The organism is Paragemmobacter straminiformis, from assembly GCF_014243445.1.
In the GTDB taxonomy this organism is placed as follows: domain Bacteria; phylum Pseudomonadota; class Alphaproteobacteria; order Rhodobacterales; family Rhodobacteraceae; genus Paragemmobacter; species Paragemmobacter straminiformis.
In genome coordinates, this window is record NZ_JACLQD010000003.1 from 447,464 (window position 1) to 504,696 (window position 57,233).

A 57,233-nucleotide genomic window follows, 5' to 3' on the forward strand; every position below is an offset into this window, starting at 1 on the left:
TTGTAGGTGCCGCCGGTTTCCTTGGCCCATTTCTCGGCGCCGTTGAAGGCGGCCTCGTTGAAGGATTTGTCGAACTTGCCGCCGAGGTCGTAGATGATCGCCGGATCGGCGGCGGCAATGCCTGCGGTCAGCGCCAGCGTGGCCGCTGCGCCGAGAAGCGTTTTCATCAGGGTCATGGGTTTCTCCCGGTCAAAATCGTTGGGTCTTGTTTCTTGTCCCGCCCGTTTCGCATCAGGGCGGTTCGTGGGCAATTTAGGGCGGATTCGTGCGAAGGGGTCAACACCTCTTTGCGAGCGGATGACGCAGAATTAACGAGGTTTGATCAAATCTTTGGCGCGGCTTGCGGGGATCGACGCCGTCAGGGCGTGCAGGTCATCACGATGGCGTCGATGGGGCGCCCTTCGGGGCTGCGGTAATAGCCGCGGCGCGTGCCGGATTCGGTGAAGCCCGCGGCGGCATAGATGTGGCGGGCAGGGGCGTTGTCGGCGGCGACCTCGAGAAAGGCCGAGGCCGCGCCACGCTGGCGCGCCTGTTCGAGAAACGCGGCGACAAGACGTTTGGCCGCCCCGCGCCCGCGCTGTTCGGGCGGGGTGGCGAGGGTGAGCAATTCGGCCTCGTCCACGATCACGCGGCCCAGAAGGAAGCTGTCGCCTTCGGTCAGCAGGAAGCTTTGCGGTTGCGACAGGAAGCCCGCGAATTCCGCCTCGGACCAGGGACGCGGGGTTGTGAAGGACAGCGCGTGCAGACGGGCAAGGGTGGCGGGGGTCATGGCGCGCGGGTCACGGCAAGATCACGGGCGGCGGGTCGGACGGGGGGGCGGCATCGGCGCCGCGCAGGTAAAAGGGCGCGGGACGCGGGGGGGTGGTGCCGATCTGGCCCATCCCGATCTGGCCCGGCCCGATCTGACCAGTCCCGATGCGGGCGGCGGCGATACGGGCGATGGCTTCGGCGATGGGGGCCGAGGGCAGGGCATCGGGCAGGGCGTTGCCCGCATGCGGGGCATCGAGCGCCAGCGCGTCGCGTTGCGTCAGGCAGGCCGCGCTATCGGTGATATCGAATCGCTGGGCATAGACCTCGCCGCGCCGCGCGTCCTCGACCACCCAGAGCGGGCGGGGCAGACCCTGTGCCAGAGCCTCGAGGCGGGTTACCCCGATGGCAGGACGGTCGAGCGACAGGGCAAGGCCACGGGCGGCCGCGACGGCGATGCGGACCCCGGTGAAGTTGCCGGGGCCGGTGCCGACGGCGATGGCGTCGAGGTCGGCCCATGTCAGGCCCGCTTCGGCCAGAAGTTCGGCCGCCAGCGGCAAAAGGCGTTCGGCCTGACCCTTTTCCATCGGCTCGTGGCGGCTGGCCACGACGGTATCGCCGCAAAGCACGGCGGCCGCGCAATGCGCGGCCGATGTGTCGAAAGCGAGGATCTTCGGCATCGCGGAAGGATCAGGCGGCGACGGGGCGCACTTCCAGCACTTCGGGGATGTAATGGCGCAAGAGGTTCTCGATCCCCATCTTGAGCGTCAGCGTCGAGGAGGGGCAACCCGCGCAGGCGCCCTGCATGTGCAGGTAGACCACGCCACGGTCGAAGCCGTGGAAGGTGATGTCGCCACCGTCCTGCGCCACGGCGGGGCGGACGCGGGTGTCGAGCAGTTCCTTGATCTGGCGGACGATGTCGCCATCCTCGCCGGTGTGTTCCTTGTGCCCGCCGCCGGTGCTTTCGCCGTCGATGGTGGCGGCGCCGGACTGGTAATGCTCCATGATCGCGCCAAGGATGGCGGGTTTGACATGGTCCCATTCTACGGCTTCAGCCTTGGTCACGGTGACGAAGTCGGCCCCGAAGAACACGCCCGACACGCCGCCCACGGCAAAGATGCGCCGCGCAAGGGGGGATTTGGCCGCAGCCTCGGCGCTGGGAAAATCGGCGGTGCCAAGGTCGAGCACGGTCTGGCCGGGCAGGAACTTCAGCGTCGCGGGGTTCGGCGTCGACTCGGTCTGGATGAACATGGGGCTTCTCCGACTATTCCAGTCGGATATGCGCCCGATGGGGCCTGCTGTCAAGTTTGGAACGGTTCTAAGCGCCTTTCCCCTGCCGAAGGCGGCGGGGGGCTGTCTGCCCCCCACGGCGCGTGCCGCGCCTCCCCCCGAGGATATTTCGGGCAAGAGGAAGCGGGGCGGCGGATCGGGCGCGGGTCAGGTGATGCTTTCCAGCCGTTCCTTGGACATGTCGCCCGGGACGATGGTGATCGGGATCGGCAGATTGCCCGAGTTGCGGGTCATGGCGGTGACAAGCGGTCCGGGGCCGGATTTCTCGGTGCCCGCGCCAAGGACAAGGACGCCGACCTGCGGGTCGTCGTTCACCTGCGCGAGGATTTCGGTGACGGGGTCGCCCTCGCGGATGATGAGTTCGGGGTTCACGCCCTGCTTGTCGCGCATCCATTTGGCGAAAACCTCGAAATGCGCCTCGATCCGTTCGCGGGCTTCGGCGCGCATCAGGTCGGCGACGCCGAGCCAGTGCTGGTATTCCTCTGGCGGGATGATGGACAGGATCTGCACCCCGCCCCCCGTATGTGCCGCCCTGAGCGCGGCAAAGCGCATCGCGTTCAGGCATTCGCGCGTATCGTCGAGTACGACGAGAAACTTCCGCATATCACTCTCCCCAAGCGGCGGCGATCATGCCGCTCCGGGGCGGCAGGCGCAAGGCTTTGTGGTCAGAGCGGCTGGCTGGCCGCCCAGTCCCAGTACAGGACGCGGGCGCGGTCGGTCATGGCGCGGCTGCGGAATTCCGTGCCGTCGAAGGCGCGGACCGAGGTGACCTTGGCGAAATTGCCGGACAGGAAGATTTCGTCGGCGGCATGGGCGTCGTCGAAGGTCAGCACCTTTTCCACCACGGTCACGCCATCGGCGCGCAGGTTGGCGATGTGGCGCGCACGGGTGATGCCTGCAAGGAAGGTGCCGTTGGGGACGGGGGTAAAGACCGTGCCGTCCTTGACAAGAAAGACGTTCGCCGTGGCGCTTTCAGCAAGGTTGCCAAGCGCATCGGCCACCAGAGCATTGCCGAAACCCTTGGACTGCGCCTCGACCAGCATCCTTGCGTTGTTGGGGTAAAGGCAACCTGCCTTGGCGTTGCAGACCGAATCTTCCAGCACGGGGCGGCGGAAGCGGGTGCGGGTCACGCGCGTCTGGAACTCGGCGGGCGGCATGGCGACCTGTTCGAGGCTGATGGCAAAGCCCGTGGCGCCGGGGGCGGGGGCGATGCCGAGGTCTGATCCGTGCAATGCCCAATACATCGGGCGGATATAGACGGCGGCACCTGCGTCATAGCCTTTCAGCCCGTCGCGGATGATCCCCTCCATCGCGGCTGCGTCCATCGTGGGGGTGATCATCAGCGCCTCGGCACTGGCATTCACGCGGGCGCAATGCTGCGACAGGTCGGGCACCCGCCCGTCGAAAAGCCGCGCGCCGTCGAACACCGACGAACCCTGCCAGATGCCGTGATCGGCGGCCTTCATCACCGCAAGGTCGCCATCGTGCCAGCGCCCCTCGAACCATGTGCGGATATGGGTTCCGAATGCCATGTCGCCCTCCTGTGCCTCGGGCGCAGATAAGCACCGCCACCCGACAGGGTAAAGCCGCGCCTTGCGCTTCAGCCTTGCGAAAATACTCTCGGGGGGAGCGGCGCGCAGCGCTGCGGGGGGCGGACAGCCCCCCCGATTTTTCGCAGAAAAATCGTGGTCAGCCAGATGCGGCGCGGCGGAGGCGGCGGAAGGCCCAGCTTTGCAGGGCGTGGATCAGCAGCATCGCCCCCGAGAGGGCCATGCCGATGATGCCGCCGACCAGCGCCCATGCGGCACCCGTCGCGCGCAGCGTGGCACGCATGATCCTTGCCTTGCCCAGCACCTCGGCGCGGCCGACCATGCGCGGGCCTAGCGCCTCGGCGGCATTGCCGAGGCGGCGGGCATCGGTGGCGCTGTCCACCAGCGGCAAGAGGTGGAGCGCATCGGTCGTGCCGGTGGCGGCGCGGATGCGCTCTATCCCGCCAAGGGTGTCGGCCAGCGGGGCGAAAGCCTCCCAGCGCAGGGCGTTGTACAGGTCGTCGGCAGAGCGGGCCGAGGGCAGGGCATCCCATTTCACGCCGGATTTCACCGCCGTGCGGACCATGCCGGTCACGCCGTCCGAAAGCCGACCCATGCCGCGGGCCACCTTGGCCGCACCCGCGCCCGCCTTGAGGGTGGCCGAGGTGCCGCCCGAAACGAGGATGGTCGCCGTGGCCGCGAGGCCCGCGAGGGACAGGCCAAGGTCGATATCGTCGATATCGGCACCTGCCATGTAATTCGCGGCGGCGCGGCCCACGCCCGCAAGGTCGCCCACAAAGGTCAGGTCCACGGGGGCGCGGCAGATCAGCACCTTGGACAGCGAGCATTGGGTGATGTCCCAGATGCAGCGGGCACAGTCGCCGGCCTGTTTCATCAGGCTTTCGTCGGTCGCCAAGGCCGCATCATAGGCGGCTTGCGTGTCGGGGGCGAGCGGGATGCCGCGTTCGTCGGCCAGCGCCCTGATGGCTGCCAGCGCGGGCCAGTTGCGCGGGGTCTCGGACAGCCGTGCGAGGATCAGGGTTTCGATCCGCGCGGGCGTCGCCCCTAACAGCAACATCCGGTCGGTCGCGGCGACGATTTCCGCCGCCGTCGCCTCGCGCCACGGGGAAAGTTCGGGCGACAGGGCGATGCGGGCCGTGGTCAGCAGCGACAGCGCCACAGATGCGGCAAGGACCAGCGCCAGAAGCCGCCGGACCAGCCGCCGCATGGCCTAGCCCCGACGCGAGCGGATCATGCCCACGATGTCATAGACCTGATCGACGATCGGCCGCGCGATGGTGTCGGCGCGTTCCGCCCCCTCGCCCAGGATACGGTCGATTTCGGCGGTGTCCTGCATCAGGCGGTTCATTTCCAGCGTGATCGGTTCGAGCTTTGCCACGGCAAGATCGGCCAGCGCGGGCTTGAAGGTGCCGAATTGCGCGCCGGCATAGTCCTTGATGACCTGTTCGGCGGTGTGGCCGGCAAGGGCCGCGTAGATGTTGACAAGGTTCTTCGCCTCGGGCCGGTCCTTGAGGTCTGCCAGATTGTCGGGCAGGGGTTCGGGGTCGGTCTTGGCCTTGCGGATTTTTTTTGCGATGGTGTCGGCATCGTCGGTCAGGTTGATGCGCGACTGGTCCGAGGGGTCGGATTTCGACATCTTCTTGGTGCCGTCACGAAGCGACATGACGCGGGTCGCGGCGCCTTCGATCACGGGTTCGACCACGGGGAAGAAATCGACCTTGTAGTCGTTGTTGAACTTGATCGCGATGTCGCGGCAGAGTTCGAGGTGCTGTTTCTGGTCATCGCCCACGGGAACATGCGTGGCCTTGTAGGCAAGGATGTCGGCGGCCATGAGCGAGGGATAGGCGAAAAGGCCGAGCGAGACGTTTTCGGAATTCTTGCCCGCCTTGTCCTTGAACTGGGTCATGCGCGACATCCAGCCCATGCGGGCGATGCAGTTGAAGATCCAGCCAAGCTCGACATGCGCCGTGACCTGGGATTGGTTGAACAGGATCGAGCGTTTCGGGTCGATCCCCGCCGCGATGAAGGCGGCCGCCCCCTCGCGGGTTTGCTGGCGCAGCTTTTCGGGGTCTTGCCAGACGGTGATCGCGTGCATGTCGACCATGCAGTAGATCGTCTCGATGCCTTCGTCCTGCTTTTCCACGAAGCGTTTCAGCGCGCCGAGGTAATTGCCCAGCGTCAGCCCGCCCGAAGGCTGGATGCCCGAGAAGATGCGGGTCGGGAAGGCGGGTGCGGACATGTGAACGGCCCTTGTCTGGAAGTTTTACGGGTTTCGGCTTATCGCTGGGGCTTCGGCGCGTCAATCAAAGCGCGAAAAGGAAAGAGTGACCGATGGATGACCGCAACGCCCCGCCGTTGAACCCGCTGCCGCCTGTCGTCTGGGCACTGGCCCTGCCGATCATTGCGATGGAGGTGGTGCTTGGCCTTGGCGCAAGCGGGCTTGCGGGCGGGATGGAGGGCGCGGGCTGGCGGCTGGTTGCGATGGAGCGCTTTGCATTCTCGCCCGATCTGATGCGGTTGATGATCGAGCGGGGGGAATATCCGTGGCAGCACGTGTTGCGGCTGGTCGCCTATCCCGTGGTGCACGGGAATACGACGCATGCGATCTTTGCAGGGGTGATCCTGCTTGCCCTTGGCAAGATGGTGGGCGAGGTGTTCCGCTGGTGGGCGGTGCTGGTGGTGTTCTTCGGCGCGGCCCTTGCGGGGGCTGCGGCCTATACGCTGGTGCCGGCCATCCATGCGCCGCTGATCGGGGCCTATCCGCCGGTTTACGGGCTGATCGGGGCGTTCACCTTTCTGCTTTGGGTGGGGCTTGCCGCGCAGGGGGCGAACAAGCTGCGGGCCTTTTCGATGATCGGCTTCCTGCTGGGCGTGCAGTTGCTGTTCGGCCTGCTGTTCGGCGGGGGCTGGGAATGGCTGGCCGACGTTGCGGGGTTCGGCGCGGGGTTCGGTTTGTCTTTCGTCGTCAGCCCCGGCGGTTGGGCGCGGGTGATGGCCAAGCTGCGCCAGCGCCAGCGCTAGCGGCGCAAGGCGCGCAGGTCTGACGGGCGGAAGGCTTTGAACAGAACGCCCGCAGCCGCATAGGTGACGATGCCAAGCAGGATCAGCGCCGACAGCGCCGCATACCGCCAGCCGTGCAGCGCGAGGGCGGGGGCAAGCAGGGTCTGGCCGCCCCAAAGCGCCGCGCCCATGACAGCCGAGGCCGCGACGATGCGGGGCGCGCGGTGGCGCATACGGTCATCGAAATGCGCTTCGGGGCCCATCGCCTGCGCGCCGCGCCAGAGTTGCCAGACCATGACCCAGCCCGACAGCGTGGTGGCAAGGGCGGCTGCGGAAAACCCGATCAGGGGCAGCAGGCCCACGGCGATGGCCACGTTTACCAGCATCGAGATGGCGGCATAGTTGAACGGGCGGCGCGTGTCCTCGCGGGCGTAGTAAAGCGGCTGGAACACCTTGTGCAGCACGAAAGCGGGCAGGCCCGCGCCGTAGATGGCAAGGGCAAGCGCCGTCGCGGTGGCATCGGCGGCGGTAAAGGCGCCGCGCTGGTAAAGCACGGTCGTCAGCGGCAGGGCCATGACCACCAGCGCAACGGCGGCAGGCACGGTCAGCAGCAGCGCGAACTCGGTGCCACGGTTGAAGCTGGCGCGGCCCCCCGTCGCATCGCCCGCGCGCAGGCGGCGCGACAGGTCGGGCAGAAGCACCGTGCCGATGGCGATGCCGACAACCCCGAGGGGGAGCTGGTAAAGCCGGTCGGCATAGACGAGCCAGGAGACAGCGCCTTCGGTGTAGCTGGCGACCTGACGCCCGACGAGCAGGTTGATCTGCACCACGCCCCCCGCCAGTACGGCAGGGGCGGCGATCTTTGCCAGACGCACCAGTTCGGGCGTGAGCCGTGGCAATCCGGGGTGGAAGCGGAAGCCGATGCGATGGGCCGCGACCCAGGTAAAGGCAAGCTGTGCGATGCCGGTGACGGGAACGGTCCAAGCCAGCGTCAGGCCCATGTCCCAGCCCGCGCGGGCTGCGACAAGCATGGCGGCGATGAAGATCAGGTTCATCAGAACCGGCACGAAGCCCGCTTCGGTGAAATGGCCGAAGGCGTTCAGAACGCCTGAAAGCAGGGCGACGAGCGAGATGAACAGGATGTAGGAAAAGCAGATCTGCCCGAACACCACCGCCATGTCGAAACGGGCATCGCCCGCAAAGCCCGAGGCCATCGCCCAGACGAGCCACGGCATGGCGAGCGTGCCGATGACGGAAAAGACGATCAGCACGGCGGCAAGGCCATTGAAGGCATCGCGGGCGAAACCCTTGGCGTCCTCGCCCGCTTCCAGTTTCTTGGCGAACATCGGCACGAAGGCCATGTTGAAGGCGCCCTCGGCAAAGAAGCGGCGGAACATGTTGGGCAGGGAAAACGCGACGTTGAAGGCATCGGCCACCGGCCCCGCGCCAAGATAGGCGGCCATCATCACGTCGCGGGCAAAACCTGCACCGCGCGACAAAAGCGTCCATCCGCCGACCGTCAGGACAGAGCGGATCAGCCGGATCGGTTGCATTAGCCCTGTGCCCGTTCGGCGCCTTCGGAGATCGCTTGGCGCAGCTTCCTTTCGAGCGCCTCTTGCCGCGCTTTCTGGTGCAGTTTCAAGCCGAACATGTCCTTGACGTAGAAGGTGTCGACCACCTGCGCACCGAAAGTCGCGATCACGGCGCTGGCGATGTAGATGTTGTTCGCCGCCAGCGTGCGCGTCAGGTCATACAGCAGGCCCGGACGGTCGCGGGTGTCGACCTCGACGATGGTGTAGATTTCCGACCCTTCGTTGTCGAAGGTGATGTGGGTCGGGAAACGGAACTCGCGTTCGCGCTTCTTGATCTTGTCGCGGTCCTTCAGCGCCTCGCGGGCCAGAACCTCGCCCTTGAGGGTCTTGTGGATCATCTGGCTCAGGCGGGGCAGGCGGCTGACCTCGTAGGGTTTGCCCTCGGCGTCCTGGATCCAGAACACGGCGGTGGCGTAGCCGTCCTTTGACGTATAGGTCCGCGCGTCGACCACGTTGGCCCCGACCAGCGCCAAGGCCCCCGCAAGGCGCGAGAAGATGCCGGGGTGGTCGGCAAGGGCGAATGAGGCGCGGGTGGCATCGCGGTCAGGGTCGGGGTGCAGGTCGATGCGGATTTCGTCGTCGCGCAGGCCGCGCAACTGGTTGGCAAAGATGACATGGCTGTCGGTCGGCAGGCCCTGCCAATAGGGCGGGTAATGGCGGGCGCATTCGGCACGCAGGTCGTCTGCCGTCCATTCGGTCAGGCGCTGTTGCAGCGCGCGCTTGGCTTCGTCCTCGCGCTTTTCGCGGTTGAGGGTTTCAAGCCCGCCTTCCAGCGCGTCGGAGGTCTTTTGGTACAGCTGGCGCAGCAGCATGGCTTTCCAGTTGTTCCACGTGCCCGGTCCCACGCCGCGGATGTCGCAGACCGTCAGCACGGTAAGCAGATCAAGCCGTTTGCGCGATTTCACCGCCTTGGCAAAGTCGCGCACGGTGCGCGGGTCGCCGATGTCGCGCTTTTGCGCGGTGTCGGACATGAGCAGGTGATAGCGCACCAGCCATTCGACGGTTTCCGATTCCTCGGCCGTCAGGCCAAGGCGCGGGCAGACGCGGCGGGCGATCTGCGCGCCGATGATGGAATGGTCCTCGGGGCGGCCCTTGCCGATGTCATGCAGCAGCAAGGCGACGTAAAGCACCTTGCGGTTGACGCCATCCTTGAGGATGCCCGAGACGACGGGAAGCTCCTCGACCAGCTCGCCGCGCTCGATCTGGGCAAGGATGCTGATGCATTGGATGATATGCTCGTCGACCGTGTAGTGATGGTAGACGTTGAACTGCATCATCGCGACGATGGGTTCGAATTCGGGGATGAAGGCCGAGATCACCTCGAGCTCGTTCATCCGGCGCAGGGCGCGTTCGGGATTGCCGTGACGCAGGAGCAGGTCGATGAAGATCTGCACGGCCTCGGGGTCGGTCCGCATGTCTTCGTCGATCAGGTGCAGGTTCGACGCGATCAGGCGCATGACGTTGGGGTGAAGCAGGTAGCCGGTGCGCAGCGCCTCTTCGAAGACGCGCAGAAGGTTCAGCTTGTCGGCGAGGAAGGTCTTGGCCTCGGCCACGTCGATGCGGCCCTGCACCAGTTTGAAGCCGGCCTTGACGCGTTTGGTGCGCTTGAACATTCCCAGAAGGCTGGCTTCGGGCTTGGCGTGGCGCGCTTCGAGTTGCGTCAGGAACACGCGGGTCAATTCGCCCACGCGGGTGGCGTGGCGGAAGTAGTCCTGCATGAAATGCTCGACCGCGCGGCGGCCTCCGGCATCGCGGTAGCCCATGCGGGCCGCGACCTCGACCTGCAGGTCGAAGGTCAGCGTATCGGTGGCGCGGCCGGTGACGTAATGCAGGTGGCAGCGCGCGGCCCAGAGGAAATCTTCGGCGCGGGTGAAGATGCCGTATTCCTCGCGGCTGAGCAGGCCGATCTGCACCAGCCCTTCGGCGCTGGGCACACGGTTGAGGTATTTGCCGATCCAGTAAAGCGTTTGCAGGTCGCGCAGGCCGCCTTTGGCCTCTTTCACGTTGGGTTCCAGCACATAGCGTTGCCCGCCCTGCCGCTTGTGGCGTTCGGCGCGTTCGGCGAGTTTGGCTTCGATGAATTCGGGGCCGGAATTGCGGAACAACTCGCCCCAGAGACGGTCGCCGAGTTCGGTGGACAGGGGTTCGTATCCGGCGACGAAGCGGTGTTCCAGAAGGGCGGTGCGGATGGTGACATCCTCGCGCCCGAGGCGCAGGCAGTCTTTGACCGTGCGGCTTGAGTGGCCGACCTTAAGTTTCAGGTCCCACAGCATGTAAAGCATCGATTCGATGACGCTTTCCGCCCAGGGGGTGATTTTCCACGGGGTGAGGAACAACAGGTCCACATCGGAATGCGGGGCCATTTCGGCACGGCCGTAGCCGCCGACGCCAAGAACGGCGATCCGCTCGGCCTCGGTCGGGTTCGGAAGCGGATGGAGGTGGTCGAGCGCCACGTGGAAGGCGGTGATGACCAGCCCGTCGGTCAGATGCGCCTGTGCGCGGATCAGCGGGCGGGCGGCATGGGGGCGGCGGGTGAAGGCCTCGGCCAGCAGGGCGTTGGCGCGGGACTTGGCCTCGAGCAGATGGCGCACGGCGATGGCGCGGGCGGCCTTGGCATCGGGGGCGGTGGCGATTTCGGCGCCAATGGCGGCGCGCAGGGCGGGGACGTTCACAAGATCGGACCCCGGCACGAGCAACTCGGCCGGGGCTTGGGTCAGGATCGCGGGGGCGGCCAGTCGGGCCGGTGACATCGGGGGCGCCGCCTCAGAAGCCGGCGCCGCCGAAGCTGCGGGGAGCGGGGTCGATCACGACAACGGTGCCGTTCTGGATCTGCGCCACCGCAAGGCCGCGTTCGTTGGTGCCGTCGGCCAGAAGGCGGAAGACGCCGTTCACTCCGGCAAAGCCCGCGCCCTGGGTCAGCGCCGCCCGGTCAAGGCCCGCGCCCTGTTTGGCCAATGCGCCGATGGCGGCGATGGCGTCATAGGCGACGGCGGACACGGGATGGGGTGCCTCGCCGAAGGCGGCGGCGTAGCGGACCTGATATTGCGCGTAGAGCGCGGGGTCCGGAACGGCGAACCAGCCGCCTTGCACGCCGGGAAGGGCGAGCGTGGCCGAGGGGATGTCCCAGCGCGTCAGGCCGATATACTGGAAAACGGCAGGGCTGACGCCGTTCTCCGACAGGAGCTGCGAGACGAGCGGCAGGGCACCGGCCGCATCGGCCGTCAGGAAGACGGCCTGCGCGCCCGAGGATTTGGCCTGCGCGGCAATGCCCGGAACCGCCTGCACGATGCCGTTCTGCGAGAATTCGTAAGACCCCTGCGCCACGACCGACCCGCCCGCCGCAGAAATGCCGCGCTGGATGGCGTTGCGACCGGCCTCGCCCGAGGTGTTCTGGTCCGAGACGATCATGATCTTCGACTTGCCGCTTTTGACGGCATAGGAGGCCAGACGCTTTGCGCTGTTGTCGAAAGTGGGGCCAAGGACGAAGACATTGCCCCCCGCGATGGCGGGGTTGTTCGAGAAGGACAGCACGTTCACGCCCGATGCGGCGACGGCCACGCCTGCGGCATTGGCCTCTTCGGCGCGCAGGGGGCCGACGATGATCTTGGCGCCATCGGCCACGGCCTGTTGCGCGGCGCTGGCGGCCTGTGCGGGGCTGGCCGCCGTGGGATAGACGCGCAGGTCGATCTGGACCGAGGCAAGATCGGTGATCGCCATGCGCGCCGCATTCTCGAGGCTGCGGGCCAGAAGCTCGTCAGACGCGTCGCCCGACCCTGCGGGGACAAGCAGCGCCACGGCGACGGGTTTGCCCGCGTCGAGGCCCGCCCCGGTCGAGACGGGTTCGCAGGCGGCAAGCGCGAGCGCGGCAAGAGCTGCGGCCGCAAGGGCCAGTGACTTGCGGGCGCGTGACAAAACAGAGAACATGCGACTTCCTCATTCCTTGGGGGCGCAGCGGCTTTACAGCACATGAATGGCTTGCAAGCCTAGGATGTTCCCTGCGGGAAGTAAACTTGTCAGGGGAGCGACCACGATGACACAGCACGGGCCGGGCGGCGGCAGCTATACCATCGGCGGAAAGCCCCTTGCGGCGGGGTTGTATCTGGTCGCAACGCCGATCGGCGCGGCGCGGGACATCACCTTGCGCGCGCTCGACATCCTCGCCACGGCCGATGTGCTGGCGGCCGAGGACACGCGGACCCTGCGGCACCTGATGGAGATCCACGGCATCGGCCTTGGCGACCGGCCACTGGTGCCCTGCCATGACCATAACGAGGCTGCGGCCAGCCCGCGCCTGCTGCGCGCCATCGAAGAGGGCAAGTCGGTCGCCTATGCCTCCGAGGCGGGAACGCCGATGGTGTCGGACCCCGGCTTCCCGCTGGCCCGCGCGGCCATCGCGGCGGGCTTGCCGGTGATCGCGGCACCCGGCCCTTCGGCGGCCCTGTGCGCGCTGACGGTTTCGGGACTGCCCTCGGACCGGTTCCTCTTTGCAGGCTTCGCCCCGGCGGCGGCCGGAGCGCGACGGACCTTCCTCGAGGGTCTGAAGTCGATGCAGGCGACGGTGATCTTCTATGAATCGCCCAAGCGCATTAACCAAATGTTGGAAGAATTGTCGCAGAACTGGGGGGCAATGAGGCAAGCTGCCTTGTGCAGAGAACTGACGAAGCGATTCGAGGAAGTGACGCGGGGCACGCTGGGCGAACTTGTCGAGGCCTATGCCGGACGGGACGTGAAGGGTGAAATCGTGCTGCTTGTCGATCGCGCGGCAGAGCGGGTCGCGGATACCGCCGATTGGGAAGCGGCACTCGAAGCGGCGCTGGAACGGATGACGGTGAAGGATGCGGCGGCGATGGTGGCGGAAGCCTATGACCTTCCCCGGCGCGAGGTGTATCAGGTGGCCCTGAAGCGGGGGAAATGATGAGCGGTGCGCGGAGCTATCACGCCGGAGTGGCGGCGGAAGAACAGGTTGCGGGGCATTACGGCCGATCGGGCCGTGAGGTTTGTGCGCGGCGCTGGCGTGGCGCGCGGGGCGAAATCGATATCGTCGCGCGGGACGGGGACAGTGTGATCTTCATCGAGGTCAAGCAAAGCCGGACCCATGCCGAAGCGGCCGAACATCTGACCCGGCGGCAGATGGACCGGATTTACGGTGCGGCGGAAGAATTTCTTGCAGGAGAGCCGCGCGGATTGATGACGGATGCGCGTTTCGACGTGGCTTTGGTCGATGCGATGGGCCGGATCGAGATTCTGGAAAACGCCTTCGCGGCCTGACCCGTTTGCATCCCGACTGTTGTTGCGCCATCAAGGGAGCAACAGATGAAGGGGATGGCCATGCCGCTCAAGGTTGCCTTGCAGATGGACCCGATCGGGTCGGTCAATATCAATGCCGACAGCACATTCCGCATTGCGCTTGAAGCGCAGGCGCGGGGGCATTCGCTGTTCTTCTACACGCCGGACCGCCTCGCCTTTGTCGAGGGGCGGGTGACGGCGCGGGGTTGGCCGATCGAGCTGCGGCGCGAGAAGGGCAACCATGTGAGCTATGGCGAGGAGACCGAGGTCGATCTTGCCGATTTCGACGTGGTCTGGCTGCGGCAGGACCCGCCCTTTGACATGGGCTACATCACCACGACGCATTTGCTCGAGATGATCCACCCGAAAACGCTGGTCGTGAACGATCCGTTCTGGGTGCGCAATTCGCCCGAGAAGCTGTTGGTCCTGCGGTTTCCGCAGCTGATTCCGCCGACCGCCATCGCCCGCGATCTGGCGACGATCCGGGCTTTCAAGGCGCGGCACGGGGATATCATCCTGAAGCCGCTTTACGGGAACGGCGGGGCGGGGGTGTTCCGCTTGGACCCGAATGACCGCAATCTGTCGTCCTTGCACGAGCTGTTCACGGGGATGAGCCGCGAGCCGTTGATCGTGCAGAAGTTCTTGCCCGATGTGGCCAAGGGCGACAAGCGGGTGATCCTTGTCGATGGCGAGGCTGTGGGCGCGATCAACCGCGTGCCGCAGGCGGGAGAGACGCGGTCGAACATGCATGTCGGCGGGCGGCCCGAGAAGATCGGCCTGACGCCGCGCGATCTGGAGATCTGCGCCACCATCGGCCCGGTGCTGAAGGAAAAGGGGCAGGTCTTTGTCGGCATCGACGTGATCGGCGACTACCTGACCGAGATCAACGTGACCTCTCCCACCGGTTTGCAGGAGTTGGAGCGGTTCGACGGGACCAATGCCTCGGCCCGCATCTGGGAGGTGATCGAGGCGAAGCGGGGGCGGTGACCCGCGCCTAGCCTGCCGTGGGTGGCATGCGGTAGCTGACGGCTTCGGCGACATGCGGTTTGCGGACATGGTCCGAGCCGTCGAGATCCGCGATGGTGCGGGCCACGCGCAGCACGCGGTGGTAGCCACGGGCCGAGAGGCCGAAGCGTTCCGCGACCCTTGCCAGCAGGTCGCGGCCTTCGGCATCGGGGGTGGCGGTCTGTTCCAGCAGCGCGCCTTCCATGTCGGCATTCACGCGCGCCCTTTCATGCCCTGCGAAACGTGCGCTTTGCCGGGCACGGGCGGCTTGCACGCGGGCGGCGACGGTGGCCGAGCTTTCGCCGTTCGCCGGAAGGTCGAGATCGGTATAGGACACCGGCGGCACCTCGACCCGCAGGTCGAAGCGGTCCATCAGCGGGCCCGAGATGCGGCCCATGTAGTCGGAGCCGCAGACCGGAGCCTTGGCGCAGGCGCGGGCGGGGTCGCTCAGATATCCGCATTTGCAGGGGTTGGCGGCGGCGACCAGCAGGAAGCGGCAGGGGTAGCGGACATGGGCATTGGCGCGGGCGACCACCACCTCGCCCGTCTCGATCGGTTGGCGCAGCGTGTCGAGCACCTGTCGCGGGAATTCGGGGAATTCGTCGAGAAACAGCACCCCGTTGTGCGCGAGCGAGATCTGCCCCGGTTTCGCGCCCTTGCCGCCGCCCACGATGGCGGCCATCGACGCGGTGTGATGCGGTTCGCAAAAGGGGCGGGTGCGCGAGATGCCGCCTTCGTTCAAAAGCCCAGCGAGGGAATGGATCATCGAGGTTTCCAACGCCTCTTGCGCCGAAAGGGGGGGCAGGATGCCGGGCAGGCGGGCGGCTAGCATGGATTTGCCCGACCCCGGTGTCCCTGACATGAACATGTGGTGGCGCCCCGCCGCCGCGATTTCCAGCGCCCGTTTGGCGCGTTCCTGTCCCTTGACCTCGGCCATGTCGCGTTTGAGCGGATCTGCCACCACCTCGCCCGCTTCGGCGGGTGGCAGGGGGCGCTGGCCGGTGTAGTGGCGCACCACCTCGTCCAGCGAATTGGCGGCGAGAACTTCGGTCGCACCGACCCAAGCCGCCTCGGCCCCGCAGGCGCGGGGGCAAAGAAGGGCCTTGTCCTCTTCCGCCGCTGCCATCGCAGCGGGAAGCGCGCCGACGACGGGCATGAGACGGCCGTCGAGGGAAAGCTCGCCCAGCGCGATGACGCCCGCCACTTCGTCCTTCGGGATGATCTCGAGCGCGGCGAGAAGGGCGAGGGCGATGGGCAGATCGAAATGCGACCCCTCTTTCGGCAGGTCGGCGGGCGAGAGGTTCACGGTGATGCGCTTGGCGGGCAGCGCGATGGACATTGCCCCCAGCGCCGCCCGCACCCGTTCGCGCGCTTCCGACACCGCCTTGTCGGGCAGACCGACGAGGCCGAAATGCGGCAGGCCCGTCGTGATGGCGCATTGCACCTCGACGATGCGGGCCTCGATGCCCTCGAAGGCCACGGTATAGGCGCTGGTAACCATCTTCACCCCTTTGGCCGGAGCCTAGGGGGCGAATGGTTTACGAATGGTAAAGGGCCATGAATTGCGGCCATGCCCCGGGGTCGGCCACGGTCTTGTCGCGGCAGAAGGCGTTGCAGAAGCCGAAGCGGCGGCCGTCCAGTTCCAGCGCATGGGTGACGGGTTTGCCGGAATAGGGGCAGGCGGAGTTGACGGTCCCGCCCCCCTCGACCGCGCGGGCGGGCAGGGGCGCGGGGCCGGGCCAGTCGCGGCGGGGATAGGTGCGGAAGTAGAAAGGCTGGTCGGGCAGGTCGACCATGCCCATCGCCCGCCAGCGGCGGAAGGACGGGTGCGAGAGGTGCGCCATCACGTAGTCCATCGCGGCGGGACCGACGGGCAGGTTATAGGTGGCGATGCGGGTGGCGACGGGGGCGTAAAAGGCATCGGCCGCCGAATAGGCACCGCAAAGCCAAGGCGTGGTGCTGCCGGTTTCCGCCCGCGCCCAGTCCCAGAGGGTTTGCAGGCGGGACAGGTCGGCCAGCACCTCGGGCGGGGGGGCGCAATCGGTGTAGCTGACGCGCAGGTTCATCGGGCAATGCGAGCGGAGCGCCGAAAAACCGGCATGCATCTCGGCGGCAAGGACACGGGCCACGGCGCGGCCCTTGGGATCGGCGGGCCAAAGACCGGCGTCGGGGTGGCGGGTGGCGAGTTCCTCGGCGATGGCGATGGTTTCGGGGATGACCCAGCCTTCGGGCGTGCGCATGGTGGGGGCGGTTTTCGCGGGGAAATAATCGCGCAACATGGTGGGCAGTTCGTCGGAATAGAGCTTGGCCAGATGCGTCTTTACCGGAATTCCGAAGGCGTCGAACAGCAGCCAGCCGCGCAGGCTCCATGACGAATAGGCGCGGTCACCGATCACGAGGTCATATGTCATATCGTTCCCCTGTTTGACGGGCAGGCTAGGTCAGCGGTGCTGCCCTGCCAAATGGAGATTTGTGCGGCGATCCATCACGGAAGGTGATTGATGGCGTGCAGGTGCCAGCCGTCGGGGCCGTGGTCGATGCGGGTGACGGAGAGGTTGTCGATCTTGTGCGCGAAGACGTCGAGCGGGGTGCAGCCCTTGGCGCGTTGCACCTGTGTCAGGATCGCGCCGAAATGGGCGACGAGGATCAGGTCGCGCCCCCTGTGCGCGGCGATCAGCGCGTCGGTCGCGGCATGGATGCGGGCGGCGGCCTCGTTCCAGCTTTCACCATTGGGGGGGCGATGCTCGCCGGGGTCGTCCCAATAGGCGAAGCTGAGTTCGGGATGGGAGGCGACGATTTCGTCCCATGTGCGCCCGTCCCAGTCGCCGAAGTGCAATTCACGCAAGCCCGCGTCATGCGGCAGGCGATGGCGGCCCCGCGCCAGCGCATCGGCGGTCGCCGTGGCGCGGATCAGGTCGGAGGAGACGAGAAGCGCCCCTTGCGGCAGATGCGCGTTCAGGCGGGCGAGGGTTTCGCTGTCTGACAGGTCAGCGGGCACGTCGCGCCAGCCCACCATCGCCTTTTCATGCGTCGGGCCGTGGCGGACCCACCAGAGGCGTGTCACATCCATGCGGGACGATCCCCTTTGAGCACGATGGGAAGGCCCGCCATCACGCCCAGAACCAGATCGGCCTGCGCGGCGACCTGCTGGTTGAGCCGCCCTTGGGCATCGCGGAAGCGGCGGGCGAGCGCATTTTCGGGAACAATGCCCCAGCCCACCTCGTTCGAGACGATGACGACGGGGGCGGGGCAGGATGAAAGTGCCGCAAGCAGCGCCGCGCCTTCGGCGGCAAGGTCGTGTTCGGCCAGAAGGTGGTTTGTCAGCCAGAGCGTGGCGCAGTCGACCAGAACCGCCTCGTCCGGTTTGGCCGAGGCGAGTGCGGCGCAAAGGTCGAGCGGTGCCTCGACCGTTTCCCACGCGGCGCCGCGGTCGGTGCGGTGGGCTGCGATGCGGTCGCGCATTTCATCGTCCCATGCTTCGGCGGTGGCGATGTAGCGGCGGGGGCGGTTCGTTCGGGTCACCAGTGTTTCGGCCAGACGGGACTTGCCCGAACGCGCGCCGCCGACGACCAGCGACAGGCGGGGAAGCAAGAAAATTTCGTGGGGCGATGATCCAGTCACGGTTTGGCTTCGTATCCTTAACAAAACGGCAAGAAATGTGCCGGTGCGTGCTGTCTGGCCGTGAACGTTCGCAAAGTCGACTGGGGGTTTCTATGGCGCTTGATGGATATAACGACCAGACCATGTCCCGCCAAGCCATGCGGGCCGAGCTTTTGACTGCCGAGGTCGAATTGCAGCTTGCCTATGCCTGGCGCGACCACCGCGACGAGCAGGCGCTGCATCGTCTGGTGACGGCCTATATGCGGCTGGCCATCAGCATGGCGGCCAAGTTCCGCCGCTATGGCGCGCCGATGAACGACCTTATCCAAGAGGCCTCGCTTGGCCTGATGAAGGCGGCGGAAAAGTTCGATCCCGATCGCGGCGTGCGGTTTTCGACCTATGCCGTCTGGTGGATCAAGGCATCGATTCAGGACTATGTGATGCGCAACTGGTCGATGGTGCGCACGGGGTCGACCAGCAGCCAGAAGGCGCTGTTCTTCAACCTGCGCCGCGTGCAGGCCAAGCTTGAGCGCGAGGCGGCGCAGCGTGGCGAGACGCTGGACCAGTTCCAGCTGCGCCAGATGGTCGCCACCGAGGTCGGCGTGTCGCTCTCGGATGTCGAGATGATGGAAGGGCGCTTGTCGGGGTCGGATTTCAGCCTGAATGCGGCGCAGTCGTCTGACGAGGACGGGCGCGAATGGATCGACGCGCTTGAAGACGAACAGCCGCAGGCCGCCGAGCAGGTCGAGGGCGCGCATGACGCGGCGCAGCTGCGCAACTGGCTGGTCAAGGCGATGCAGGCGCTGAACGCGCGTGAACGCTACATCGTGGCCGAGCGCAAGCTGAAGGACGAGCCGCGCACGCTGGAAAGCCTTGGCGAGGAGCTGGGTCTGTCGAAAGAGCGCGTGCGCCAGCTGGAAGCCGCAGCCTTCGCCAAGATGCGCCGCAGTCTGGAGAGCCAGTCGCGGGAAGTGCATCATTTCCTGATATGATGATCTGCGCCGCCCTGATGGCGTTTCTGCTGGCAAGTCCGGCGGCAGCGCGCGAGATCGGGGCCGATGCCTTGGACGCCCTGCCGCAGGTCGACATCGTCCTTTTGGGCGAGGTGCATGACAATCCCTTGCACCACGCCAATCAGGCGCGTGCCGTCGCCGCAATCGCGCCGGCCGCGCTGGTGTTCGAGATGCTTTTGCCCGAACAGGTGAAGCGCCTTCCGAAAGACATGGCGGATGCGGCGAGGGTGGATGCGGCCATCGGCTGGACCGAGAGGGGCTGGCCCGATTTCGCGCTGTATCGACCGATCTTTGCCGCCGCCCCCAAGGCGCGGGTCTACGGTGCCGATGTGCCGCAGCGCGACGTGCGGCGGGCCGCGATGGACGGGGCTGCCGCAGTGATGGCTGGCTTCGGCCTCGACAAGGCCTTGCCCGAGGGCGTGCAGGACCAGCGCGAGACCGAGCTTTGGGCCGCGCATTGCTTTGCCATGCCCAAGGGCGCGATGGCGGGGATGGTGCAGGTGCAGCGCCTGCGCGATGCGGCGCTGGCACGGGCCGCGATACGGGCACTGCGCGAGACGGGCGGGCCTGTGGCGGTGATCCTCGGGGCGGAACATGCGCGCACGGATTGGGGCGTGCCTGCGTTGATCAGGGCGGAAGCGCCGGCCCTGACGGTGCTTTCGGTGGGGCAGGTCGAAGGGTCTGACGGGCCGCAAGACGGGCCGCAACCCTTTGATCTGTGGATCGCCACCGACGGGGTGGCAGGGCGCGACGATCCCTGCGCCGCCTTTGGCGCGACCGCCGGCTAGGCCTTGCCGCAGACGGGGCAATCGGCGCGGCGATGCACGGCGATGACGCGGGTTTCGGCGTAAAGGGCGTCATGGATCATCAGCCGCCCGCGCAGGGTTTCGCCCGCGCCGGTCAGATGCTTGATCGCCTCGGTCGCCATCATCGCGCCGATCACGCCGGGCAGGGGGGCCGCCACGCCCGCCTCGGCGCATGAGGGCACCATTCCGGGGGCGGGGCGGGTGGGAAAGACGCATTCGTAGCAGGGCGAATTCTGCGCCGGATCGAAGAGGGACAACTGCCCCTCCCACTGCGTCAGCGCGCCCGAAATCAGCGGCTTGCCCAGTTTCACGGCCACGCGGTTGGCCATGTAGCGCGTGTCGAAATTGTCGGTGCCGTCAAGGATCAGGTCATAGTCGGCAAACAGGCTTTCGGCATCCGGCTCTGTCAGGCGGCGGTTGTAGGGGCGCACCTCGATAAAGGGGTTGAGCGCGCGCATGGCGATTTCGGCGGAAAAGACCTTGGGCATTCCGATGCGCTGGTCGGCGTGGATGATCTGGCGTTGCAGGTTCGATCCGTCCACCGTGTCGTCATCGACCACGCCGATGGTCCCCACCCCTGCTGCCGCGAGGTAAAGCAGCGCTGGAGAGCCGAGGCCCCCCGCGCCGATCACCAGAACACGGGCGTTCTTGAGCTTGCGCTGTCCCGGCCCGCCGATTTCGCGCAGCATGATGTGGCGGGCGTAGCGGTCGAGTTCGACCTCGCGGAACGGGGCTTTGGGGTCGGTCGGGGCGGGGGCGGCTTTCGGCGCGGCCTTGGCCCGCAGGGCGCGCAGGCCGAAACGGTAGCCAAGTGCCACGATGCCGAAGATGCCGAGAAGCAGCCAGAAGCGCGCATCGGTTCCGGTGGCAAGGCGCAGGGGGTGGCCGTCGGGCAGCGTGAAATGCAGCGCAATGACGGCAAGCCAGAGCAGGCCGAGCAGTGAAAGGCGCAAGCTGCGCGGCAGGCGCAAGGCCGCGCCAAGGCCCCAAAGCATGGCCGCAAGGCCGAAAACGAGGGTCATCTTTTTCCCGTCGAGCCGAAGCCCCCTTCACCGCGTTGCGTTTCGCCCAAGGCATCGACCACGGCAAAGCCCGCCTGAACCACGGGGGCCACGACCAGTTGCGCGATGCGGTCGCCGTGCCCGATGACATAGGGCGCGGGGTCGAGGTTGACGAGCAGAACGCCCAAGGGACCGCGATAATCGCTGTCGATGGTGCCGGGGGTATTGGGCAGGGTGATGCCGTGTTTCAGCGCAAGGCCGGAACGGGGACGGATCTGGATTTCGAAGCCTTGGGGGATTTCGACGCGGATGCCTGTCGGGATGATGGCGCGCTGCATGGGGGTAAGGGCAAAGCCCGCCGCGCGCAGGTCGGGCGGCAGGTTGGCGCGGATATCGGCCCCTGCCGAACCGTGGGTTTCGTAGGAGGGAAGCGGAAGCGAGCGGTCGGCCCAATCCTCCCACAGGATGCGGATGGTCGGGATCATGCCAGCGCATCCGCGATGCGGGCGGCAAGGCGGCGCGCGACCTCGGCCTTGGGCAGGCGGGGCCATGCCTCGGCCCCCGATGCGGTCAGGATGGTGACGGCGTTCTCTGCCCCGCCCATGATGCCTGTGGCGGGCGAGACGTCATTGGCAACGATCCAGTCGCAGCCTTTTCTCGCCAGTTTCGCCTTGGCGTGGTCGATCACATGGTCGGTTTCGGCGGCGAAGCCCACGACAAGGCGCGGGCGTTGCGCTGCGGCGGAAAGGTCGCGCAGGATGTCGGGGTTTTCGGCAAAGGACAGCGCGGGCGGGGCGCCCGAGGCATCCTTTTTCATCTTGCGGTCCGAGGCATTGGCCACGCGCCAGTCGGCCACGGCGGCGGCCATGACGGCGGCATCGGCGGGCAGGGCGGCATTGACGGCGGCGGCCATTTCGGCGGCGGTCTCGACGCGGATGACATCGACGCCATCGGGCGGCGGAACCGAGGCGGGGCCGGTCACGAAGCTGACCCTTGCGCCAAGGTCGCGCAGGGCTGCGGCAATCGCTGTGCCTTGGGCGCCCGACGAGCGGTTGGCGATGTAGCGCACGGGGTCGATGGGTTCGTGTGTGGGGCCCGAGGTGACGATGACATGCTTGCCCGAAAGCGGGCCTGCGGACAGCAGCGCCGTGACGGCGGCAAGGATCGCGGCGGGTTCGGCCAAGCGGCCAAGCCCGTATTCGCCGCAGGCCATTTCGCCCTCGTCCGGTCCGGCAAAGCGGATGCCGTCGCCGCGCAGGGTGGCAAGGTTGCGCTGTGTGGCAGGGTGGTGCCACATGCGGACATTCATCGCCGGGGCCACCAGAACGGGCGTGTCGGTGGCAAGAAGCAGGGTCGAGGCGAGGTCGTCGGCCCGCCCCTGCGCCATGCGGGCGACAAGGTCGGCGGTGGCAGGGGCCACGACGATCAGGTCGGCCACGCGCGACAGCTGGATATGGCCCATCTCGGCCTCGTCCGTCAGGTCGAAGAGATGGGTGTAGACCTTTTCCCCCGCCAGCGCAGACACCGAAAGCGGGGTAACGAATTCCGCCGCCGCCTTTGTCATGACCGGCGTGACCGAAGCGCCCTGCCCGCGCAGGAGGCGGATGAGTTCCAGCGCCTTGTAGGCGGCGATGCCGCCGCCGATGACGAGAAGGATGCGCTTTTGGGCCAGCATGGCAAGCTCCGCCTTGGGGTGGTCCAAGCATTAGGGGCGCGGGGCGGCAAACTCAACCGCTGCATTCGGTTTCGGCGGCGGCGGCTTGCCCTTGCCGCGCGCTGCGCCATAGTGTGACCATCACGCTTTGTGACAGGGAGCTTGCTGCGATGAAACTGACTGCCGCCCTAACCGGCCTTAGCCTTGCCTTTACCGCCACGATGGCCGCCGCGCAGGACCTGCCCGATCTGGGCGGGCGCGAGGTGGTGATCGTGACCGAAAACGCCTATCCGCCGCTGCAGTTCATGGACAAGGACGGCAAGGCCATCGGCTGGGAATATGACGCCGTGGCAGAATTGGCCAAGCGGCTGAATTTCACGGTCAAATACGAGAATACAAGCTGGGACGCGATGATTCCGGCCGTGTCGGAAGGCCAGTATGACATCGGCATGACGGGCATCACCATCAAGGACGAACGCAAGGAGGCGGTCGATTTCTCGGACCCCTACATGCGGTCGGAAATGCTGATGATCGTGCGCGGCGACGAGACGCGCTTTACCGATGCGGCCTCGTTCGCCGCGATCCCCGAGTTGCTGGTTTCGGCGCAGCCGGGGACATCTCCGTTCTATGCCGCGATCTACAACATTCTTGACGGGAACGAGGAAAACCCCCGTGTGGTGAAATTCGAGACCTTCGGCGCCGGGCTCGAGGCGCTCAAGGCCGGTGACGTGGACCTGACGCTGTCGGATTCGACGGCTGCCAACGGCTATGTCGCGGCGTCGAACGGCGGGCTGAAGATCATCGGCGAGCCTTTGGCTTCGGAAGATTTCGGCTTCATCTTCCCCAAGGGGTCGGAGCTTGTCGCCCCGATCAACGCGGGGATCGCGGCGCTCAAGGCCGATGGCACGCTGGATGCGCTGAACCAGAAGTGGTTCGTCGAATACAAGATGGGCGAATGATCGCGCCGCATGTCCACGAGGCCCCGGAGGCGATGCCGGGGCCTTTGTCATGAGCCGCAACCCGAGGGACGAGGATTTCCCCTGGTGGCTGGTTGCCGTGGTGATGGCGGGGCTGTGGCTGTTCTACGAGGTGCTGGCCGATGCCGATTATGCGGCGGTGCTTGACACGCTGTCGAAGGGCGTCGTCATCACGATGGTCGTTTCGGTCTTTGCCTATCTGACGGCCTGCTGCATGGGGCTCGTGCTTGCTGTGGGGTCGCTGTCACGCTCGCGCCTGTTGCGGCAGCTGTGCCGGTTCTACATCGAGGTGATGCGGGGCGTGCCGATCATCGTGCTGCTGCTTTACGTGGCCTTCGTTCTGGTGCCCGCACTGGTGGCAGGGTGGAACTGGATTGCCGAGCCGCTGGGTCTGGGTGCGGCGCGGGCGCGCGATGTGCCGCTGTTGTGGCGCGCGGTGATGGCGCTTTGTCTGGCCTATTCCGCCTTTCTGGCCGAGATTTTCCGCGCCGGTTTGCAGGCGGTCGACAAGGGCCAGATCGAGGCTGCGCAGGCGCTGGGCCTGTCGGGCTGGCAGCGGTTCCGGCTGATCGTCTTTCCGCAGGCATTCCGGATGATCCTGCCGCCCTTGGGCAATGATTTCGTGGCGATGGTAAAGGACTCGTCGCTGGTGTCGGTGCTGGGGGTGGGGGATGTCACGCAACTGGCCAAGGTCACGGCGGCGGGGAATTTCAAGTATTTCGAAACCTATAACGTGGCGGCGCTGATCTATCTGACCATGACCATCGGGCTGAGCCTGCTGATGCGGCGGCTTGAACGGCGTTTGAAGCAGCGCGAGACGCAATAGCATCGCGGTCAGCGGCCTGTCGGGAAAAGGTTCGATCGCGGCACGGGCCGCTGCCGCAAGGGGCGGTCAGACAGGCAAGCGGGCGCTGCCCTCTCTGTCCGCGCCTCTCTGTGCTGGACCTTTCCCGCACCCCTGCCTAGCTTTACTGCCAAAGGAGACCCGCCCATGACCAACCCGCTTCTGACCCCTTGGACCGCGCCCTTCGGCCTTCCGCCCTTTGACCGGATCAGGGACGAGGATTTCGGCCCCGCCTTCGACGCGGCGCTGGCCGAGGCGCGGGCGGCCATTGCAGGGATCGCGGATCAGGCAGAGGCGCCGACCTATGCCAATACCATCGCGGCGCTGGAGTTGGCCGAAGGCACGCTCGACCGCGTGTCGGGGGTCTTTTACAACCTTGCCGGAGCCGACAGCACCGAAGCGCGCGAGGCGCTGATGCGCGAGCTTGCGCCCAAGATGTCGGCCTTTGCTTCCGAGATCACCAACAACAAGGCGCTGTTCCGCCGGATCGACGATCTGTGGTCGCGCCGCGACGGGCTGGGGCTGGACGCGGAACAGATGCGGGTGCTGACGCTGTATCGTCGCATGTTCGTGCGGTCGGGCGCCGAGCTTCAGGGCGAAGCGGCCGAACGGCTTACGGCGGTCAAGGCGCGGCTGGCGGTGCTTGGCACGGCCTTCGGGCAGAACCTGCTGGCGGACGAGCGCGAGTGGTTCATGGTGCTGGCGGAAGAGGATCTGGAAGGGCTTCCCGATTTCGTCGTCAACGCCGCGCGGGCGGCAGGGGTCGAGCGGGGCCAGAACGGGCCTGTCGTCACGCTGAACCGCTCGCTTATCGTGCCGTTCCTGCAATTCTCGCCCCGCCGCGCCTTGCGGCAGCAAGCCTATGGGGCGTGGGTGGCGCGGGGTGCCAATGGCAACGCGCATGACAACCGCGCCATCGCTGCCGAGATTCTGGCGCTGCGCGATGAAAGGGCCAAGCTGCTTGGCTATGCCAGCTTTGCCGATTTCAAGCTGGAACCGGAAATGGCCAAAACGCCCGACGCGGTGCGCGGCCTGCTGATGCGAGTCTGGGAACCCGCCAAGCGCAAGGCATTGGCCGATGCGGCGGTGCTGGAAGCGATGCTGCATGCCGATGGCATCGCGGGGCCGCTGGAACCGTGGGATTGGCGCTACTATTCCGAAAAGCGGCGCAAGGCCGAGCATGATCTGGACGAGGCGGCGCTGAAGCCATACCTGAGCCTTGATGCGATGCTGGGGGCGCAATTCGATTGCGCCAACCGCCTGTTCGGTCTGGAATTCCGCGAGATTGCGGGGCCGTTCTACCACCCCGATGTGCGCGGATGGGAGGTTACCCGCGCGGGTCATCATGTGGCCGTGTTCCTTGGCGATTACTTTGCGCGGTCATCGAAACGGTCGGGCGCGTGGTGTTCGGCGATGCGGTCGCAACGGAAACTGGGCGGCGATGTGCGGCCGATCGTCGTGAACGTCTGCAACTTTGCCAAGGGAAAGCCCGCGCTGCTGTCCTATGACGACGCGCGCACGCTGTTCCACGAATTCGGCCATGCGCTGCACCAGATGCTGTCGGATGTGACGCATGGTTTCATTTCCGGCACCAGCGTGGCGCGGGATTTCGTGGAGCTGCCCAGCCAGCTTTACGAACACTGGCTGGAAGTGCCCGAGGTGCTGGAAAAGCACGCCCGCCACTGGCAGACGGGCGAGGCGATGCCTGCCGACATGCTCAAACGCCTGCTTGCGGCGGGGACATATGACCAGGGCTTTGCCACGGTGGAATTCGTAAGTTCGGCGCTGGTCGATCTGGCCTTTCACGAAGGGGCCGCCCCCGCCGATCCGATGGCGAAACAGGCCGAGGTGCTGGCGGCAATCGGCATGCCGCAGGCGATCCGCATGCGCCACGCCACGCCGCATTTCGCGCATGTCTTTTCGGGGGACGGCTATTCCTCGGGCTATTACAGCTACATGTGGTCCGAGGTGATGGATGCCGACGCCTTTGCCGCGTTCGAGGAAGCGGGCGATCCCTTCGACCCGGCCACCGCGGCGCGGCTGGAAAAGCACATCCTGTCGGCGGGCGGGTCGGAAGAGGCCGAGGTGCTTTACACCCGTTTCCGTGGGCGCATGCCGGGGGTCGAGCCGCTGTTGAAGGGGCGCGGGCTGCTCGACGTGGCCTGATCGGGCCGCCTTTGGTGCTGTAGCGACGCTTCGGTGTCGCGTTCTGTCACGCCCCCGCTTGCGCGGCGACTAGGCTTCCCGCGCAAGCGAGGGGATCATGGACGAGACGGATTACATCATCGTGGGGTCGGGTTCGGCCGGATCGGTTCTGGCCGAACGGCTGACGGCAAGCGGCAAGCATCGGGTCACGGTGCTCGAGGCGGGCGGGACCGACCGTCGTTTCTATGTCATGCTGCCGCTGGGCTATGGCAAGCTGTTCTATGACCCCGCCGTGAACTGGCTTTACAAGACCGAACCCGATCCGGGCCTTGCCGGAGCGCGCGACCACTGGCCGCGCGGCAAGGTGCTGGGCGGGTCATCCAGCATCAACGCGATGGTCTACATCCGCGGGCATCGGGCCGATTACGAGGAATGGGAGGCAGCGGGCAATCCGGGCTGGGGCTGGTCCGATGTGCTGTCCGCCTACAAGGCGATGGAGGATACCGAAGCCGGGGCCGATGACTGGCGCGGCGCGGGCGGGCCGCTGTTCGTTTCGGCCAACCGCAAGGGGCTGCATCCGCTGGTCAAGGACTATCTGGCAGCCTGCGACAGCGCGGGTCTGGCCGAGGTGGCCGATTTCAACGGGGCCGAGCAGGAAGGTGCTGGCATCTACCAGATGACAATCAGGAATGCCCGCCGCAACTCGGCGGCGCGGGCCTTTCTGCGGCCAGCGATGAAGCGGCAGAACCTGCGCGTGGTGACGGGGGCGATGGTGACGCGCGTCATCATCGAGAACGGTCGCGCCACGGGGGTTGAATACCTGCGCGGCGGGCAGAAGTTCACGCTGCGCGCCAAGGCCGAGGTGATCCTATCGGGCGGGGCGATCAACTCGCCCCAACTGTTGCAACTGTCGGGGATCGGGCCTGCGGGGCTGTTGCAGGGGCTTGGCATTCCGGTGCTGCGCGATAACCCCAATGTGGGCGACCATCTCAGCGACCATCAGGGCATCAACTACACATGGCGCATGACGGTGCCGACCTACAATGACGAGCTGCGCCCGTGGTGGGGCAAGCTGGTCGCGGGGATGAAATATGTGCTTGCGGGGGCGGGGCCGCTGGCGAAATCGATCAACCATGCGGGCGGGTTCTTCCGCACCGATCCCGCGCTTTCGCGCCCGAACATGCAGCTTTACATGCAGGCCTTTTCGACCCTGATCCCGCGCGAGGGAGAGCGGCCCCTGCTGACGCCCGACCCCTTTCCGGGCATGTCGATCGGCCTGTCGAACTGCCGCCCGACAAGCCGGGGCCATATCCGGCTGCGGTCGGCAAACCCGATGGAGCATCCGGTCATCACCGCCAATGCCTTTTCCACCGACCATGACGTTCGGGAAATGCTCGCGGCGGTGAAATACCTGCGCCTCCTTGCCGCCCAACCCCCCTTGGCGCGGCTGATCGCCGAGGAACTGCGACCCGGGCCCGGGGTGGTGACCGACGAGGCGATCATCGCCGATTTCCGCGCAAGGTCGGGGACGGTCTATCACCCGTCCTGCACCTGCCGGATGGGGCCGGATGCAGGCACAAGCGTCATCGATGCGCGGCTGCGGGTTCACGGGGTCGACGGGCTGCGGGTGATCGACGCCTCAAGCTTCCCGAACCTGATTGCGGGCAACACGAACGCGCCTTCGATGCTGATGGGCTGGAAGGGCGCCGAGAAGGTGCTCGAGGACGCCCGCTAGGGGCGCCGCCCTCGGGGGGCATCGAGCCCCCGCTCGGCCGGGCTGCCGCGGGGCGGGTCTGACGGGGCGCGTCGCGGGTCCGGCGGCGTTATCCGAGTATTTGGGCAAGGATGAAGCGGGTGTCTGTCCCTTCATCCTTGTTCCAAATACTCATCTTGCAACGCCTCCGCAGCGGGGCCTTTGGCGTCACTCACCCCGCGGGAAGCGTTTGCTTTCTTCCAGCACGTTCAGGTCCATGTGGTTGCGCATGTAGCGTTCGGAGGCGGCGCGCAGGGGTTGGTGGTCCCACGGGTAATAGGCGCCGTTGCGCAGCGCCTCGTAGACGACCCAGCGGCGGGCTTGCGATTCGCGCACGGCAGCGTCGAAAGCGGGCAGGTTCCAGCGGGCATCGGCCATCTCGCGGAATTTGGCGAGGGTTTCTGCATGAGAGGGATCGGCGGCGAGGTTGCGCCGTTCGGACGGGTCGGCGTCGAGGTTGAAGAGCATGTCCGGGTCGGCCATGCAGCGGATGTATTTCCACGGGCCATCCCGCAGGGCGACCATCGGGGTGACGGTGCCTTCGGCGGCGTATTCCATGCAGACAGGCGTGGTGCGGTCGAAGCCCTGCGCCAGCGGGACGAGGTTTTCGCCATCGGTCCAGGGCATGACCGCCGCCATGTCGATCCCTGCGAGCGCCGCGAGGGTCGGGGTCACGTCGATGGTGGACACCGGCGTGTCGATGCGGCCGGCGGGCAGGCCTGCGGATTTGACCATCAACGGCACGCGGGCCGACCCTTCGAAGAAGTTCATCTTGAACCACAGGCCGCGCTCGCCCAGCATCTCGCCATGATCCGACAGGAAAAGGATCGTGGCATCCTGCCGCGTCGCCTCGAGCGTGTCGAGGATTTCGCCGATCTTGCTGTCGACATAGGAGATATTGGCGAAATAGCCCTGACGCGCGCGGCGGATATGGTCTGGCGTGATGTCGAAGGCGCGCCAGTCGCAGGCGTCCATCAGGCGCTGCGAATGGGGGTCCTGATCGGCATAGGCGATGGCTTCGGGCGGTTCGCATTCGGGCGCGCCCTCATACAGGTCCCAGAACTTGCGGCGGGCGACGAAGGGGTCGTGCGGGTGGGTAAAGCTGACCGTCAGGCACCACGGGCGTTTGTCGCCCCCGCGCGAGAGGTCATAGAGCTTCTGGACCGCGTTGAAGGCCACCTCGTCATCATATTCGAGCTGGTTCGTGATCTCGGCCACGCCTGCGCCCGTGACGGAACCGAGGTTGTGATACCACCAGTCGATGCGTTCGCCCGGTTTGCGGTAATCGGGGGTCCAGCCGAAGTCGGCGGGGTAGATGTCGGTGGTCAGGCGTTCCTCGAAGCCGTGAAGCTGGTCGGGGCCGACGAAATGCATCTTGCCCGACAGCGCGGTGTAATAGCCCGCCCGCCGCAGATGGTGGGCATAGGTCGGGATGTCCGAGGCGAATTCGGCGGCGTTGTCATAGACCCGCGTGCGTTTCGGAAGCGCGCCCGACATGAAGGCCGCGCGGGCCGGGGCGCAAAGCGGCGAGGGGGTATAGGTATTGGCAAAGCGGGCCGAGCCTTCGGCCAGACGCCGCAGGTTGGGCGCGTGCAGGAAGGGCGCCGGGCCATCGGGGAACAGCGTTCCGGTCAACTGGTCGACCATCAGGATGAGGAGGTTGGGGTGGGTCATGCTATCCCTCGGGTCGTCTGCGATTGGGCGCGACATTATGCGAAAGCGGGGGGGCGTAAAGGGCCGGATGCGACGGTGCTTGCGCGATTTGCGGGCGGGGTCGCAAACTTGGCATGAAGCGGCGGAAACGACCCGTGGTCGCGGCGCGGGGCGGGGCCAGATCGCAGGGTAAGCAAGGGGTTGTGCATGTCGATTGTCGGTCAGTTCCCGCGTCTTGTGGTGGAAGAGCCGGATATGGGGATCGTGATGCCGGACGGGTGCCGCCTGTCGGCACGGGTCTGGATGCCCGCAGATGCGCTGGCCGATCCGGTGCCCGCGATCCTCGAATACATCCCCTATCGCAAGCGCGACGGCACCACGCCGCGCGACGAGATGATGCATCCCTATCTGGCGGGGCATGGCTATGCCTGCATCCGTGTCGACATGCGCGGCAATGGCGAAAGCCAGGGTCTGATGGAGGACGAATACACCCAATCCGAGATGGACGATGCCGTGGCCGTCATCGACTGGCTGTCGCGCCAGCCGTGGTGCAGCGGCACGGTGGGGATGATGGGCAAAAGCTGGGGCGGGTTCAACTGCCTGCAAGCCGCCTACAACCAGTCAAAGGCGCTGAAGGCGGTGATTTCCGTCTGTGCCACGACCGACCGTTTTGCCGATGACATCCATTTCAAGGGCGGTTGCCTGCTGGGCGAGAATTTCGGTTGGGGTGCGGTGATGCTGTCCTATTCCAGCCGCCCCGCCGACCCTGCGCTGCGGGCGGACTGGCGCGAGGATTGGCTGGCGCGGCTTGGGGCCGAGCCGTGGCTCGCGCCGCGCTGGGCCGCGCATCAGGCCAGGGACGATTACTGGAAGCACGGCTCGGTCGGGCAGGATTACACGCGGATGCAGACGCCGGTGCTGATCTGGGGGGGCTGGGCCGACAATTACATGAACACGGTGGACCATCTGGTCCGCAACGTGCCCGCGCCCTGTCAGGGGATCGTCGGGCCTTGGGTGCATCAATATCCGCATACGGCGGTGCCGGGGCCGCAGGTGGGGTTCCTGCAAATCAGTTTGCGCTGGTGGGACCGCTGGTTGAAAGGTGTCGAGAACGGGGCCGAGCATGACCCCGCCATGCGCGCCTATATGATCCACTCCGCCCCGCCCGATGCCAGTGCCGCCTATCGCGCGGGGCATTGGGTGGCGGAAGGCGAATGGCCCTCGCCCCGCGTGGCGGAACGGGTGCTGCATCTGGGCGACGGGGTGCTGGGCGATGCGCCGCAGCCTTTCCGCGTGGGGGTGAACACAGCGCAGCATCTGGGCATGCATACGGGCGAGTTCTTCCCGATGGGGCTGAATGCCGAAATGCCGGGCGACCAGAGGGGCGACGATGCGCTTTCGGTCTGTTTCGATTCCGCCCCGCTTGATGCGGCGCTTGACCTGCTGGGTGCGGCGCGCTTGCGGTTGCGGCTGTCGTCGGACCAGCCGCTTGGCTTTGTCGTGGTGCGGCTGAACGATGTGGCGCCGGATGGATCGTCGGTCAGGATCGCGCACGGGATGTTGAACCTGTGCCACCGTGACAGCATGGAGAACCCTGCCCACATGCCCGTGGGGCAAGAGGTCGGGGTCGAGGTGGTGATCGACCAGACCGCCTATCGCCTTGCGGCGGGGCATCGGCTGCGGGTGGCCTTGTCCACGACCTATTGGCCATTTGTCTGGCCCTCGCCCAAGGCGGCGACGGTGACGGTCACGGGGGGGGCGCTGACGCTGCCTGTCCATTCGGGCAGCACCGCCGGATGGGAGGCCCCACCCGCCGAACACGCGCCGCCGCTTGCGCTGCGCCAGATCCGCGCGCCACGGGCGCGGCGCGTGATCGAGGAGGATATGCTGGCAGGCACGCGCGCGCTTGTGGTCGAGACCGATGAAGGAGCCTTCGAGAACCTGTCGCACGGGCTGGTTTCGGACGAGACCCTGACCGAACGGTGGGAGGTGAAGCCGGATGATCCGCTTTCCGCCCGGGCGCGGCACGTGTGGGAGCAGAAACGGTCGCGCGGCGACTGGTCGGTGCGCACGCGGGCCGAGGCCGAGATGACCGCCACGGCGACCGATCTGCGTCTGTGGGCCCGGCTGACGGCCTGGGAGGGCGATGTGCAGGTGTTCGAGCGCATCTGGGACGACACCGTCCCGAGGCGCTTCGTATGAAAAACGCGGCGAGGTGGAAAAAGGGTTTTGCCCGCGCCGTGAATCCGGCTTTACTGACTGCGTAATCAATAAAAACGTCTGGCAAAGACCGGACGGAGCCACAACAGGGAGACGAAAGAATGTCCAATGAACTGAACTATATCGTGAAACGCGCCGCCAAGGGGCTGATGAGCCGCCGTGAATTCATGGGCCGTGCTTCCGCGCTTGGTGTTTCGGCCATGATGGCGAACGCGCTTCTGGCCAGCGCCGTGCGGGCCGAAGAGCCGAAGAAGGGCGGTCTGCTGCGGGCCGGTATGGCGGGCGGCGAATCGACCAACACGCTCGACCCCGCGCTGGCCGCTTCGGAAGTGCCGTTCCTTGTGAACATGACATGGGGCGAAATGCTGGTCGACGTGACGCCGGCCGGCGAGATCGATTACCGTCTGGCCGAGGAAGTCTCGTCCAACTCGGACGCGACCGAATGGAAATTCAAGATCCGTCAGGGCGTCGAATACCACAACGGCAAGACCGTGACCGCCGAGGATGTGATTGCCACGCTCAAGCGCCACACCGATGAAAAGGCGCAGTCGGGTGCTTTGGGCATCGTGCAGGGCATTTCGGAAATGTCGGCAAGCGGCGACATGGTCACGCTGAAGCTTGCCTCGGGCAACGCCGACCTTCCCTTCCTGATGGGTGACTATCACCTGATCATCCAGCCCGATGGCGGCGTGGCCAATCCGGCCGAGGGCATCGGTGCCGGACCCTACAAGATCGTCGAGAACGAGCCGGGCGTGCGCCATGCCTTCGAGCGCCACGCCAATTACTGGGACCAGTCGATCGCCCATGCCGATCAGGTCGAGGTGCTGGTGATCAACGACAACACCGCCCGCACGGCGGCGTTGCAGGCCGGTCAGGTCCATATGATCAACCGCGTCGATCCGAAGATCGTCGAACTGCTCAAGGGTGTTCCGGGTGTCAGCGTCGAGGCTGTCGCGGGCCGCGGTCACTATGTCTTCATCATGCATTGCGACAAGGCGCCCTTCGACAACAACGACCTGCGCATGGCGCTGAAACTGTCGATCAACCGTCAGGAAATGGTGGACAAGATCCTTGGCGGGCTTGGGTCGGTCGGCAACGACTTCCCGATCAACGCGGCCTATCCGCTGTTCGACAGCTCGATCCCGCAGCGCGAATACGACCCCGCCAAGGCCGCCGAGCATTACAAGGCGTCGGGCCATGACGGGTCGCCCATCGTGCTGCGCACTGCCCCCGGCGCCTTCCCCGGCGCGGTGGAAGCGGCGCAACTCTTCCAGCAATCGGCCGCCGCTGCGGGCATCCCGCTCGAAGTCAAGGTCGAGCCGGATGATGGCTACTGGTCGGATGTGTGGAACGTGCAGCCCTTCTGCGCCAGCTACTGGGGCGGCCGTCCGGTGCAGGACCAGATGTATTCGACCGCCTACCTGTCGACCGCCGACTGGAACGACACCAAGTTCAAGAACGCGGAATTCGACGAGTTGCTGCTCAAGGCACGTGCCGAACTCGACGCGACGAAGCGCAAGGAAGAATATTCCAAGATGGCGAACATCCTGCGCGACGAAGGCGGCCTGATCTGCCCGATGTTCAACGATTTCGTCGAAGCCAAGCGCGAGGAAGTCGGCGGCTGGGCGCAGGACCCGAATGGCGAGTTGATGAATGGCCGCGCGCTCGTCAAGTGCTGGCTGAACGCGTGATCGGGCACAAAAGCAAGTGCATCCGATCCTGAAACTTGTGGTCCAGCGCATCGCGCTGGGCCTGCTTTTGCTTCTGGCGGTCTCGGTCCTGATCTATGCAGGAACCGAGGCTTTGCCGGGTGATGTGGCGCAAGCCATCCTTGGCCAGTCGGCCACGCCCGAGGCGCTGGCGAACCTGCGGGAATCGCTGGGTCTGAACCAGCCGGGTTACATCCGCTATTTCCATTGGCTGGGCGGGGTGCTGACGGGCGATTTCGGCAAGGCGCTGACCAACGGGCAGGACATCGGCCAAGCCATCGCGCAACGTCTGGGCAATACGCTGTTCCTTGCGGGCTGCGCGGCTGCGATTTCGGTGCCGCTGGCCATCGGACTGGGGCTTGTCGCGGCGCGGTATAACGGGCGCTGGCCCGACAAGGTGATTTCCGGCATCACGCTCTCGACGATCAGCCTGCCCGAATTCGTGGCGGCCTATTTCGTCATCTACCTGCTGACGCAGGTTTTCCCGATCTTCCAGCCCGTCGCGATGGTGTTTCCGGGGATGAGCTTCTGGGCCAAGCTGAACGCCGTGGCCCTGCCCGTGATCGTGCTGGTTCTGGTGGTCCTTGCGCATATGATGCGGATGACGCGGGCCGCGATCCTGAACGTCATGCAATCGGCCTATATCGAAACGGCCGAGTTGAAGGGCCTGTCTCCCATGCGGGTGATCTGGAAGCACGCACTTCCCAATGCGGTGGCGCCGATCATCTCGGTCGTGGTGCTGAACCTTGCCTATCTGGTCGTCGGTGTCGTCGTGGTCGAGGTGGTGTTCAGCTACAACGCGCTGGGCCAATACCTTGTGGACCATGTGGCGAAACGCGATCTTCCGGTGGTGCAGGCGGTGGGGCTGATCTTTGCCGCCGTCTATATCGGGCTGAACATTCTGGCCGATGTGCTTGCCATCGTCGCCAACCCAAGGCTGAGGCATCCGAAATGAGGCGCATTCCCCTTTCGGCGCTGATCGGCCTGTTCTTTACCGGCCTGTTCCTGTTCACCGCGCTCTTTGCGCAATGGATCGCGCCCTATCCGCTCGATGCGGTGCTGGGCGGGGTCTGGGAGCCGCCTTCGGCCCAGTTCTGGCTGGGCACCGATACGATCGGCCGCGATATCCTGAGCCGGCTGATCTATGGCGGGCAGATCACGATTTTCGTCGCACTGCTGTCGTCGCTGCTGGCCTTTGGCCTCGGGTCCTTCCTCGGCTTTCTGGCGGCGGTGCGGGGCGGCTGGGTTGACCAGCTTCTCAGCCGGCTGGTCGATCTGATGATGGCGATCCCCTCGCTGATCGTGGCGCTTGTCGTTCTGTCGGTGCTGCCGATCAGCCTGCCTGTGCTGATCCTTGTGATGGGGCTGCTGGATGCGACGCGCGTGTTCCGCCTGTCGCGCGCGGTTGCGATGGACATCGCGGTGATGGATTACGTCGAAGCCGCCAAGCTGCGCGGCGAGGGGCAGATCTGGGTCATCTTCCGCGAGATATTGCCCAACGCCCTTTCGCCGCTGGTCGCGGAATTCGGGCTGCGCTTCATCTTTGCGGTGTTGTTCATCTCGACCCTGTCTTTCCTTGGCCTTGGCATCCAGCCGCCGCTTTCGGACTGGGGCGGCATGGTCAAAGAGAACAAGGACGGTCTGGTCTACGGCAAGTCGGCGGCGCTGATGCCCGCGCTTGCCATCGCGGCGCTGGCGATTTCGGTCAACCTTGTGGCCGACTGGATCCTGTCGCGGACCTCGAGCCTGAAGGGGGGCCGTGGTGCCTGAGATGCTGGAAATCAAGAACCTGCGGATCGAGGCGACCTCGTACCCGCCTGACGGGCTGCCGCGCGATGTGGTGCTGGTGGATGACGTCTCGGTCAGCGTGGCCAAGGGGCGCGTGCTTGGGCTGATCGGGGAATCGGGCGCGGGCAAATCCACCATCGGGCTTTCCGCGATGGCCTACGGGCGGGGCGGCGTGCGGCTGACGGGCGGGCAGGTGCTGCTGAACGGGCGCGACATCCGCGGGCTGGGGCCTGCGGGGCTGCGGGCCCTGCGCGGGCGCGAGGTGACCTATGTCGCGCAATCCGCCGCCGCCGCCTTCAACCCGGCGCAGCGGCTGATGGAGCAGGTGATCGAAACCAGCCTGACCCACGGCTTGATGGGGCGGGCCGAGGCCGAGGCGCGGGCGGTTGCGCTGTTCCGCAAGCTGGGCCTGCCGAACCCCGAAACCTTTGGCGACCGCTATCCGCATCAGGTCTCGGGCGGGCAGTTGCAGCGGGCGATGACGGCGATGGCGCTTTGCCCCAAGCCCGACCTCGTGATCTTTGACGAACCGACGACCGCGCTTGACGTGACCACGCAAATCGACGTGCTGGCCGCGATCAAGGACGCGATCCACGATACAGGGGTGGCGGCACTTTACATCACGCATGACCTTGCCGTGGTGGCGCAGGTGGCCGACGATATCCTTGTGCTGCGGCACGGCAAAAAGGTCGAATACGGCACGGTGGCCGAAATCATCACGGCCCCGAAAGAGGCCTATACGCAGGCACTCGTATCGGTGCGCAGCATCGACCACGTGGAAAAGGGCGCGGCCCCTTCGGTCTTGTCGGTGCAGCAGATCACGGCGCGGTATCGCGGCACATCCTTTGACGTTCTGAAGAACGTGACGATCGACCTGCCGGCAGGGCAGACGCTTGCGGTGGTGGGTGAAAGCGGATCAGGCAAATCGACCCTTGCGCGGGTGATTACGGGGCTGCTGCCGCCCGCGCGCGGCAAGATCGTCTTTGGCGGGCGCACGCTTTCGCCCGACCTGCCGTCGCGGAGCAAGGATGATCTGCGCGAGTTGCAGATGATCTACCAGATGGCCGATGTGGCGATGAACCCGCGCCAGACGGTCGGCACCATCATCGGGCGGCCGCTTGAATTCTACTTCGGCCTGCGGGGCGAGGCGAAGCGCAAGCGGGTGCAGGAACTGCTCGACCAGATCGAAATGGGCAAGGGCTATATCGACCGCTACCCTGCCGAGCTTTCGGGCGGGCAAAAGCAGCGCGTCTGCATCGCCCGTGCATTGGCCGCCAAACCCAAGCTGATCATCTGCGACGAGGTGACAAGCGCGCTCGACCCCTTGGTCGCCGATGGCATCCTGAAGCTTTTGCTGAACCTTCAGGCGCAGGAACATGTGGCCTATCTGTTCATCACCCACGATCTTGCCACGGTGAAGGCCATCGCCGACCGCATCGCCGTGATGTATCGCGGCGAGGTGGTGCGCTATGGCACGAAAACCGACGTTCTCACCCCGCCCTTCGACGATTACACCGATCTTCTGTTGTCCTCGGTGCCGGAAATGGAACTGGGCTGGCTGGAAAACGTGCTGGCGCATCGCAAGATGGCAAGCGCGGGGAACTGACGGGCTTCATCCTTGCGATAAATACTCGCGCCGCAGGCTTCCGCAGGGGCAGCCTGCGCTGCGGGCGGGAAAGAGGAAAAGATGCATAAACTGCTGCTCATCATCATCGACGGGGTGCCCTATCGCAACTGGCGGCGGCTGTTCGGGAACCTTGAAGGCTGGGTAAAGTCGGGCGACGCGCGGGTCTGGAAGATGCGGGCGGTGCTGCCGTCAACCTCGGCCTCGTGCTACGCCTCGATCCATACGGGGGTGCCGCCGCAGGTGCATGGCATCTGGGGCAATGCCAATGTGAAAAAGCTCGACCTGCCGGATGTGTTTTCCGAACTGGCGCGGGCAGGGCGGCGGACGGGGGCTGTGACGCATAGCTTCTGGTCCGAATTCTTCCAGCGCGCGCCCTTCGATACCGTGCGCGATATCGAATATGACGAAGAGGCAGGGCCGATCCATCACGGGCGTTTCCACACGATGGCGGGCTATGGCCATGCCAACCAGATGACGCCATCGGACCACGACCTTTTCGCCACGCTGACGCGGCTTTGCGAGGTGAAGGGGATCGACTACGGCATCTATCATTCCTGCACTCTCGACAGCATGGGGCACCGTTTCTTTCACGACTGCGAGGAGATGGATCACGCCTGCTATCTGCTGGACGAGCAGATGGCCCCGTTCATCCAGCGCTGGCGCGACAAGGGCTATGAGGTGATCGTGACCGCCGATCACGGGCAGGACGAGCGCGGGCATCACGGCGGCGCGGGCGAGTTGCAGCAGGACTTTGCCTTTTACTACTTCGGCGCGTCCGCCATGCCGGCCAAGGATGTGGTGCTTGACCAGTTGGCGCTGGCGCCCTCGATCCTCACGCGTATGGGCGTGGCGGTTCCGGCCAGCATGAAGGCCGCGCCCTTCTTTACCGCGTGATCACACGGCGAAGTGCATCATGCCCACGCTGCCCGCGATGACCAGCACGCCCAGCGTATGGGCGGCGCGGGCCGGTTCGCGCAGCCACAGATAGCCAAGACCCGCAGCAAAGACGATGCTGGTTTCGGCCAGCGCTGCGACAAGCGCGACGGGGGCCTGTTGCAGCGCAAAAAGGACAAGGCCATAGATGGTGAGCGACATGCCCGCCATCAGCGCACCGCGCGGCAGGGCGGCAGGCCCGAGGGCGCGCAGGCGCGGCCCCTCGCGGCGGGCGGCAAAGACCGACAGGACCACGGCATTCCCTACATAAAGCGCCGCGCAATAGGCGGTGGCCGAACCTGCAAGCCGGACCCCGACAGCATCGGTGACGGTATAGCCTGCGATCACCACGGCCAGACCAAGGGTCGGCCCCAAACCGCGCAGGCGCAGGCCTTGCGGAAGGGCATTCATGGTTACCAGTGCCAGACCGCCAAGGATGCACAGCACCACCAGAAGCGCGCTGGCCGACAGATGCTCGGCCATGAAGATCGCGGCGACAAGCGTGCTGAGAAGCACCGCTCCGCCCCGCGCCACCGGAAAGACCAGCCCCAGCGCGCCCTTGTCATAGGCGCGGCCCAGCATCAGCCAGTAGCCCGCCCCCCACAGGACCGAAAGCGCCAGCCAGGGCAAGGCGGCCGGATCGGGCAGGCCGGTGAAGCAAAGCGCCACCAGTCCCAGCCCCCCGCCGAGGATGCCCGTCAGCAGCGACATGGCGTAGCAATCGCGTTCGGACTTGAGCAGCAGGTGCATCACCGCGTCGATCAGGGCGGCGGCGAGAACGGCGAGGAGAACGACATGTGACATGGGGGACCTTGACGGAGTGCCGGTATGGCCCTCCGTCTAGCCGCATAGGTGGGGCGCGGCTGTTCCCCAAGGAACTACTGCGCGTAGGTCGAACGTTCCTCGTCGAGCATGGCGCGGATTTCCGACAGGTGGAAATCGGCGGCACCGGGGTAATCCTCCCATTCCTGCGCGGTCTTTTCGGCGACCGCGTCGGAAAGCACCCGCAACGGGCGGCCGGTTTGCAGGGCGCGGATGTAGGTTTCGGCCGCGCGTTCAAAGTAATAGAGGCGGTTGAAGGCCTCGGCCACGGTGCGGCCCACGACCAGCACGCCGTGGTTGCCCATGATCATCGTGGTGATCTTCGGATCCGCCAGAAGGCGGGCGCAGCGGGCACCTTCGGCCTCGAAGGCCATGCCGCCGTATTGTTCGTCCACCACCTGACGGTTGAAGAACATGGCCGAGTTCTGGTCGATCGGCGGCAGGCGGCTGTCGGCAAGGCTGGCAAGCACCGTGGCGTGGATGGAATGGACATGCATCAGGCACCGGGCATGGGGCAAGGCGCGGTGGATCGAGCCGTGCAGCCCCCAGGCCGTGGGGTCGGGCGCATCGGGGCGGTTCATGGTTTCGGGATCGTTCGCGTCGATCTCGATCAGGCCCGATGCGGTCATCCGGGCAAAGTGGCGACCGTTGGGATTGATCAGGAAGCGCGTGCCTTCGGGGTTCACGGCCAACGAGAAGTGGTTGGCGACGGCCTCGTTCATACCGAGTCTTGCGGTCCAGCGGAAGGCGGCGGCCATGTCGCAGCGTTCCTGCCAGTGGGTCAGATTGGAAAGGGGGGCGTTCATGAGGCGTCCTCGAAAGGCCAGTCGCCGGCGGCGAAGGCGGTTATGGCGGCGGTGATGCGGGCGAAACTGGCGGCGGCGCGGGGCACCGTGGCGCGGGCGCGCAGGTAGCCGTGGACAAGGCCCGTTTCGGTGACGGAACGGGCTTTGCCGCCCGCGGCCCTGAGTGCTGCGGCATAGGCATGGGCATCATCGGCAAGCGGGTCGCATTCGGCGGCGATGGCGAGGGTTGGCGGCAAGCCGCTGAAATCGCTGTCGGAAAGCGGAGCGAAGCTTGGGTCGGGCGGCGGCTCGGCCCCTGCGTGGCGGGTGCGGGCGTAGAAGAGAACGTCATCGCGCGTCAGCATCGGGGCCTGCGCGTGGGTCAGGTAGCTGCCCGCGTTCCGGTTGCCGCCAAGGCCGGGGTAGATGAGGATTTGTCCCGCAATGCCAAGGGCTTGGTTGCGGCCCACGGCCTGTGCCGTGGCGGCGGCGAGGTTGCCGCCCGCGCTGTCTCCGGCAAGGATCAGGGGGGCGGGAAGTTCGGCGGCGATGGCGCCCGTGGCGGCGACGGCATCGTCGAAAGCGGCGGGGTGGGGGTGTTCGGGGCAAAGGCGGTAGTCGACAGAAACCACGTGAAATCCGGTGGTTGCACGGATTTCGGCGCAGATGTCGTCGTGGCTGTGAAGGCCGCCGACGACGAATCCGCCGCCGTGGAAGTAGACGACTGTTGCCTTCGCTCCGGGGTAGTGGCGGCAGGGGACGCCGCCGAAGGTGCGGTCGGTGGCGGTGACGCCTGCGGGGTAGCCGCGATGGAAGGCGCTGCACATCCGGTCATAGATCGCGCGCTGTTCCGCGATGGAAAGTGTAGCCGTATCAGGGGGATAGGCCGCATCTGTGGTGCGGATGAAGGCCCATGTCGCGGCGTCGATAAGGGTGGGGTAATCGGGTGTCATGGGGGCAGTCTGGGCGGAGAAACCCCCCGCTGCTACCGTTTTGGCGACCCTGCGGATGTCGGGAATGACAAAGGGCGCGGCCTTTCGGACGCGCCCTTTGCGATCTGTGGATTAACGAAATCAGGCCAGCGCGAGGTTGGTCGCCGATTCGCGGCCATCGCGGCCTGCTTCGATGTCGAAGGTCACGGCTTGGCCGTCTTTCAGGCCACGCAGGCCTGCACGTTCCAGAGCGGTGATGTGGACGAACACGTCCTTCTTGCCGCCTTCCGGGGCAATGAAGCCGTAGCCTTTGGTTTCATTGAACCATTTCACGGTGCCCTTGGCCATCGTGAAGTCTCCTGTCAAATCTGCCGCCCGCACTTTGCGGCGGCCTGGCCCCGTCAGCCTGGTCGATGCTGGCGCCGGTGAAACCGGTAGACAGAAGTCGAGTAGAGTTAACGTCGCAACGGGGATATGAGCACGGAAAAATCAAAAATCAAGGAATTTTGCGCGATTTACCTGCGCCGCGCCCCGTCTGGGTGATGGATGTAACGATACATGCCATAGTTGCCATTTGCTTGGGCAAAAGGGGCGAAGCCGGATGCACAGGCGATGCAGATGCGTTGCACGGCGCGTTAAGGGACCGGTAACCCCGCCTCGCCCCCGCCCGGGCCGTGGGGAACGATGCCGAAAGGGGCGGGGTTCCGGCCATCGGAAGCGGGCGGGATGACGCCCCGCCGCGATGGGCGGGGCGCAGGCCGGATTTCTAAAGGCCCAAGTAGGGCGGCTGGAGGTCGGGGGGATTGTCGAAGATGACATTCGACTCGGTCAGCGATGTCGTCACGACCTTGACCCAGAATTCGGCAGTCGTGGTGTCGCCGTCGTTATCGGCGGCCAAGGTGATGGTGCCATCGCCGTTGTCGATGGTCCAGACGCCATGCGCGGTTGCGGTCGTGCCGCCCCAGACAAGTCGCTGTGTGAACTGCAGCGTGGAATCCGCGTCGATGCGCGTCAGGTTGATCTTGTCGTCCTCAAAGACGAAACCCGATTTGAAATCGGTGATAAGGTCGCCGCGGTCGTCGGCTTTGATGAAGACGAACATATCGCTCCCTTCGCCGCCGCTTAGCGTATCTGCCCCGGTGTCGCCAAAGAGCGTATCCTTGCCAGTGCCGCCGCTGAGGCTGTCGCTGCCGGACCCGCTGCGCAGCCAATCGTTGCCTGCACCGCCGTCAATCCGGTCATTGCCCGCGCTGCTGACAATCGCGTCATTGCCATCATTGCCATAAATCGAGTCGTCGGCGCGGCCCCCGACGACGGAGTCGTTGCCGGGGCCGGCATTGTAGAAGTCCGTCCCCCCATCGGGGAGGATGACATTATCGCTTCCAACGGTGGAGGATGGGGCGGTGACGTCGTTCGTGCCAAGGCGGTCGGAAAAATCCGGCGCCGAGCTGGGACCGAGCAGCGTCAGGTTCGGCTGCGGGGGCGGCGGCGGGGCGATATCGGCCATGCCCTTGACGGTGACGTTGATCGTATGGGCGGTGCCGTCGGCCGAGGTGACGACGAGCGAGTCGAGCTTGCTGTCGGTTGCCCCCAGCGCCTGAACCGCCGCCGAGGCATTGTCGAGCGTGTAGCTCCACGCGCCTGTCTGCGCATCGAATGTGAAGTGGCCGTATTGGCCTGCAAGCGCGGTTTCGGCGTGTGCCTTGAAGATGGCTTCGCCGCTGTCCCTGTCGGTGACCGAAAGGATCCCGCCCGTCGCGGTGCTGCCGTCTTCGACGACGACGCCTTTGGTGTTGCTGTTCGTGATGACGGCGGCATCGTTGGCGCCTGTCAGGGTGATGCTGACGGTCTGGTAGACATCGTCGCCCGCCTTGTCGGTGACAAGGATGCCGTATTCCAGCACCTTCTTTTCGCCCGCCGCCAAGGCCTGAACGGCCGCTGCGGCCTTGTTCAGAACAAAGGTCCAGCGCCCTGCATTGTCGATCGAGAAACTGCCGTATTGCGTGTTTTCGGGCAGGGCCGGAGTGGCGGCAAAGGTCAGCACGTCGCCGCGGTCGATATCGCTGGCGTTGATCTTGCCAGAGGAGATGAAGGGTCTTGCATCTTCGGTCAGGGCGCCCGTGGTGGTCGAGGTGCCGATCTGCGGCGCGTCGTTCGTGCCTGTGATGGTGACGGAGACGACCTGCTTTGCAAGGCCGCCTTTGTTGTCGGCCACCAGCACGGTGTAGGTGAGTATCTTTTGCTCGCCGTTGGCAAGCGCCTGCACCGCCTTGCTGGCGTTGTTCAGTTCGAACACCCAGCGGCCCGTTTGGTCGACCGTGAAGTCGCCAAAGGCTGCGACCGTGGATTTCACGGGGGCGACGGAAAAGGCGAGCTTGTCGGTCAGATCGGCATCCGCAGCGACGATCTGGCCGGCGGCCTGGGTGGTGGGGGAACCTTCGTCGACGAAACCGGCCTTTTGCGCGCTTGTGATGGTGGGCGCGTCGTTGGTGCCGGTCAGCGTGACGGTGACGGTTTTCTGTGCCGTGGACCCCAGATCGTCGGTGACGGTGACGGTGTAGGAGAGAACCTTGACCTCGCCCTTGGCCAGCCCCTGCACTTCGGGGCTGGCCTTGGCGAGTGTGAAGGTCCACTTGCCTGTCGCATCGACGGTCATGGTGCCGTATTTCGGGGCGTCTTCGGTGATCGGGGTGGCTGCAAAGGTCAGGATCGTGCCGTGGTCGGCATCGGTTGCGGTGATCTTGCCGGTTGCGGTGGCGGCCTTGCCGTCTTCGGTCAGCGCGCCGGCGGTCCGTGCGCTGGTGATGACGGGGGCGTCATTGGTGCCGGTTATGGTGACGCTGAGGGTTTGGGTCGCGGTGCCGCCTTTGCCGTCGGATACGGTGACGGGGTAGTCGAGGGTTTTGAGCTCTCCGGCCGTAAGGGATTGGACCGCGGGGCTGGTGGTTTTGAGCGCATAGCTCCACGCGCCGTTCTTCTGCACGGTCAGCGTGCCGAAGAGGTCGGATTTGCTGCCCGAAAAGGCAAGGGCGGTGCCGAGGTCAGGGTCGGTCGCGGTGAGTTGGCCTGCGGCGGTGGTTGGCCCGGAATCCTCGGTCAGGGCGAGGCTGCGGATGGCCGAGGTGATGACCGGCGCGTCGTTGGTGCCGGTGAGGGTGAACTGCGCCTGTGCGAGGCCGAGCGTGCCATCGGCAAGCAGGATCGTGTAGTAGAAGCTGTCGGTGATCTTGTCGCCCGCGTTCAGGGCCTGAATGTTGCCCGCGTATTTCGCAAGGGCGCCGGCAAGATCGACCTCGACCTTGCCGTTCACGATGCGGATCAGGTTGCCGCCTGCGCTGCGTTCCCAGTCGCTGCCGATGTCGGAGGTTTTGAGGGTGTCGATGGTCGCGGTGCTGCCGATCGACCAGAGGGTATTGCCCGCGCCGCCGACATCGTTCGCAAGGACATCGAGCGTGAGGATCGTGCCCGAGGCAAGGGCTGCGCCATCTTCGGTCAGCGCGAAGCTGTCGGCGGCGGCATCGGTTCCGGTGGAAAATGTCAGGGAGGGGACAATGGCGGTCATGGAGACTGGTCCTGTTGATACTGGTTAAATCATGATCCCGCCCCGGTACATTCGGGGCTGACAGGAAGTGTAGGGTTTTCGGGGAATTTGAGTCAATTTAATTTCGGGATTTTGGCTTTTCCGTTAAATGCCTATTTTATTTCAAGTATATGATATTGTTTGATTTTATATCGTTCATGAATGCGCTTTCGTTGACGGACCGTAAAATATCGGTTTCCTTCCGGTGATCTGTCGTGCGGTTTATTTATTTGCCCTTCGGGTGAATTAATTACCGTTAAAATCAGGTATCCTCGGCAATCGTGACAAAGACGAAAGGCCCCGCCGTCGGGCGGGGCCTTTGGTGGTCTTGGGGCGACGGTCAGAGGATGAAATCGCTCGCCGTGAAGGAGGTGCCGTTCACGGTGAACCAGAGTTCCGCCGTATCGGTGTTGCCGTCGGTATCGGCATAGACGGTCGAGGTCGAGGCGTCGGCCACATACCAGAGGCCGTTTGCCGTCTTGCTGGTGCCGCCCCAGGTGAAGGCCTGATCGCCCGCTGCGATGGCGTTGACGTCGATGGCCGAGACGTCGATCTTGTCGGTGCCCGAGGTCTTGAAATCGGTGATGCTGTCGCCCCGATCCGAAGTCGACAGGAAGATGAAGCGGTCGTCGCCCGAGCTTCCCGTCAGCGTATCGGCCCCAAAACCGCCGATGAGGGAGTCGTTGCCGCTGCCCCCGTTCAGCGCGTCGTTGTTCGAGCCACCATAGAGCGAGTCGCCATCGCCGGACCCGATCAGCGAGTCGTTTCCTGCGCCGCCGTAGAGAGTGTCAAAGCCCGGCCCGCCATCGACCGTATCGGCCCCGTTGCGGGCAAAGACGGTGTCATCCCCGCCCAATGCCGAGATGTTGTCGGCCGAACTGGTACCTTTGATATTGTTGCCAAAGTTATTCGGTGTTTCGGGGAAGCCCGAGCCGTTCGGGTCGTTCGGATCTTGGTTGGTGGTGTCGACCGCGCCAAGGGTAGAGGGGGTCTGCGAAACCTCGTCCGCGCCGTTGATCGTGACGACGATGTCCTTGGTTGCCGTGCCGTCGAGCGAGGAGACGGTGAGCTTGTCTTGCAGCGAGGCGCCGGTGTTCAGCGCCTGCACCGCCGTGCTGGCGTTGTTCAGGGCATAGGTCCATTCGCCGTTGGCGGTGTTGAAGGTGAAGGTGCCGTAGGTGCCGGTGAGGCTTGTCGGGGCGCGGAAGGCGGCCTCGTCGTGGTCGACGTCGGTGACCGTCACTTTCCCGTTGGCCGTCAATGTGCCGTCTTCCGTGACCGATCCGGTCGACACGCCGCCGATGGCCGCCGCATCGTTCACGCCTGTGATGTTGACCGTTACGGTCTGGATGACGGCGCCCCCGTTCGTGTCATAGGCCACGATGTTGAAGGTTTCGACATCGGTTTCACCCGCGTGAAGCGACTGCACCGACGACGGGTTGACCTGATAGCTCCATGCGCCGTTGTTGCTGACCGAGATCGAGCTGAACTTGTCAGCGACGGGCATCCCCGAGAGGCCATAGGTGACGGCATCGCCATCGACATCGGTTGCCTGCACCTGACCGGAAACGGAAAGCTGGTCTTCGGTCATAGAGACCGTCGGGGCAGCGGCCGTGAACACGGGCTTGTCATTGGTGCCGGTGATGGTGACCGTGACGTCCTGCGTTGCGGTTGCGCCTTTGTCGTCCTTCACGGTGACGGTGAAGGTTTCCGTCTGGGTCTCGCCCTGTGCAAGGTTCTGGTGGGCGGCGTTGTCGAGCGAATAGGTCCACTGGCCTGTGGCGGCATCGACGGCGAAGGCGCCGTAGGTGCCGGTGGCGTTGCCGCTGAAGGACTGCGTCGCGCCGGTATCGACATCGGTCGCGGTGACGGTGCCGGTTGCGGTCAGCGTGCCATCTTCGGCCACCGCGCCCGTTTGGGCGGACGAGGTGATGACGGGGGCGTCATTGGTGCCGGTGATGGTGACCTTGACGTCCTGCGTTGCGGTTGCGCCATGCTCGTCCTTCACGGTGACAGTGAAGGTTTCCGTCTTGGTGTCGCCCTGTGCAAGGTTCTGGTGGGCGGCGTTGTCGAGCGTATAGGTCCACTTGCCTGTGGCGGCATCGACGGCGAAGGCGCCGTAGGTGCCGGTGGCGTTGCCGCTGAAGGACTGCGTCGCGCCGGTATCGACATCGGTCGCGGTGACGGTGCCGGATGCGGTCAGCGTGCCATCTTCGGCCACCGCGCCCGCTTGGGCGGAGGAGGTGATGACGGGGGCGTCATTGGTGCCGGTGATGGTGACCTTGACGTCCTGCGTTGCGGTTGCGCCTTTGTCGTCCTTCACGGTGACGGTGAAGGTTTCCGTCTTGGTCTCGCCCTGTGCAAGGTTCTGGTGGGCGGCGTTGTCGAGCGTATAGGTCCACTGGCCTGTGGCGGCATCGACGGCGAAGGCGCCGTAGGTGCCGGTGGCGCTGCCGCTGAAAGACTGCGTCGCGCCGGTGTCGACATCGGTCGCGGTGACGGTGCCGGATGCGGTCAGCGTGCCATCTTCGGCCACCGCGCCCGTTTGGGCGGAGGAGGTGATGACGGGGGCGTCATTGGTGCCGGTGATGGTGACCTTGACGTCCTGCGTTGCGGTTGCGCCATGTTCATCGGTGACGGTGACGGTATAGGTCAGTTCGACCGACTTGCCCTCGGCGATCGACTGGACTGCCGCGCTGTTGTTGGACAGGGCAAAGCTCCATCCGCCGTTGCCGTCGACCGAGAAGCTGCCGTAGTCGGCGTGCCCCGCGTTCGATGCTTCGGCGCTGTAGGTCAGGGTTGCGCCGGTATCGACGTCGGTGGCGGTGATCTGGCCGGTGGCGGTGGCGGTGCCATCCTCGGCGACGTTGGCGGCCGTGTCTGCGGCAGTGATGACCGGCGCGTCGTTCGTTCCGGTGATAGTGACCGTGACGTCCTGCGTTGCGGTCGCGCCTTTGTCGTCCTTCACGGTGACGGTATAGGTCAGTTCGACCGACGTGCCCTCGGCAAGGGTCTGGACCGCGTCGGCGCCGTTGGACAGGGCAAAGGTCCATTTGCCGGAATTGTCGACCGAGAAGCTGCCGTAGTCGGCGCTGCCTTCGGTTTGCGCGGTGGCGCTGTAGGACAGGGTTGCGCCGGTATCGACGTCGGCGGCGGTGATCTGGCCGGTGGCGGTGGCGGTGCCATCCTCGGGCAGCGTGGCGGTCGTGTCTGCCGCGGTGATGACCGGCGCGTCATTGGTGCCGGTGACGGTGACGGTGACCATACGGGTGGCGGTTGCGCCATGCTGGTCCGTCACGGTGACAGTGTAGATGATGGTCTTGACCTGACCTTCGGCCAGTGACTGGACGGCGGCGTTGCCGTTCGCCAGGGTGAAGGTCCATTTGCCATCGTTGGCGATGTCGAAGGTGCCGAAATCGGCCGCCCCGCTGGTTCTGGTTGCGGCCGAGTAGGTCAGGATCGCGCCGTTGTCGATGTCGCTGGCGATGATCTGGCCCGAGGCGAGGGCGGTGTCGTCTTCGCCCGTGCTGCCCGAGGCGGTGGAATGGGCGCTGATGGTCGGCGCGTCATTGGTGCCGGTGATGGTGATGGTCACGTCTTGCGTGGCGGTGCCGCCATTGCCGTCCGAGACGGTGACGGGGTAGGTCAGGGTCTTGACCTCGCCCTTGGCGAGCGACTGGACGGCAGAGCCGGAGGTCTTGAGATCGAAGCTCCAGACGCCGCTTGCGTTCACCGTGAAGGTTCCGAAGCTGTCGGAGACGTTGCCCGAGAAGGACAGGCGGTCATTCGTATCGGCATCGGTCGCGGTGATCCGGCCGACGGCGCTGAAGGCGGGGCTGTCTTCGGTGAAGGCGACAGAGCGTGCGGTCGAGGTGATGACCGGCGCGTCGTTCTGGCCGGTGATGGTGAAATCGGCCTTGGCGAGGCTGAGCGTGCCGTTGGCGAGGCGGATGGTGTAGTAGAAGCTGTCGGTGATCTTTTCACCCGCGCCGAGGCCCTGCACGCTGCCGCCATAGGGAGAGAGCGCGCTGGACAGGTTCAGTTCGACCTTGCCGTTGACGATGCGCATCTGGTTGCCGCCGGCGGTCGTTTCCCATGCGCCGGAGGTGTCGGCCAACTTGAGGTTGGCAAAGAGCGCGGTATCGTCGAGCGACCAGAGCTGCTTGGCGTTGCCGCCCGCGTCATTGGCCATCACGTCGAGGGTGAGGATATTGCCGCCCGCAAGCGAGACCGTGTCTTCGTTCAGAAGGAAAAGATCGTTTGCGGCCTGCGGGGTGTTGCTGAACGAGGTCGCAGAGGGGGGGTTGGTTGCCATGACTCGTACCTATGTCGATCGATAAAATTACGGTTTCTTTGTGGCGAGGCCGGGGGCAACGCCTGACCATTAATGGATTAGGCACGACTTAAGGATGTGTCAAATTCTCTTTTGGGACAGGTCGCGCCGCGCGTTCGCGCCGTGTGTTTCTGCTTATTCTGTTTGAAAATCATATGGATGGGCCGAATTCGGCCGCGATCTGACCCATACTTTCGTCGGGGTATCGCTATTGTGGCGAGAATTTGGCTGTTCCTTGGGGAACAGGCCGGGCGAAGAAACCCGGCGGGCGAGGCTGCGGGGAGGATCGGCGGGACAACCCGCGGTTGCCGCCTGTTTCACATCCGGGAACGAAAAAGCCCCGGCGCGGGCCGGGGCTTTGGGATCGGTTCGGATGATTCGCGCCGGATCAGCGGCTGAAACGCTTGTATTTGACGCGCTTGGGTTCGATGGAATCCGGCCCGAGCCTGCGGACCTTGTCTTCCTCGTAGGCCTGGAAGTTGCCTTCGAACCATTCCCAATGGGCGTCGCCTTCGTAGGCGAGGATATGGGTGCAGAGGCGGTCGAGGAAGAAGCGGTCGTGGCTGATGATGACGGCGCAGCCTGCGAATTCCTCGATCGCGGATTCGAGGGCTTGCAGGGTTTCGACGTCGAGGTCGTTGGTCGGTTCGTCGAGCAGCAGCACGTTGCCGCCCGCGCGCAGCAGTTTGGCCATGTGGACGCGGTTGCGTTCCCCGCCCGAGAGGAGGCCGACTTTCTTCTGCTGGTCGGTGCCTTTGAAGTTGAAGGCCCCCGTATAGACGCGCGAGTTCATCTCCATGTCACCCAGATGGATGACTTCGGAGCCGCCCGAGACTTCCTCCCAAACGGTCTTGTTGGGGTCGAGCGCGTCGCGCGACTGGTCGACGTAGGAGAGTTGCACGGTGTCGCCGAGGGTGATCGTGCCTTCGTCGGGCTTTTCCTGACCCGTGATCATGCGGAACAGCGTGGACTTGCCCGCGCCGTTCGGGCCGATGACGCCGACGATGGCACCCGGCGGGACGGTGAAGGAGAGGTCTTCGATCAAGAGGCGGTCGCCCATCGCCTTTTTCAGGCCCACGACCTCGATCACCTTGTTGCCGAGGCGTTCGCCGTTGGGGATGATGATCTGCGCGGTGGACGAGCGTTCAAGCACGGTCTGGCCCGCCATTTCGTTATAGCGCTGGATACGGGCTTTCGATTTGGCCTGACGGGCCTTGGCGCCGGCGCGGATCCATTCGAGTTCCTTCTCGAGCGCTTTCTGCTTGGATTTGTCCTCGCGGGCTTCCTGCTGCATGCGCTTGGCCTTCTGGTCGAGCCATGCGGAATAGTTGCCCTCGTAGGGGATGCCGCGACCACGGTCGAGTTCGAGGATCCACGAGGTGATGTCGTCGAGGAAGTAGCGGTCGTGGGTCACGATCAGGATCGTGCCCTTGTAGTCGATCAGGTGCTTTTGCAGCCATGCGATCGATTCCGCGTCGAGGTGGTTGGTCGGTTCGTCCAAGAGCAGCATGTCGGGCTTTTCGAGCAGCAGCTTGCACAGCGCCACGCGGCGGCGTTCGCCACCCGACAGGCTTTCGACATCGGCATCGTCGGGCGGGCAGCGCAGGGCGTCCATCGCCACGCCGACGGTCGCTTCAAGCTCCCACAGGTTTTCGGCGTCGATCTGGTCTTGCAGGGCGGCCATCTCGTCGGCGGTTTCGTCGGAGTAGTTCATGGCGAGTTCGTTGTAGCGGTCGAGAACCGCCTGCTGCTTGGCAACGCCCAGCATCACGTTGCCCTTCACGTCGAGCGCGGGGTCGAGGTAGGGTTCCTGCGAGAGGTAGCCGACCTTGGCCCCCTTGGCGGCCCAGGCCTCGCCTTTGAAATCGGTGTCCTGTCCGGCCATGATGCGCAGCAGGGTGGATTTGCCCGAGCCGTTGACGCCGACGACGCCGATCTTCACGCCGGGCAGGAAGTTGAGGTGGATGTTCTCGAAGCACTTCTTGCCGCCGGGATAGGTCTTGGAGACCCCTTCCATGTGATAGACGTATTGATACGAGGCCATCGTGCCGCTCCTGATCGATCTTTGGGTTGGCGTGTATGTAGCGATAATGCTGGACAAGGGCAACGTGGGGTGGTTCGGCTTTTGCCCGTATGGGCGGGGAGAGGCGATTTGCGGGCAGGGTTTCCGAAAGCCGCGACGGGGATGGTGATCGGACTGCTGGGCGGGTCGTTCGATCCGGCGCATGAAGGCCATGCGCATATCACGCGCGAGGCGCTGAAACGCATGGGTCTTGACCGCGTCTGGTGGCTGGTGTCGCCCGGAAATCCGCTGAAGGCGCAGGGGCCTGCGCCGCTGGCCGACCGGATGGCGCGGGCGAAAGCGGTGATGCGCGACCCGCGTGTGGTGGTGAGCGATCTGGAGGCGCGGCTTGGCACGCGGCGGACGGTGGACACGATCACGGCGCTGCAACGGCTGTATCCGGGGGTGCGCTTCGTCTGGCTGATGGGGGCCGACAATCTGGGGCAGTTCCATCGGTGGGAGCGGTGGCAGGAGATCTTGCTGCGCGTGCCGGTGGGCGTGCTGGCGCGGCCCGGTTGGGGCGTGCGCGGCCGGATGAGCAAGGCCGCGCGCATCTTCAACGGGGCGCGGGTGTCGCGGGGCGAGCAGTTGCGGATGCGGGACGCGCCGGTCTGGTGTTTTGTCAACCTGCCGATGGACGGGTCTTCGTCGAGCGCGATCAGGGCGCGGGGGGATTGGCGGCGATAGGCGGGTGGCCCCTGCGGCCCGTGCTGCGCCGGACGGGCGGCGCCGGACGGGCGGACGAATGGCAGGCTTGCGCCCTTTGCCCTTGTGCCGTTAGCGTTTCGTCAGGGTTTCGGGAGGGATGCGATGATTTCGCGGCGTGGCGTTCTGGCGGGGTTGCTGGCAGGGGTGGCCGCGCCGGTTCTGGCCGAAGGGGCGGCGCCTTCGGCGGCCGATCTGATCGCAACGGCACAGCTTGGCGGGGATGTGGGCTTTTGCATTGCCGATGCCGCCACGGGCAAGGTGCTGGAGGCCCTGCACGGCGACCATGCCTTGCCCCCTGCCAGCACGGCCAAGGTCATCACCTCGCTTTTCGCGCTGGAGCGGCTGGGCGAGGGGCACCGCTTTGCCACGCGGGTGCTGGCGACGGGGCCGGTTTCGGGCGGGGTGGTGCAGGGCGACATCGTGCTTGCCGGAACGGGCGATCCGGAACTGGACACCGACGATCTGGGCGATCTTGCCGCGCGGCTGGCGCAGGCGGGGGTGCGCGGGATCGCGGGGGGCTTTTACGTCTATGACGCGGCCCTTCCCTATATCGACGAAATCGCGTCGGACCAGCCCGAGCATGTGGGCTACAACCCCGCGATCTCGGGGCTGAACCTGAATTACAACCGCGTCAATTTCGAATGGAAGCGCGACGGTGGCGGCTATGCCGTGCAGATGGACGCGCGGGGCGAAAGGTTCGTGCCGCTGGTGCGGATGGCGCGGATGAAGGTGGTGCAGCGCGATGCGCCGCTGTTCACCTATCAGGCGCAGCGCGGGGCCGAGGACTGGACCGTGTCGCGCGATGCCCTTGGCAAGGGCGGAAGCCGATGGCTGCCGGTGCGCATCCCCGGGCTTTACGCGGGCGAGGTGTTCCAGACGCTGTGCGCGGCGCAGGGGATTGCCCTGCCCGAGGCGCGGGTCGCGGGTGCCGTGCCGCAGGGGGCATCGGTTCTGGCCGAAGTGGCGGGAGACCCCTTGCCCGATGTGCTGCGCCGGATGCTGCGCTGGTCGACCAACCTGACCGCCGAGGTCATGGGCCTTGCGTCGAGCGGTCAGGGGGGCTTGGCGGCCTCGGGCGGGGCGATGGCGGACTGGGCGCAGGCGCGGCTTGGGGTGCGGGCGCGCTTTGTCGACCATTCGGGGTTGGGGGCGGCATCGCGCATCGCGCCGGTCGAGATGGTGCGGGCGCTGGTCGCGGCGCAGGGCACGCCGATGGGCGCGCCGCTGAAGGCCGTTCTGCGCGATCTGGGGATGAAGGGCGAGGACGGGGCGGCGATCGAGTCGCCGGTGAAGGTGATCGGCAAGACGGGGACGCTGAATTTCGCCTCGGGCCTTGTGGGATATATCCAGCCGCCGAAGGGGCGCGAGATGGCCTTTGCCATCTATTGCGCCGATACCGGACGCCGCGACGGCCTGAGCCGCGCCGAGCGCGAGCAACCCCCCGGCGGCAAGGCCTGGCTGCGGCGCGCGCGGCGGCTGCAAGGCCAGTTGATCGCGCGTTGGGCGGGGATTTACGTCTGACCGTTGCGGCACACGGATGCGGGGGCCTGTCAGGCGGGGCCTTTGCCGGGGTTGGCGTGGACAGGGCTGGCGTGGACAGGGGGGCTGTCTGCCCCCCTCGGCCTGCGGCCTCACCCCCCGAGGATATTTAGGGCAAGAGGAAGGGGGGCTTTGGTCCCTTTCCGCTTTGCGCAGATTGCGTCGGGGCGTGGCGCGGTCTTGCGGGGCGGGGGATGGCGGTCAGGGTGTCATGTGCCGGACGCGGGCGCCCCATTCGATGGCGGCGGCGTGGAGGCGGTCGATGCTGAGTTCCTCGCGCACTTCCTCGAGCATGCGGAGTTCGACGTCGTTGTGCTTGCCGTCGGCGGTGACGACATCGCAGGCCAGCGCATAGGCGGTTTCGTTCAGCCGTTCGGGCAGGGCGTCGCGGATCAGGCCGAAGAGGGCGTCGAGGCCGTCTTCTTCCTCGAACAGGTCGAAGACGATCTGGCTGATGCGGCGGATGCGGTCGGCGTCGTAGGCGGCAAAGACCGGCATGTGGTTGACCATGCGCTGGATGGCGACGAGTTCGGCGGTACGCATATTCTCGTCGGACGCGGAGCAGGCGATCATCACGGCGATCAGGGCGTCTTGCGGCGACATGGGCGAAGAGTCGGACACGGCACGGATTCCTTATGGGGTCAGCCCTTAGATTATTGACGCGGGGCGGGGGCGGCAATAGACGAGGCCTGATTTTCCAAGGGCACGGGGCCTTTGGGACGGAATAGGATGTGTGGCGATGTCAACATTGCGCGATGCAGCGATGAAATCGAAAGCCTGGCCCTTTGAAGAGGCCCGCGCCATCCTGAAACGCTACGAAAAGAAAGACCCCGAAAAGGGTTATGTGCTGTTCGAGACCGGCTATGGCCCGTCGGGCCTGCCGCATATCGGCACCTTTGGCGAGGTGGCGCGGACCACGATGATCCGCCGCGCCTTCGAGGTGATTTCGGACATTCCGACGCGGCTGATCTGTTTTTCCGACGATGTAGACGGCATGCGCAAGGTGCCGGAAAACGTGCCGCAGCAGGACATGCTGCGCCAGCACATGCAAAAGCCGCTGACCAGCGTGCCGGACCCTTATGGCGAGTATGACTCGTTCGGGCACCACAACAACGCGATGCTGCGGCGGTTCCTCGATACCTTCGGGTTCGAGTATGAATTCATCAGCGCCACGGAATTCTACAAATCGGGCCGCTTCGACGACACGCTGCGGCTGGCGGCGGAGCGCTATGACGCGATCATGGACATCATGCTCGCCTCGCTTCGGGACGAACGGCAAAAGACCTATTCGGCTTTCCTGCCGATCCACCCCGTCACGGGGCGGGTGCTTTACGTGCCGATGAAGGAGGTGAACGCCAACGACGGCACCATCACCTTCGACGACGAGGACGGCAAGGAATGGACGCTTCCCGTCACGGGCGGCAACGTCAAGTTGCAATGGAAGCCCGATTTCGGCGCGCGCTGGGCGGCGCTGGATGTCGATTTCGAGATGTATGGCAAGGACCACAGCACCAATACCCCGATCTATGACGGGATTTGCGAGGTGCTGGGCGGCAGGAAGCCGAACCATATGACCTATGAGCTGTTCCTTGACGATCAGGGGCAGAAGATCTCGAAGTCCAAGGGCAACGGGCTGACCATCGACGAATGGCTGTCCTATGCGGCGACGGAGAGCCTTTCGTATTTCATGTATCAAAAGCCCAAGACGGCGAAGCGGATGCATTTCGACGTGATCCCGCGGGCGGTGGACGAATACCACCAGCAGTTGCGCGCCTATCCGACGCAAGAGATCGACGCGCAGGTGAACAATCCGGTGTGGCATATCCACGGCGGCCAGCCGCCCGCCAGCCATATGGTGGTGCCCTTCTCGATGCTGCTCAATCTGGCGAGCGTGGCGGGGGCCAAGGATGCCAAGGGGCTGTGGGGGTTCATCAGGCGCTATGCGCCCGAGGCCTCGCCCGAGGCGAACCCCGACCTTGACGCGGCGGCGGGCTTTGCGGTGCGCTATTTCGCCGACAAGATCGCGCCGACGCGGGTGTTCCGCCTGCCGACCGATCAGGAGCGGGCGGCGATAGGCGAGTTGCGGGCGCGGCTGGTGGCCTGGGACGGGGGCCTGGACGACGAGGCGTTGCAGTCGATGGTCTTTGCCGTGGGCAAGGAACACGGGTTCGAACCGCTGCGCGACTGGTTCAAGGCGCTTTACGAGGTTCTGCTGGGCGCATCGGACGGGCCGCGCTTTGGCGGGTTCGTAGCGCTTTACGGCGTGGACGAGACCGTGGCGCTGATCGACCGCGCGCTTGCGGGCGGGCTGGTTCAGTAAACGCCCCTTCGGGCGCTGGTCTTGCCGGACGCGCGGGGGTGACCCCGCGCCCCGATGCGGCTTGACCCGCCTTTGCCTTGGCCTACCCTTTGGGCGGGGACGATCACCGAAGGAGGCCGCCGATGCGACGCACTGCCTTTGTCTTACTGACTGCCCTTTGCCTCTCTGCGCCGGTCATGGCGCAGGACAACCCGATGCAGGCGACGATCCTGAACCAGCTCGAGGCCTTCAAGGCCGATGATTTCGCCACGGCCTTCACCTTTGCCTCGCCCACGATCAAGGGCATCTTCATGACGCCGCAGAATTTCGGCGCGATGGTGACGCAGGGCTATCCGATGGTGCATCGTCCCGGTGCGGTGAAGATGCTCGAGGCGCGCGAGGTGGCGGGGAACCTGTGGCAGAAGGTGATGATCACCGATCAGGCGGGGCGGACGCATATTCTGGATTACCAGATGGTCGAAACCGCCGAAGGCTGGCAGATCAACGCCGTGCAGCTGTTGCCCGAACCGGGGGTCGGGGCCTAGGGTTCCGCTTGCCCGCGCGACCCGGGCAGTCCGGTCCGTGATACCCCTGCGCCGTCGGACAAACGGAAAGGGCGTGCTTTTTGCCCTTTCACATTCCCCGAAATATCCCGGGGGAATCGGCCATCGGCCGATGGGGGCTGGCCCCCCCTGCCTGTGCCACGGGTGCTGCGACAGGTGGGGGGGATGATTTTTCGCAGAAAAATCGTGGGCGGGGGGCGGCGTACGCTGGTCTGACGCGCGGTTAACCCCGTGTTGCTACCCCTATCCCCCATCCGAAACGGGCGAGGGGTGACGGGCGATGAACAAGGCGATTACGGACGGGCTGGCGCTGATGCCTCCGGCCTTTGCGGCGGGGCTGAACCTCTGGTCGCGCGAGGACGGGCTTGCAGGGCAGGGCACATGGGCCGCACAGCCCAATGCGGCCTTTGTGCCCGCCGATCAGGATTTCGCGGGCTGTCTCGAGGTGCAGAAAACCACCGCGACGCTGAAGCTGCGCTGTTTCCAGCGCATCCCGTTTCTGCCCGGCATGTATCTGCGGGTGACGGCGCGGGTGAAGTGCCTGTCGGGGAACCTGCCTTCGGTCCGCATCGCGGGCTTTGCCGAGGCGGCCAACGGAACCAACGTGGCAAGTGCCGTGCAGGTCGGGCCGGCGGTGGTGCTGCCGGGCTACGGGTCGGTGGTGACGGTGCAGGCCATCGTCGGGTCGGGCAATCGGGGCGGGGTGGACATGGTCTGGGGGACCCAGCCCGCCTATGGGCATTTCGGGATCGACCTGACGGGGGCCACGGGGGGCGTTGTGCGGATCGACGACATCGTGGTCGAGGATGTGAGCGGCATTTTCCTTGGCGATCTGTTCGCCACGGTCGATGTGCGCGACTATGGTGCCAAGGGCGACGGGGTGACCGATGACACGGCGGCTTTCGCGGCAGCGGATGCGGCAGCAGGGGGGCGGACGGTTCTGGTTTCGGCCGGAAGCTATGCCATCGGCGGCAACCTGACCTTCAACAACCCCGTGCGCTTTATCGGCACGCTCGACATGCCTGCGGCATCGCGGCTGGTCTGCACGCGGAACTTCGACCTCGACACCTATTCCGCCGCTTTCGGGAGCGAGCTTGCGGGGTTCCGCAAGGCGTTGCAGGCGCTGTTCTATTTCTCGGACCATGTGGCGCTTGACCTGTCGGGGCGGCAGATCGAGCTGGCCGAACCGCTGGATGTCGCGGCCGTTGCGGGGCTGACCAGTTTCAACGGGCGGCGCGTGCTGATGAACGGGCAGCTTTCGCCCAACGGTTCGGCCGCATGGGCGACGACGACGGTGACGAGTGTTGCGACCTATGCCACCGCCGCGCCCCTGCGGCTGTCGGGGGTGGCGAATGTGGCCAACATTCCCCTTGGCGCACGGATCAGCGGCACGGGCGTGGGGCGCGAGGTCTATGTG

48 protein-coding genes (2 of these 48 running past the window's edge) are annotated in these 57,233 nt (G+C 65.6%); 21 read left to right on the forward strand and 27 right to left on the reverse strand.

The window, feature by feature from the left end; all coding sequences use genetic code 11:
• The 8 genes from H7F16_RS12635 to trpS all read right to left on the reverse strand — a co-directional run.
• Positions 1-176, reverse strand: partial view of a BMP family lipoprotein gene (locus H7F16_RS12635; RefSeq protein ID WP_185797959.1) — the start only. Its footprint begins 820 nt before the window's first position; 176 of the gene's 996 nt are visible here — the first part of the coding sequence; it begins with the start codon at positions 174-176; its stop codon lies off the left edge, out of view.
• 182 nt (positions 177-358) lie between these two features.
• Positions 359-769: a GNAT family N-acetyltransferase gene (locus H7F16_RS12640; RefSeq protein ID WP_185797960.1), complete on the reverse strand. Its 411-nt coding sequence runs from the start codon at positions 767-769 to the stop codon at positions 359-361.
• A 10-nt stretch (positions 770-779) separates the two neighbouring features.
• Complete coding sequence (gene tsaB, locus H7F16_RS12645) at positions 780-1,427, reverse strand: tRNA (adenosine(37)-N6)-threonylcarbamoyltransferase complex dimerization subunit type 1 TsaB (protein ID WP_185797961.1); 648 nt, start codon at positions 1,425-1,427, stop codon at positions 780-782.
• Positions 1,428-1,437: 10 nt separating this feature from the next.
• Entirely contained in the window at positions 1,438-1,998 is a 561-nt protein-coding gene (locus H7F16_RS12650) for a NifU family protein (protein WP_185797962.1), read from the reverse strand.
• A gap of 186 nt (positions 1,999-2,184) precedes the next feature.
• Positions 2,185-2,640 carry a universal stress protein gene (locus H7F16_RS12655; RefSeq protein WP_185797963.1) on the reverse strand — a complete coding sequence of 152 codons (456 nt, stop codon included), beginning with the start codon at positions 2,638-2,640 and terminating at the stop codon, positions 2,185-2,187.
• Between the two features lie 62 nt (positions 2,641-2,702).
• Complete coding sequence (locus H7F16_RS12660) at positions 2,703-3,569, reverse strand: branched-chain amino acid aminotransferase (protein WP_185797964.1); 867 nt, start codon at positions 3,567-3,569, stop codon at positions 2,703-2,705.
• Between the two features lie 157 nt (positions 3,570-3,726).
• Positions 3,727-4,794 carry a hypothetical protein gene (locus H7F16_RS12665; RefSeq protein WP_185797965.1) on the reverse strand — a complete coding sequence of 356 codons (1,068 nt, stop codon included), beginning with the start codon at positions 4,792-4,794 and terminating at the stop codon, positions 3,727-3,729.
• Between the two features lie 3 nt (positions 4,795-4,797).
• A complete protein-coding gene (gene trpS / locus H7F16_RS12670) occupies positions 4,798-5,826 on the reverse strand; it encodes a tryptophan--tRNA ligase (protein ID WP_185797966.1) in 1,029 nt (342 codons plus the stop codon).
• Between the two features lie 92 nt (positions 5,827-5,918).
• On the opposite strand from trpS, the gene H7F16_RS12675 reads away from it, so the two are divergent.
• The gene (locus H7F16_RS12675; protein WP_185797967.1) at positions 5,919-6,608 is read left to right on the forward strand and encodes a rhomboid family intramembrane serine protease; all 690 of its coding nucleotides are present in this window, start codon (positions 5,919-5,921) and stop codon (positions 6,606-6,608) included.
• Here the strand turns inward: H7F16_RS12675 and murJ are convergent.
• From murJ to H7F16_RS12690, 3 genes are read right to left on the reverse strand one after another with little or no spacing between them, the layout of a single operon-like run.
• Entirely contained in the window at positions 6,605-8,140 is a 1,536-nt protein-coding gene (murJ, locus tag H7F16_RS12680) for a murein biosynthesis integral membrane protein MurJ (RefSeq protein WP_185797968.1), read from the reverse strand. The genes H7F16_RS12675 and murJ overlap by 4 nt on opposite strands.
• The gene (locus H7F16_RS12685) at positions 8,140-10,929 is read right to left on the reverse strand and encodes a [protein-PII] uridylyltransferase (protein WP_185797969.1); all 2,790 of its coding nucleotides are present in this window, start codon (positions 10,927-10,929) and stop codon (positions 8,140-8,142) included. The genes murJ and H7F16_RS12685 overlap by 1 nt, the downstream gene beginning before the upstream one ends.
• 13 nt (positions 10,930-10,942) lie before the next feature.
• Entirely contained in the window at positions 10,943-12,103 is a 1,161-nt protein-coding gene (locus H7F16_RS12690; RefSeq protein WP_185797970.1) for a penicillin-binding protein activator, read from the reverse strand.
• Positions 12,104-12,209: 106 nt separating this feature from the next.
• Here H7F16_RS12690 and rsmI point away from each other — a divergent pair, with 106 nt between their 5' ends.
• Genes rsmI through gshB form a run of 3 tightly spaced genes read left to right on the forward strand, consistent with a single transcriptional unit; the run spans position 12,210 to position 14,452 of the window.
• Entirely contained in the window at positions 12,210-13,094 is an 885-nt protein-coding gene (gene rsmI / locus H7F16_RS12695) for a 16S rRNA (cytidine(1402)-2'-O)-methyltransferase (RefSeq protein ID WP_185797971.1), read from the forward strand.
• A complete protein-coding gene (locus H7F16_RS12700; protein ID WP_185797972.1) occupies positions 13,094-13,447 on the forward strand; it encodes a YraN family protein in 354 nt (117 codons plus the stop codon). Before rsmI ends, H7F16_RS12700 begins: the two co-directional genes overlap by 1 nt.
• A 60-nt stretch (positions 13,448-13,507) precedes the next feature.
• Positions 13,508-14,452, forward strand: coding sequence for a glutathione synthase (gene gshB / locus H7F16_RS12705; protein ID WP_185797973.1), 945 nt, complete (start codon positions 13,508-13,510; stop codon positions 14,450-14,452).
• Positions 14,453-14,459: 7 nt separating this feature from the next.
• Here gshB and H7F16_RS12710 read toward each other — a convergent pair whose 3' ends face one another.
• The 4 genes from H7F16_RS12710 to cobU all read right to left on the reverse strand — a co-directional run bounded on the left by H7F16_RS12710 (position 14,460) and on the right by cobU (position 18,061).
• Positions 14,460-15,971, reverse strand: a complete 1,512-nt coding sequence (locus H7F16_RS12710; RefSeq protein WP_185797974.1) for a YifB family Mg chelatase-like AAA ATPase — start codon at positions 15,969-15,971, stop codon at positions 14,460-14,462.
• Positions 15,972-16,008: 37 nt separating this feature from the next.
• Positions 16,009-16,881 carry a glutathione S-transferase gene (locus tag H7F16_RS12715; protein WP_185797975.1) on the reverse strand — a complete coding sequence of 291 codons (873 nt, stop codon included), beginning with the start codon at positions 16,879-16,881 and terminating at the stop codon, positions 16,009-16,011.
• Between the two features lie 74 nt (positions 16,882-16,955).
• Positions 16,956-17,540, reverse strand: coding sequence for a histidine phosphatase family protein (locus H7F16_RS12720; protein ID WP_185797976.1), 585 nt, complete (start codon positions 17,538-17,540; stop codon positions 16,956-16,958).
• A complete protein-coding gene (gene cobU, locus H7F16_RS12725; RefSeq protein ID WP_185797977.1) occupies positions 17,531-18,061 on the reverse strand; it encodes a bifunctional adenosylcobinamide kinase/adenosylcobinamide-phosphate guanylyltransferase in 531 nt (176 codons plus the stop codon). Before cobU ends, H7F16_RS12720 begins: the two co-directional genes overlap by 10 nt.
• A 122-nt stretch (positions 18,062-18,183) precedes the next feature.
• Here cobU and H7F16_RS12730 point away from each other — a divergent pair, with 122 nt between their 5' ends.
• Together H7F16_RS12730 and H7F16_RS12735 are read left to right on the forward strand one after the other, a co-directional pair.
• Positions 18,184-19,062, forward strand: a complete 879-nt coding sequence (locus H7F16_RS12730; RefSeq protein ID WP_185797978.1) for an RNA polymerase factor sigma-32 — start codon at positions 18,184-18,186, stop codon at positions 19,060-19,062.
• On the forward strand, positions 19,059-19,871 hold the full coding sequence (locus tag H7F16_RS12735; RefSeq protein WP_185797979.1) for a ChaN family lipoprotein: 813 nt from the start codon (positions 19,059-19,061) through the stop codon (positions 19,869-19,871). Before H7F16_RS12730 ends, H7F16_RS12735 begins: the two co-directional genes overlap by 4 nt.
• On the opposite strand, the gene H7F16_RS12740 is transcribed toward H7F16_RS12735, so the two are convergent.
• The 3 genes from H7F16_RS12740 to coaBC are packed head-to-tail and all read right to left on the reverse strand — an operon-like array spanning position 19,868 to position 22,565.
• The gene (locus tag H7F16_RS12740; RefSeq protein ID WP_185797980.1) at positions 19,868-20,911 is read right to left on the reverse strand and encodes a HesA/MoeB/ThiF family protein; all 1,044 of its coding nucleotides are present in this window, start codon (positions 20,909-20,911) and stop codon (positions 19,868-19,870) included. The genes H7F16_RS12735 and H7F16_RS12740 overlap by 4 nt on opposite strands.
• Complete coding sequence (gene dut / locus H7F16_RS12745; RefSeq protein ID WP_185797981.1) at positions 20,908-21,375, reverse strand: dUTP diphosphatase; 468 nt, start codon at positions 21,373-21,375, stop codon at positions 20,908-20,910. The genes H7F16_RS12740 and dut overlap by 4 nt, the downstream gene beginning before the upstream one ends.
• Entirely contained in the window at positions 21,372-22,565 is a 1,194-nt protein-coding gene (coaBC, locus tag H7F16_RS12750; RefSeq protein ID WP_185797982.1) for a bifunctional phosphopantothenoylcysteine decarboxylase/phosphopantothenate--cysteine ligase CoaBC, read from the reverse strand. The genes dut and coaBC overlap by 4 nt, the downstream gene beginning before the upstream one ends.
• Positions 22,566-22,714: 149 nt before the next feature.
• Here coaBC and H7F16_RS12755 point away from each other — a divergent pair, with 149 nt between their 5' ends.
• The 4 genes from H7F16_RS12755 (at position 22,715) to H7F16_RS12770 (ending at position 28,245) form a co-directional block, all read left to right on the forward strand.
• Positions 22,715-23,503 carry a transporter substrate-binding domain-containing protein gene (locus H7F16_RS12755; protein ID WP_185797983.1) on the forward strand — a complete coding sequence of 263 codons (789 nt, stop codon included), beginning with the start codon at positions 22,715-22,717 and terminating at the stop codon, positions 23,501-23,503.
• Positions 23,504-23,552: 49 nt separating this feature from the next.
• Positions 23,553-24,347 carry an amino acid ABC transporter permease gene (locus H7F16_RS12760; RefSeq protein ID WP_185797984.1) on the forward strand — a complete coding sequence of 265 codons (795 nt, stop codon included), beginning with the start codon at positions 23,553-23,555 and terminating at the stop codon, positions 24,345-24,347.
• Positions 24,348-24,512: 165 nt separating this feature from the next.
• Entirely contained in the window at positions 24,513-26,531 is a 2,019-nt protein-coding gene (locus H7F16_RS12765) for a M3 family metallopeptidase (RefSeq protein WP_185797985.1), read from the forward strand.
• 97 nt (positions 26,532-26,628) lie between these two features.
• On the forward strand, positions 26,629-28,245 hold the full coding sequence (locus H7F16_RS12770) for a GMC family oxidoreductase (protein WP_185797986.1): 1,617 nt from the start codon (positions 26,629-26,631) through the stop codon (positions 28,243-28,245).
• Between the two features lie 186 nt (positions 28,246-28,431).
• Here H7F16_RS12770 and betC read toward each other — a convergent pair whose 3' ends face one another.
• A complete protein-coding gene (gene betC, locus H7F16_RS12775; protein WP_185797987.1) occupies positions 28,432-29,937 on the reverse strand; it encodes a choline-sulfatase in 1,506 nt (501 codons plus the stop codon).
• Between the two features lie 186 nt (positions 29,938-30,123).
• Here betC and H7F16_RS12780 point away from each other — a divergent pair, with 186 nt between their 5' ends.
• The 6 genes from H7F16_RS12780 to H7F16_RS12805 all read left to right on the forward strand — a co-directional run bounded on the left by H7F16_RS12780 (position 30,124) and on the right by H7F16_RS12805 (position 38,154).
• Positions 30,124-32,118, forward strand: coding sequence for a CocE/NonD family hydrolase (locus H7F16_RS12780; RefSeq protein WP_185797988.1), 1,995 nt, complete (start codon positions 30,124-30,126; stop codon positions 32,116-32,118).
• A 119-nt stretch (positions 32,119-32,237) separates the two neighbouring features.
• Positions 32,238-33,827: an ABC transporter substrate-binding protein gene (locus H7F16_RS12785; RefSeq protein WP_185797989.1), complete on the forward strand. Its 1,590-nt coding sequence runs from the start codon at positions 32,238-32,240 to the stop codon at positions 33,825-33,827.
• A gap of 16 nt (positions 33,828-33,843) precedes the next feature.
• Entirely contained in the window at positions 33,844-34,800 is a 957-nt protein-coding gene (locus H7F16_RS12790; RefSeq protein WP_185797990.1) for an ABC transporter permease subunit, read from the forward strand.
• Positions 34,797-35,615 (forward strand): ABC transporter permease, encoded by an 819-nt coding sequence (locus H7F16_RS12795; protein WP_185797991.1) that lies wholly within the window; start codon positions 34,797-34,799, stop codon positions 35,613-35,615. The genes H7F16_RS12790 and H7F16_RS12795 overlap by 4 nt, the downstream gene beginning before the upstream one ends.
• Position 35,616: 1 nt before the next feature.
• Positions 35,617-37,239, forward strand: coding sequence for an ABC transporter ATP-binding protein (locus tag H7F16_RS12800; RefSeq protein ID WP_194308493.1), 1,623 nt, complete (start codon positions 35,617-35,619; stop codon positions 37,237-37,239).
• Positions 37,240-37,320: 81 nt separating this feature from the next.
• Positions 37,321-38,154, forward strand: a complete 834-nt coding sequence (locus H7F16_RS12805) for an alkaline phosphatase family protein (protein ID WP_185797993.1) — start codon at positions 37,321-37,323, stop codon at positions 38,152-38,154.
• On the opposite strand, the gene H7F16_RS12810 is transcribed toward H7F16_RS12805, so the two are convergent.
• From H7F16_RS12810 to ettA, 7 genes are all read right to left on the reverse strand, one after another.
• Positions 38,155-38,997, reverse strand: a complete 843-nt coding sequence (locus H7F16_RS12810) for an EamA family transporter (RefSeq protein WP_185797994.1) — start codon at positions 38,995-38,997, stop codon at positions 38,155-38,157. It lies immediately after the preceding gene.
• A gap of 74 nt (positions 38,998-39,071) precedes the next feature.
• On the reverse strand, positions 39,072-39,821 hold the full coding sequence (locus H7F16_RS12815; RefSeq protein WP_185797995.1) for a class II aldolase and adducin N-terminal domain-containing protein: 750 nt from the start codon (positions 39,819-39,821) through the stop codon (positions 39,072-39,074).
• On the reverse strand, positions 39,818-40,753 hold the full coding sequence (locus H7F16_RS12820; RefSeq protein ID WP_185797996.1) for an alpha/beta hydrolase fold domain-containing protein: 936 nt from the start codon (positions 40,751-40,753) through the stop codon (positions 39,818-39,820). Before H7F16_RS12820 ends, H7F16_RS12815 begins: the two co-directional genes overlap by 4 nt.
• A gap of 120 nt (positions 40,754-40,873) precedes the next feature.
• The gene (locus H7F16_RS12825; RefSeq protein ID WP_023665438.1) at positions 40,874-41,080 is read right to left on the reverse strand and encodes a cold-shock protein; all 207 of its coding nucleotides are present in this window, start codon (positions 41,078-41,080) and stop codon (positions 40,874-40,876) included.
• A 418-nt stretch (positions 41,081-41,498) separates the two neighbouring features.
• A complete protein-coding gene (locus tag H7F16_RS12830; RefSeq protein ID WP_185797997.1) occupies positions 41,499-44,294 on the reverse strand; it encodes a VCBS domain-containing protein in 2,796 nt (931 codons plus the stop codon).
• Positions 44,295-44,652: 358 nt separating this feature from the next.
• On the reverse strand, positions 44,653-48,627 hold the full coding sequence (locus H7F16_RS12835) for a beta strand repeat-containing protein (protein WP_185797998.1): 3,975 nt from the start codon (positions 48,625-48,627) through the stop codon (positions 44,653-44,655).
• A 406-nt stretch (positions 48,628-49,033) separates the two neighbouring features.
• A complete protein-coding gene (gene ettA, locus H7F16_RS12840) occupies positions 49,034-50,689 on the reverse strand; it encodes an energy-dependent translational throttle protein EttA (RefSeq protein WP_185797999.1) in 1,656 nt (551 codons plus the stop codon).
• 108 nt (positions 50,690-50,797) lie between these two features.
• Between ettA and H7F16_RS12845 the strand changes: the two genes are divergently transcribed.
• Together H7F16_RS12845 and dacB are read left to right on the forward strand one after the other, a co-directional pair.
• Positions 50,798-51,394 carry a nicotinate-nucleotide adenylyltransferase gene (locus H7F16_RS12845; RefSeq protein ID WP_185798000.1) on the forward strand — a complete coding sequence of 199 codons (597 nt, stop codon included), beginning with the start codon at positions 50,798-50,800 and terminating at the stop codon, positions 51,392-51,394.
• Positions 51,395-51,517: 123 nt separating this feature from the next.
• Positions 51,518-52,936, forward strand: a complete 1,419-nt coding sequence (gene dacB / locus H7F16_RS12850; RefSeq protein ID WP_185798001.1) for a D-alanyl-D-alanine carboxypeptidase/D-alanyl-D-alanine endopeptidase — start codon at positions 51,518-51,520, stop codon at positions 52,934-52,936.
• A gap of 219 nt (positions 52,937-53,155) precedes the next feature.
• Here the strand turns inward: dacB and H7F16_RS12855 are convergent, their stop codons facing one another.
• The gene (locus tag H7F16_RS12855; protein ID WP_185798139.1) at positions 53,156-53,557 is read right to left on the reverse strand and encodes a tellurite resistance TerB family protein; all 402 of its coding nucleotides are present in this window, start codon (positions 53,555-53,557) and stop codon (positions 53,156-53,158) included.
• 136 nt (positions 53,558-53,693) lie between these two features.
• Here H7F16_RS12855 and H7F16_RS12860 point away from each other — a divergent pair, with 136 nt between their 5' ends.
• The 3 genes from H7F16_RS12860 to H7F16_RS12870 form a co-directional block, all read left to right on the forward strand.
• Entirely contained in the window at positions 53,694-55,274 is a 1,581-nt protein-coding gene (locus H7F16_RS12860; protein WP_185798002.1) for a lysine--tRNA ligase, read from the forward strand.
• Between the two features lie 122 nt (positions 55,275-55,396).
• The gene (locus H7F16_RS12865) at positions 55,397-55,798 is read left to right on the forward strand and encodes a DUF4864 domain-containing protein (protein ID WP_185798003.1); all 402 of its coding nucleotides are present in this window, start codon (positions 55,397-55,399) and stop codon (positions 55,796-55,798) included.
• A gap of 298 nt (positions 55,799-56,096) precedes the next feature.
• Positions 56,097-57,233: the start of a glycosyl hydrolase family 28-related protein gene (locus H7F16_RS12870; protein WP_185798004.1), read on the forward strand. 1,152 nt of this gene lie beyond the right edge of the window; 1,137 of the gene's 2,289 nt are visible here — the first part of the coding sequence; it begins with the start codon at positions 56,097-56,099; the stop codon falls past the right edge of the window.

Coding starts and splice junctions, on each gene's coding strand:
- H7F16_RS12810 (WP_185797994.1), bottom strand. CDS start 38,997: ATGTCACATGTCGTTCTCCTCGCCGTTCTCGCCGCCGCCCTGATCGAC.
- H7F16_RS12710 (WP_185797974.1), bottom strand. CDS start 15,971: ATGGTTACCAGCGCCTATACCGTGGCCTTCGAGGGCATCGAGGCCCGC.
- dacB (WP_185798001.1), top strand. CDS start 51,518: ATGATTTCGCGGCGTGGCGTTCTGGCGGGGTTGCTGGCAGGGGTGGCC.
- H7F16_RS12805 (WP_185797993.1), top strand. CDS start 37,321: ATGCATAAACTGCTGCTCATCATCATCGACGGGGTGCCCTATCGCAAC.
- H7F16_RS12785 (WP_185797989.1), top strand. CDS start 32,238: ATGTCCAATGAACTGAACTATATCGTGAAACGCGCCGCCAAGGGGCTG.
- H7F16_RS12815 (WP_185797995.1), bottom strand. CDS start 39,821: ATGAACGCCCCCCTTTCCAATCTGACCCACTGGCAGGAACGCTGCGAC.
- H7F16_RS12865 (WP_185798003.1), top strand. CDS start 55,397: ATGCGACGCACTGCCTTTGTCTTACTGACTGCCCTTTGCCTCTCTGCG.
- H7F16_RS12830 (WP_185797997.1), bottom strand. CDS start 44,294: ATGACCGCCATTGTCCCCTCCCTGACATTTTCCACCGGAACCGATGCC.
- H7F16_RS12780 (WP_185797988.1), top strand. CDS start 30,124: ATGTCGATTGTCGGTCAGTTCCCGCGTCTTGTGGTGGAAGAGCCGGAT.
- H7F16_RS12650 (WP_185797962.1), bottom strand. CDS start 1,998: ATGTTCATCCAGACCGAGTCGACGCCGAACCCCGCGACGCTGAAGTTC.
- gshB (WP_185797973.1), top strand. CDS start 13,508: ATGCCGCTCAAGGTTGCCTTGCAGATGGACCCGATCGGGTCGGTCAAT.
- H7F16_RS12795 (WP_185797991.1), top strand. CDS start 34,797: ATGAGGCGCATTCCCCTTTCGGCGCTGATCGGCCTGTTCTTTACCGGC.
- H7F16_RS12660 (WP_185797964.1), bottom strand. CDS start 3,569: ATGGCATTCGGAACCCATATCCGCACATGGTTCGAGGGGCGCTGGCAC.
- H7F16_RS12730 (WP_185797978.1), top strand. CDS start 18,184: ATGGCGCTTGATGGATATAACGACCAGACCATGTCCCGCCAAGCCATG.
- H7F16_RS12825 (WP_023665438.1), bottom strand. CDS start 41,080: ATGGCCAAGGGCACCGTGAAATGGTTCAATGAAACCAAAGGCTACGGC.
- H7F16_RS12835 (WP_185797998.1), bottom strand. CDS start 48,627: ATGGCAACCAACCCCCCCTCTGCGACCTCGTTCAGCAACACCCCGCAG.
- H7F16_RS12690 (WP_185797970.1), bottom strand. CDS start 12,103: ATGTTCTCTGTTTTGTCACGCGCCCGCAAGTCACTGGCCCTTGCGGCC.
- murJ (WP_185797968.1), bottom strand. CDS start 8,140: ATGCAACCGATCCGGCTGATCCGCTCTGTCCTGACGGTCGGCGGATGG.
- H7F16_RS12800 (WP_194308493.1), top strand. CDS start 35,617: ATGCTGGAAATCAAGAACCTGCGGATCGAGGCGACCTCGTACCCGCCT.
- trpS (WP_185797966.1), bottom strand. CDS start 5,826: ATGTCCGCACCCGCCTTCCCGACCCGCATCTTCTCGGGCATCCAGCCT.
- H7F16_RS12685 (WP_185797969.1), bottom strand. CDS start 10,929: ATGTCACCGGCCCGACTGGCCGCCCCCGCGATCCTGACCCAAGCCCCG.
- H7F16_RS12715 (WP_185797975.1), bottom strand. CDS start 16,881: ATGACATATGACCTCGTGATCGGTGACCGCGCCTATTCGTCATGGAGC.
- H7F16_RS12700 (WP_185797972.1), top strand. CDS start 13,094: ATGAGCGGTGCGCGGAGCTATCACGCCGGAGTGGCGGCGGAAGAACAG.
- H7F16_RS12665 (WP_185797965.1), bottom strand. CDS start 4,794: ATGCGGCGGCTGGTCCGGCGGCTTCTGGCGCTGGTCCTTGCCGCATCT.
- H7F16_RS12720 (WP_185797976.1), bottom strand. CDS start 17,540: ATGGATGTGACACGCCTCTGGTGGGTCCGCCACGGCCCGACGCATGAA.
- betC (WP_185797987.1), bottom strand. CDS start 29,937: ATGACCCACCCCAACCTCCTCATCCTGATGGTCGACCAGTTGACCGGA.
- H7F16_RS12820 (WP_185797996.1), bottom strand. CDS start 40,753: ATGACACCCGATTACCCCACCCTTATCGACGCCGCGACATGGGCCTTC.
- H7F16_RS12770 (WP_185797986.1), top strand. CDS start 26,629: ATGGACGAGACGGATTACATCATCGTGGGGTCGGGTTCGGCCGGATCG.
- H7F16_RS12735 (WP_185797979.1), top strand. CDS start 19,059: ATGATGATCTGCGCCGCCCTGATGGCGTTTCTGCTGGCAAGTCCGGCG.
- H7F16_RS12760 (WP_185797984.1), top strand. CDS start 23,553: ATGAGCCGCAACCCGAGGGACGAGGATTTCCCCTGGTGGCTGGTTGCC.
- coaBC (WP_185797982.1), bottom strand. CDS start 22,565: ATGCTGGCCCAAAAGCGCATCCTTCTCGTCATCGGCGGCGGCATCGCC.
- H7F16_RS12755 (WP_185797983.1), top strand. CDS start 22,715: ATGAAACTGACTGCCGCCCTAACCGGCCTTAGCCTTGCCTTTACCGCC.
- H7F16_RS12655 (WP_185797963.1), bottom strand. CDS start 2,640: ATGCGGAAGTTTCTCGTCGTACTCGACGATACGCGCGAATGCCTGAAC.
- H7F16_RS12860 (WP_185798002.1), top strand. CDS start 53,694: ATGTCAACATTGCGCGATGCAGCGATGAAATCGAAAGCCTGGCCCTTT.
- H7F16_RS12675 (WP_185797967.1), top strand. CDS start 5,919: ATGGATGACCGCAACGCCCCGCCGTTGAACCCGCTGCCGCCTGTCGTC.
- H7F16_RS12855 (WP_185798139.1), bottom strand. CDS start 53,557: ATGTCGCCGCAAGACGCCCTGATCGCCGTGATGATCGCCTGCTCCGCG.
- H7F16_RS12640 (WP_185797960.1), bottom strand. CDS start 769: ATGACCCCCGCCACCCTTGCCCGTCTGCACGCGCTGTCCTTCACAACC.
- ettA (WP_185797999.1), bottom strand. CDS start 50,689: ATGGCCTCGTATCAATACGTCTATCACATGGAAGGGGTCTCCAAGACC.
- H7F16_RS12740 (WP_185797980.1), bottom strand. CDS start 20,911: ATGACCCTCGTTTTCGGCCTTGCGGCCATGCTTTGGGGCCTTGGCGCG.
- H7F16_RS12765 (WP_185797985.1), top strand. CDS start 24,513: ATGACCAACCCGCTTCTGACCCCTTGGACCGCGCCCTTCGGCCTTCCG.
- dut (WP_185797981.1), bottom strand. CDS start 21,375: ATGATCCCGACCATCCGCATCCTGTGGGAGGATTGGGCCGACCGCTCG.
- tsaB (WP_185797961.1), bottom strand. CDS start 1,427: ATGCCGAAGATCCTCGCTTTCGACACATCGGCCGCGCATTGCGCGGCC.
- rsmI (WP_185797971.1), top strand. CDS start 12,210: ATGACACAGCACGGGCCGGGCGGCGGCAGCTATACCATCGGCGGAAAG.